The organism is Nocardioides jejuensis (genome assembly GCF_004337475.1).
GTDB classification, from domain to species: Bacteria; Actinomycetota; Actinomycetes; order Propionibacteriales; family Nocardioidaceae; genus Nocardioides; species Nocardioides jejuensis.
This window is the reverse complement of sequence record NZ_SJZJ01000011.1, coordinates 1-57,296: the sequence shown is the minus strand read 5'-3', so window position 1 is coordinate 57,296 and position 57,296 is coordinate 1. Positions and strand designations below refer to the sequence as shown.

Below are 57,296 nucleotides of genomic sequence, written 5' to 3'. Positions count from 1 at the left end.
TCGATCTCCTTCGTGACCCCGCGCGAGCGTGGCCTGCTGCGGATGATCGAGAAGCACACCAAGTCGCCGATGGCGCTGATGGACCTGCCGTCCGTCGACGACATCAACGCCACCCGCCTGGCCCGCTTCGACGACGCCATCACCGAGGCGCTCGCGGGTGAAGCGATCAACGACTACCGCGACGTCATCGCCCACTACGTGAAGAACAACGACGTCCCCGAGGCCGACGTGGCCGCCGCGCTCGCCGTCGTGCTCCAGGGCGAGACGCCGCTGCTGCTCAACGAGCGCGACATGCCCAAGGTCAACACCGTCTCGGCCGACCGCCCGGACCGCGGTGACCGTCCGGACCGTGGCGCCCGCGGCGACTTCGCCAGCAAGGACCGCGGCCCGCGCGAGTCGCGCACCGGCACCCCGCTCGCGACGTACCGGATCAACGTCGGCAAGCGCCACAAGGTCGAGCCGCGCCAGATCGTCGGCGCGCTCGCCAACGAGGGCGGCCTGCGTCGCAGCGACTTCGGCAAGATCCAGATCCGTCCGGACTTCTCGCTCGTCGAGCTGCCCGCCGACCTGTCGGCCGAGACCTACCGCCTGCTCGAGCAGACGCGGATCTCCGGCAAGCTCATCGAGCTCGCCGCCGACAAGGGCCCGGGCATCCGCACCGAGCCGCGCAAGTCGTACGGCGACCGTGGCCCGCGCAAGGACTTCGGCGACCGCGGCGGCCGTCCGTCGTACGGCGACCGTGGTGACCGCCCGCAGAAGCGCGAGTTCTCCGACGGCACGTGGGAGAAGAAGCCGCGTCGCGACGACTCCACCGGTGCCGAGTCGGCCTGGGCCGACAAGAAGAAGCCGCGCCACAAGAGCTGATCGATGCAGCACGAAGCCCCCTCTCCGGAGGGGGCTTCGTGCATTTCGGGTGTGGCACACGCGACAAGTGCATGACTTGTCATCTAAGTAGATGACGTGTCACCATTGAGTCATCGAGGCGACCACCGGGCCGCCGGACTCATTCGGAGGTAACCCCATGGACATCGTCCTTCTCGTCGGCCGCATCCTGTTCGTCGTTCTCTTCCTGCTCTCGGCCGTCGGCCACTTCGCGCAGACCGACTACATGGCCGGCTACGCCAAGTCGAAGGGCCTGCCCTTCGCCAAGCTCAACGTCCTCGCCTCGGGCCTGGTCTTCGGCCTTGCCGGCCTGGCCATCGCCTTCGGTGTGTACGGCGACCTCGCCGGCATCGTCCTCGCGCTGGTGCTCGTGCCGACCGCGCTGATCTTCCACACGTTCTGGAAGGAGTCGGGTGAGGCCAAGGCGATGACGCAGATCATGTTCAACAAGGACCTGGCCCTCGCCGGTGGCGCGCTCGCCCTGGCCTTCGCCTTCTCGACGAACCCGGGTCTGACGCTGACGAACGGCCTCTTCGCCTGATCGCAGCTCCCGCAGCACGACGGCTGCCCGCGTCGCTTCCGAGCCGACGCGGGCAGTGGTCATTTCGCCGAGACGGGGCCCGTGCACACTCCAGACGGGGCTCGGGCACGCGTACCGCGTGCACGAGCCCCGTCTCAGCGGTGCACGAGCCTCGTCTCGGCGTCAGAGGTCGCGGGCGAGGGCGAGTCCGGCGGCGCGGCCGCTGAAGATGCAGCCGCCGAGGAAGGTGCCCTCGAGCGCGTTGTAGCCGTGGACGCCGCCACCGCCGAAGCCGGCGACCTCGCCGGCGGCGTAGAGGCCGGGGATGACCGAGCCGTCCTCGGCGATCGCCTGGGAGTCGAGGTTGGTCTCGATGCCGCCGAGGGTCTTGCGGGACAGGATGTTGCAGCGCACCGCGATGAGCGGGCCGTGCTCAGGGTCGAGGATCTTGTGCGGCTTGGCGACGCGCATGATCTTGCCCGTGCGGTCCTTGCGACCGTTGTGGATCGCCATGATCTGCGCGTCCTTGGCGAACGGGTTGTCGACCTGGCGGTCGCGCGCCACGATCTGCCGCTCGATGTCGTCGGCCGAGAGCTCAGGGCCGCGGGTGATCGCGTTCATCCCCTCGACGAGCTCGGCGATCGTCGAGGCGACGACGAAGTCCTCGCCGTACTTCTTGAACCGCTCGACCGGACCGGTCGCGCCCTTGCCGAGCACGCGATCGCGCAGCATCAGCCTGACGTCCTTGTTGGTCCAGTCGGGGTTCTGCTCGGAGCCCGACAGTGCGAACTCCTTCTCGATGATCGTCTGGTCCAGGATGAACCACGAGTAGTCGTAGCCCGTCGACAGGATCTGGGTCATCGAGCCGATCGAGTCGGCGCCGGGCACACCCGACATCCCCTGCAGCCGCTTGCCGTTGGCGTCGAACCACATCGACGACGGCCCGGGCAGGATCCGGATGGCGTGATCGGGCCAGATCGGGTCCCAGTTGTGGACACCCTCGACGTAGGCCCACATCCGGTCCTTGTTGACCAGCGTGGCCCCAGCCTCCTCGGAGATGGCGAGCATCCGGCCGTCCACGTGCGCCGGGACGCCGGCGATCATGTGCTCCGGCGCGGGGCCGACCCGGTCGGTCGGCCAGTTGCGGCGCATGAGGTCGAAGTTGTGGCCGATGCCGCCACTGCTCACCACGACCGCCCGCGCGCGCAGGTCGAAGGACCCGGTGACCTCGCGCGACGACTTCACGCCGCGGGCGCTGTCGTCGGCTGCCAGCACCGAGCCGCGTAGGCCGACCACGGCACCGTCCTCGACGACGACCTCGTCGACCTGGTGCCGGAACCCGAACTGCACAAGGCCGGCCTTCTCGGCCTCGAGCACCGGCTCGAGGAAGACCCGGACCACCTCGGGGCCGGTGCCCCAGGTGATGTGGAAGCGCGGCACGGAGTTGCCGTGGCCCTCGGCGCGGCCGTCGCCACGCTCGGCCCAGCCGACGAACGTCAGGGACTTCAGGCCCAGGTCGCGGACGTAGTCGCGCTTGCCCTCGTGGGCCCAGCGGACGTACGCCTCGGCCCACTGCTGCGGCCAGAAGTCCTCGCCGCGGCCGGGGCCGTCCGTGCCGTCGCCGAACCGGTCGAACTGCGCGCTGCCGTGCCAGTCCTGCAGGGCGAGGTCGAGGGAGTCGTGGATGCCCATCCGGTGCTGCTCGGGACTGTCGACGAAGAAGAGGCCGCCGAGCGACCAGAACGCCTGGCCGCCCAGGTTGTGGCGGTTCTCCTGGTCGAGCACCAGGACCCGCTTGCCGGCCTTGGCCAGCTCGTGAGTGGCGACGAGGCCGGCGAGGCCGGCACCGACGACGATGACATCGGGCTGGAAGTCAGACGCGGTGGACATGGCCTCAGGCTACGGCCGAGCGCCCCGCCTCGACATCGGCGATCGTCCCCCGGATCAGCTCGGCGATCGCCTCGGGGCAGTCCGACATCGGCACGTGGCCGGCTCCGTCAAGGGTGATGTAGCGCGCCTGGGGCACGAGCTTCCGGGCGCGAGCCATCTGTCCGTAGGGGAGGATCCTGTCCTTCGTGCCCCAGGCGATGGTCACCGGGGCCCTCAGGGCTCCGCGGAATGGCTTGAAGACCGGGCGCAGGCACTTGATCGCGGTGGCCTCGAAGCCGCGAGCCCGCTTCATCGCCAGCGCGTCGCCGTACGTCGAGGCGGCGTCGTGCCGGTCGGCGTACGCGTAGAGGGGCCAGCCGATGACGGCGCGGACGAAGCCGGCGCGGCAGGCCTGGCGCAGCACGGGCGCGGGGACGAGGAGGGCGCCGAGTCGCATCGCCACGAGCGGGAGTGCCGCGCCCGCACCCTTCCAGTCGATGAACGACGCCGGGGCGAGTGCAACGGCCGACGCGACCTCGCCGCGTCGGGCGAGCTCGAGCGCGACGGCTCCGCCGAGGGAGTTGCCGGCCACGTGCGGCTTCTCGAGGCCCCACGCGCGGAAGTTGGCGACCAGGTGGTCGACGTATGCCTCGACGTTGTGGGCGCTGCCCTTCGGGTGGCCGGGGGACTCCCCGAACCCGGTGAGGTCGACCGCGATCACCTCGTGGTCCTCGGCGAGCAGCCGGACCACGGGGGACCAGGCCTGGCGTCGGTGGCCGATGCCGTGCACGAGCACGACCGGAGTGCCGGCGCCCACGCGGTCGTGAGCGAGCGCGGGGAACGACATGGGTGGACCTCCTGCGTCGGGACGTCCGCAGTCTTGCACCGGAGCTGACTAGGCGGAACGCCTTGTCGCAGAAAGTGACCTGCACGACACTTCAGGGGCTGAGTGGGGCGTGGGCGCCGGATTTTCCGACGATTCCGTGGTCGTGTGGAGCGATCGTGCGGATCGGAGCGCGCGAGGGGGTGCGAATCGACCGGATGTGTGCCATACTCGAAAGTGAACAAACGGTGAACAGGAGGTGGCCCATGCTTGACGGTCTTGCAAACCACGACCACATGGAGCTCGTCTGGAAGCGCGAGAAGGGCGTCGACGGCAAGAAGCGGCTCGTCGCCCACTGGGTGCGTGTGCGCCCGGCTGCGCCCACGACCCATCACGCTGCCTGACCCAGCGCTCTACTTGGCCAGCGACGGTGCCCGACTCTCGGGCACCGTCGCTGTTGCGTATACGAGGGGATGGTCGGTGACCTTCCCGAGCACCCCGCGGTCCCGGATCGTGTAGCCGGCGAAGCTGACGCGCGAGGAGCCGAGGATGAAGTCGACCGGCATCCGTCCGCTGTTGCATGCACCGCCGGCCCAGCGCAGGTCCGTGCTCGCGGTGACCGGGTTGCAGTACTCCTGGCGCTCGTTCATGTCGCCGGTGAGGAAGACCGGGTAGCCCGTCTCCGCGGCCAGCTTGTTGACCAGGGCGATCTCCCGCGCGGTCGCCTCGCGCCGCCACTTCGCCTGCGTCGCGCCGTACTTGTGAGCGGGGTTGTGGAAGTTGGCGACCCAGATCCGCTGCTTGGTCTGGACGTTCTCGAGCAGCACGTACGGCATCTGCCGCGTGCGGCCGAAGAAGTACGGGATCGCGATCGTTTCCTTCTCCACCGCGCGGAACGTCGAGGTGTCCCACGCGAGGGTGTTGTCGACCGCGTCGGCGTTGACGGCGAGCCCCGGCCAGCTGTCCCACTGGCTGCCGGTGCGCGCCCGGAACGCGGCGTACTGCGTTGGCTGCATCTCCTGGAAGCCGACGACGTCGGCCGAGGCCTGCTCCAGCGCCTGCAGCGCCCAGGCCATGCGCGTGCCGCTGTCGGCGTACTCCGCACGGTCGCCGCCGGCGACGGTGTGGCTGTTGCCGAGCACGTTGAGCGTCGCGATCTGGAAGCGGAACTCCGGCAGGGTGTGCAGCTGCTTCCGGACGCTGCGGAGCAGGTCCTTCGAGATGGCGATGTCGGGGACCTGGGTCGGCGTGATGACCGGGCTCAGCGACTGCGCCACGCTCGGCGTGACGCTCGGGGAGCCCGCGGTGTCGCGCGCCCGATGGTCGTCGTGCCCGGTCAGGCCGAAGGCGACGCCGACGCCTGCGAGGACCAGGACCAGCACCAGGAGGGGCGCCAGGGTCACGACCAGTTCGGGGGGTTTGCGCACCGGTGAAGGATACGTCCGGGACGGGTTGACGTGACCGGCGCCACGGCATACCGTTCTTGATGCCCCTCTCGATTACCCCATGAGTCGAGAGGGGCTTCTGCATTTCCGCATCGGCCGTCCGGACGGCCCTCATTGCGCCTGCGCCGCAGGACCGTAACGGTCCGATAAATGGGTCGCGTCAAGCGTCTGCGCACTGCAACCATCGACCGCATGGGCAAGGGCATGGCGGCGTACGGACGACTCCTGCGCCGACCCTCGGTCCGGTCGGTGCTGCTGCTCGCCTTCCTCTGGCGCGTGCCGGCGTTCGCGTCGTTCATCGTCATCACGCTGCACGTCGTCGACGGGCTCGACCGCAGCTACGCCGCCGCTGGTGTGGTGACCACGGTGAGCACGGTGGCCCTGGCCGTCTCCGGACCGTGGCGCGGGCGTTCGCTGGACCGTGTCGGCGTACGGGCCACGCTCGGGCCGCAGCTCCTCGTGCTGATCGCGGTCTGGGCGGTCGCGCCGTTCACCCCCTATGTGGTGTTGCTCGTGCTCGTCTTCGTCGGAGGACTCGCCAACCTGCCGACGTTCTCGATCACGCGGCAGGCGCTGATCGCTGCCGTCGACGACGAGGACCGGACCGCCGCGCTCTCGCTCGACGCGCTCTTCACCGAGCTGTCGTTCATGATCGGCCCCGTGCTCGGCGTCCTCGCCGTGGCGTGGTGGGGGACGACGTGGTCGCTGCTGGGCAGCGAGCTGCTGGTCGTGCTGGGTGGCTTCGGGCTGTGGCTGGCCAACCCGCCGCTGGTGCGCGCCGACACCGCGCACGCGGTCGAGGTTCCGCTCGTCGAGGGAATGCAGGTCGAGCCCGCCGACACCGTCGCGGCCGAGCACGTCCGGCTGTGGCGTGAGCCGGCGGTCATGGCGACCCTGGCTGCGGGTGTCGCCGCGACGATCGTGCTCAACGGCACCGAGCTGGGCACCGTCGGCGCCCTCCGGGCCATGGGTGAGGCCGGTTCGATCGGGCCGGTGCTCGCCGTGTGGGGCTTCGGCTCGGCCGTCGGCGCCCTCGTCTACGGGGCGTTGCACCGGCCGATCCCGGTGTTCGTCCTGCTTGCCTTCCTCGCCGCGACGACCGTCCCGGTCGCGCTGGCGCACGGCCAGGTGAGCCTGGCCCTGCTGCTCCTGGTGTGCGGCCTCTTCTGTGCGCCGACGATCACCGCGATCAGCGACGGGCTGAGCCGGGTCGTGCCGGAGAACCGGTTGGGCGAGGCACTGGGCTGGCAGGGAGTCGCGTTCACGGCCGGCTCGGCGCTCGGTGCGCCGCTGGCCGGCACGGCGATCGACCGGACCGGCTGGGAAGGCGCCTTCGTGGTGACCGGCCTGATCGCCCTGGCCGCTGCGGTCGCGGCGTTGCTGCTGCAGAGCGGCAAGGCCCGGGCGCTCGGCCAGCAGCGTCCTAGTCTGAACGTATGAGCGCTTCCTTCGACGTCCTCGACCCGGCTGACGGATCGGTCCTGGCCTCGCTGCCCGACCAGGGTGTCGACGACGCCCGGGCAATGCTCGAGGTTGCCGTCGCCGGGCAGCAGGCCTGGGCCGCCACGCCAGCACGCGAGCGTGGCGAGATCCTGCGCCGGGCCTTCGATCTCGTGACCCAGCGCGCCGACCACTTCGCGCGGACCATCTCGCTCGAGATGGGCAAGCCGCTCGCCGAGGCGCGCGGCGAGGTGGCGTACGGCGCGGAGTTCCTCCGCTGGTTCTCCGAGGAGGCCGTCCGGATCAGCGGCACCTGGCTCCCGGCTCCGGCCGGCGGATCGCGGCTGATCACGATGAAGAAGCCGGTCGGACCGGTCCTGCTGATCACGCCGTGGAACTTCCCGCTCGCCATGGCGACGCGCAAGGTCGGCGCGGCGATCGCGGCCGGCTGCACGATGATCGTCAAGCCGGCCGAGTCCACGCCACTCACCACGATCGAGCTGGCGAAGGTGCTCGCCGAGGCGGGCCTACCCGACGGCGTGCTGCAGGTGCTCACCACGACGCAGGCGAAGGAGACGACGGCCGCGCTCATGGCTGACGCCCGGCTGCGCAAGGTCTCCTTCACGGGCTCGACCGCGGTCGGCAAGGCCCTCGTGGCGCAGTCAGCGGCCAACCTGCAGCGGGTCTCGATGGAGCTCGGCGGCAACGCGCCGTTCCTGGTGTTCGACGACGCCGACCTCGACAAGGCCGTCGACGGGGCGATGCTCGCCAAGATGCGCAACATGGGCGAGGCCTGCACCTCGGCCAACCGGTTCCTCGTGCAGGCCGGGGTGGCCGAGGAGTTCTCCCGCCGGCTCGCGGAGCGCATGGGTGCGCTGAAGGTCGGACGCGGTCAGGACGACGGCGTCGACGTCGGGCCGCTGATCGATGCGCGCGCGGTGGCCGGCGTACAGGAGCTGGTGGCGGACGCGATCGCGGCGGGCGCGCGCCGGGTCGTCGGAGGGGACGCCCACGGCAACTTCTTCCCGCCGACCGTGCTGGTCGACGTACCGGCAGAGGCGCGGGTCAACCACGAGGAGATCTTCGGACCGGTCGCCCCGGTGACCGTCTTCGCGTCGGGTGCCGACGGGGAGGCCGCGGCGATCCGGATGGCCAACGACACCGAGTACGGCCTGGCGTCGTACGTCTTCACGCGGGACGTCGGTCGGGTGCTGCGCGTCTCCGAGGGCCTGCGGTTCGGCATGGTCGGGGTCAACACCGGCCTGGTGTCGAACCCGGCTGCGCCGTTCGGCGGGGTGAAGGCCAGTGGCTTCGGCCGCGAGGGTGGGTTCACCGGCATCGACGAGTACCTCGACATCACCTACGTCGGCCTAGCCGCGGACTGACGGCTCGCCGCCTAGGGTGGGGACATGGCACCGCAGCCCGAAGGCACCCCCGGCCCGCCGACCACCGTCCTGCTCTTCGGAGCGACGGGCGACCTCGCGCGGCGCAAGCTGCTCCCCGGTCTCCTGCACCTCTGGCGCAGCGGCCTGCTTCCCGACGTCCAGGTCATCGGCACGGCGCTCCACGACCACGACCGCGAGTCGTTCGTGCAGATGGCCCGCGAGGCGATCGAGGAGTTCAGCGACGACGCCGAGGACAAGAAGGAGTTCGACGAGTTCGCCAAGCGGCTCTGGTGGGCCGACAGCGGCGTCGACCACCTCCTTGCCGCGGTCGCCGAAGCCGAGGCCGGGCTGACCGGCGAGCGCCTCCGGCTGCACTATCTCTCGGTGCCCCCGAAGGCGGCGCTCAACGTCGTCGAGCAGCTGCGTGACGCCGGCATGGTCGCCGGCAGCCGGATCATCATGGAGAAGCCGTTCGGCGTCGACCTCGCCTCAGCGAAGGCGCTGAACGCAGCCATCCATGAGGTCTTCGACGAGTCGCAGATCTTCCGTATCGACCACTTCCTCGGCAAGGAGGCGGCGCTCAACATCCTGGCGCTCCGCTTCGCCAACGGGCTCTTCGAGCCGATGTGGAACCGCAACTTCATCGACCACGTCCAGATCGACATCCCCGAGGCGCTCGGCCTCGAGGGCCGCGCCGGCTTCTACGAGGGCACCGGCGCGTTCAAGGACATGGTCGTCACGCACCTGTTCCAGGTGATGGCGTTCGCCGCGATGGAGACGCCCACCGCGCTCGACCCGCAGTCGATCACCGAGGAGAAGAACAAGGTCTTCCGCTCGATGCTCCCGCTCGAGCCGGCGAACGTCGTCCGCGGTCAGTACGACGGCTACCGCAAGGAGGACGGTGTCGCTCCCGACTCGGAGACCGAGACGTTCATCGCGCTCAAGTGCTTCGTCGACAACTGGCGCTGGGCCGACGTGCCGTTCTACCTCCGCACCGGCAAGAAGCTCGCGGAGGGCCAGCGGATCATCTCGATCGCGTTCAAGGAGCCCCCGAAGTCGATGTTCCCCGAGGGGTCGGGCATCGGCGACGACGGTCCCGACCACCTGACCTTCGACCTGAGCGACCAGGCCAAGATGTCGCTCTCCTTCTACGGCAAGCGCCCCGGCCCGGGCTTCCGGCTGCAGAAGCTGTCGATGCAGTTCGAGATGGAGGGCACCCAGTGGGCCGGCTCCATCCTCGAGGCCTACGAGCGGCTGATCCTCGAGGCGGTCAAGGGCAACCACACCCTGTTCACCACCGCGGACGGCGTCGAGCGACTCTGGGAGATCAGCCAGCCGCTCCTCGACAACCCTCCGCCGGTACGCCGCTACGCCCCCGGGTCGTGGGGTCCCAACCAGATCCACCAGCTGATCGCGCCGTTCGCCTGGCGGCTGCCGTTCGAGCGCGGGTGGCGCGAGTCGCACTGAGGCGATCAGCGGGTGAGTAGCGTCGGGAGCTCGTTGCGGGAGTGGATGCCGAGCTTCCGGTAGACGTTCGACAGGTGCCACTCGACGGCCTTGACCGTCACGAAGAGGTCCTGGGCGACCTGGCGGTTGCTGAGCCCGGTCGCCGCGAGGTCGGCCACCCGGCGTTCGGACGGGGTGAGCAGGGCGAGCGCTTCCGCGGCCGGGCGGTTGGCGGGCTCCCCGATGCGGTCGAGGAGACGGCGTACGCGGTCCTCGAGGGGGCGCAGCCCGTGCGACTGGGCGTACGACTCCGAGCGGCGCAGCAAGGTCACGACCTCGGGCGACGCGGCGGCGCCCTCGAGCAGGATCAGCATGCCGGCGAGATCAGCCGCGACCTGCGCTGCCAGCCGACCCGCGGGTACGCCGTCCAGCACGGCGAGCGCGCGGCGCAACAGGCCGACGCGGTCGGCGGTCGGGTCGACCGCAGCCACCGTGCGGAAGGCCTGGGCGAGCGTGTACGGCGCCCCGAATGCCTCGGCGCGGGCGGCGTTCTCGCGGGCCAGGTCGACAGCCTCGCGGCCGTTGCCGATCCGGATCAGAGCGAGGGCACGACCGGCCCGCCAGGGGAGTACCGCCGGATTGTCGAGGCTGAGGTGCAGCTGCCGACCCACCTCGGCGTACCGACGGGCGGCGGTGTCGTGGTCGCCGTGGGCGGCGGCGATGTCACCCAGGGCGTGCTGCGCGTAGGCACCCGCCAGGGTCCTCTCGCTGGCAATCCGGTCGAGGGTCGCGCGCCACGGCAACGTGCGTTCGAGCTCGCCGCGGGCGATGTGGCACTCGACGAGGCCGGCGATCACGAAGCCGAGGCCCGCGTTCCACCCGTGGTTGCGCTGCTCCAGGGTCGCCTCGAAGTCGAGCTCGGCCTCGACGGTGAGGCCCATCCGGGCGCGTGCGGTGCCACGGCACGCGGCGGCGTTCGCGAACTCCAGGACCGAGCCGCGTGCCTTCGCCGTCTCCATCGCGGTGGTCAGCGCTCGCTCCGCCTCGTCGAGGGCAGAGGACCAGATCAGCGAACAGCTCGCCATGAAGACGGCGGTGCCGTCGGCGTTCGCGTGTTCGAAGAGGGCGCCGCGGTCGATCGCCCGGAGCGCCAGGTCCCGCGCCTCGGCGGCGGTGCCGCCGGCAGCGACCTTGAGGCTGGCCGCGGCAGCGAGGGCGAGCCGGTGGTCCGGCGTCGTCGCGTCCTCGGGCTCTCCGAGGTGCTGCTCGAACTGCTCCCGGATCTCGCGGGCAGGCGCCCCCAGGAGCAGGCCACTGAAGACCATGCGCCCGCTGAGGACCTGGCTGGCGTGGGTGGTGTCGGGCCCGGTGTCGGCCGGTGTGCCGAACGCAGCCCGGGCCTGGGCGTACTCGCCGGCGATGAGCAGCGCGTCTCCCGCTGCAGCCCGTAGCGCGGCCAGCTCGTCAGGATCCTCCGTGAGCGATCGGGCGCGGCGCCACATCTCCTGGGCGGCGTCGATCTCGCTGAGCGCGGACAGCGCGGAGGCCGCACTCGACAAGAGTGGGATCTCGGCAACCGTGATCGGGCCCTCGGCGATGGCGCGGTCGAAGTAGCGACGGGCCTGCTCGGCCTCGCCCGATGCGAGGGCATGGCGCCCCTGCTCGGCCAACCGGACGCGGACCTCGGGATCGTCGCCGGGAGTGGTCAGGAGGAGGTGGCTGGCCACGACGGTGCGTGGGGCTCCGCGCCGGGCCAGCACATCCGCGCAGCGGGCGTGGAGGTCCGCCGTGTCGGCCGAGCTGAGCGCTGCCAGGACCGCGTCGGCGATGAGCGGGTGGCGCAGGCGGTGATTGCCGTCGTCGCGCTGCGCGAGCTGGGCCGTGGTGAGAAGTGCCAGGTCGTGGACGATGGTCGCAGGTGGAAGGCCGGCGAGCTCGGCGATCGAACCGGTTGCCCCGTGGTCACCGAGGATCGCGACAGCGGACGCCGTCGCGAGCGATGTCGGGGAGAGCCGGCGCAGGCGACCGGTGATCGACCCCACCAGCGAGTCCGGAACGTCCTCACCGCCGCCCGCGATCACCTCGCCCACGAACAGGGGTACGCCGCCGGTCACGGTGTGGATCCGCTCTGCCTGGCCCGGATCGAGTCGGTGCATCTCCAGGAGTGCGGCGACACCGTCGACGCTGAGTGGTTCGGGATGGAGCACGCGGCTGACCTCGTGCAGACGGGCGATCGACTCGGGGCAGCTCGCCTCCTCACCGATGCGCACGGTGTAGGCGAGGATGCAGGGGAGCTGCTGCAGCGCCGGGGCAAGCAGGTCGAGCGCCTTGAGGGAGCCCGAGTCGACCCACTGCAGGTCGTCGACGGTCAGCAGGATCGGACCCTCGGCACACAGGTCTTCGAGCACCCAGCGGACGCCGTACACGAGGTCGCCGAGCGGCCGGCTGGTCCCGTCGGCGAGCTCCGCGAGGGCAGCACCCGGTCCGTCGAACGGGTGCTCACCCGCCGGGTGGCGGTGCGCGAGGAGGCCGAACCAGTCGCGCAGGACGCCGTACCCGATCGAGGGGCTCATCGGTGTGGCGCGCACGTCGAGACTGCGCCAGCCGTCGCGCAGCGCGGCTTCGCGCAGGTGCCAGAGCAACCGTGACTTACCCATGCCGGGTGGCGCCTCGAAAGCCACGAGATCCCCGTGACCGGCCCGAGCACGGTCCAGAATCCGCCCGAGTGCGGCGGTCTCAGCGTCCCGTTCAACCAGTCGGGAGCGCATCCTTCGACGTTAGACCTGTGTCGGCGACCCGGGGACCCCTTCGGGGCAAATGGATCATCCGGACTACTCCCGCGCTGGGGAACCCCAGTGTCATGCTGACGCCCGTGAGTCACACCCTCCTGGTCAATCCGCGTGCCGGCGGGTCCACGATCTCCGTCGCTGCCGCTGCGCGGTCGGCGCTCGAGGAGGCCGGGTGCACCGTCCACGTCGCGCTGTCCGAGGGCATGCGGGAGACCCGTCAGGCGGTCGATGAGGCGTGCAGCCGCGGTGATGTGCTGGTTGCTGTCGGGGGCGACGGCACCGTGGCCTCCGCCGCCGGCCTGGTGGCCGAACGGGACGGCGTTCTCGGGCTCGTGCCGTCCGGACGCGGCAACGACTTCGCCCGGATGCTCGGGATCCCCGACCACGCCCGCGGCGCCGTGGACGTGCTGCTGCGCGGTCAGGCGGAGCGCGTCGACCTGATCGCCGCGACGCTCCCCGGCGAGGCGACGCGCCTCGTGGTGGGCTCGGTCTACTCCGGCGTCGACGCGCACGCGGTCGAGCTCGTCGAGCAGATGCGCTGGCTGCCGACGTTCCTGCAGTACCCCGTCTCGGCGGTCCGGTCGCTCGCGTCGTACACGCCGGTCGAGGTGGAGGTCGTCGTCGACGGCGTCACCCACTGCTTCGGTGCGGCGACCGTGGTGATCGCCAACTCGGCGTACTACGGCTCCGGGATGCAGATCGCGCCGGACGCCTCCGTGACCGATGGCCTGCTCGACGTGGTGGTCGTGTCGGCCTCGTCGCGGCGTTCCCTGATCAGCGCGATGCCTACCATCTACAGCGGTCGGCACGTGCTCCGCGACGACGTCGCGGTCCTGCGGGGTCGCGTCGTCGAGATCCGCGGAACGCCGCGCGTGCCGATGGGGGCCGATGGTGAGCCGCTCGGCCAGCTGCCCGCCCGCGACGCCGAGGCCGCCCGGGTCGAGGTGCGCCCGTCGGCCTTGCAGGTGATCACTCCCGCCTGATTCGTCGAGACCCGGGTTTTGACGGGTCGAGTCCCGGGTATTTGCTGGTCGAGTCGCGGACTTTGGCGCGGGAGGATGGCTCCATGACTCTGGAGGTACGCCGCGCCGGCTCGCGCTATGTGACGGTCGAGGACGGGCGCGAGACGCGGCACTCGTTCTCGTTCGGACCGCACTACGACCCGGCCAACCTCGGGTTCGGCCTGCTGGTCTCGCACAACGACGACCTGTTGGCGCCCGGCGCGGGCTACCCGGATCATCCGCACCAGGAGATCGAGGTGGTGACCTGGGTGCTGTCCGGTGGGCTCGCGCATCACGACTCGACCGGCGGCTCGGGCGTTCTCCTGCCGGGGCAGGTGCAGGTCATGTCGGCCGGCACCGGCGTCGTCCACAGCGAGTACGCCGAGGCGGGTGCCGGCCCGACGCGCTTCGTGCAGACGTGGGTGCGTCCGTCGGCCTGGGGGGAGGCGCCCGCCTACGCGTCGGCCGACGTCTCACCGGGGAGCGGCTGGACTGCGGTCGTCGGTGGCGACGGCCTGCCCGTGCGTGCTCCGGGGGCGACCCTGTGGGTGAGCGACGCCGCGGCGGGGGACGAGCTGGTCCTGCCCGTGGTGCCGCACGCGCATCTCTTCGTGGCGACCGGCGCTGCGCGGCTCGGCGACGTCGACCTGGCGGAGGGCGACGCCGCCCGGATGAGCGACCGGGGTGGCGACCTCACGGTCACCGCCCCTGGGCAGCTGATGCTCTGGACCTTCGGGGCCTGACCAAAACCCGGGTCTGAACACGCCAAAACCCGGGTTTCGGCGGACCAAAACCCGGGTTTCGACGGCGAGGGGATCAGATCGCGGCAGCGGTCTCCGTGCCCTGCAGGATCGCGCGCTTGGCGTCCAGCTCGGCGGCGACGTCCGCGCCACCGATGATGTGCAGGCCGGGGCGGTCGGCGACGTGCAGCTCGTCGTACAGGCCGCGCACCGACTCCTGGCCGGCGCAGATGACGACGGTGTCGACGTCGAGGACCTGTGTCGTGGTCGAGCCGTCCTTGGCCGTCACGGTGATGTGCAGGCCCTGGTCGTCGATCAGGTCGTACGACGCGCCGCTGATCTGGTGGACGCCGTCCTGCTTGAGGTGCGCCATGTGCGCCCAGCCCGAGGTCTTGCCCAGGCCCTTGCCGATGCGCTCGACCTTGCGCTGCAGCAGCCAGACCTCGCGGGCGGGGGTGCGCGGCTTCTTCTCGGTCAGGCCGGCCGGGTCGAGCAGCGGGTCGCCGACACCCCAGTGCGCCTTCCACTCCTCGAGCGTCTCGTCCTCGTGAGTCAGGAAGACCGAGATGTCGACGCCGATGCCGCCGGCACCGATGACGGCGACCTTCTTGCCCGGGACGACCTTGCCGTCGAGGACGTCGGCGTAGGAGACCGCCTTGGGGTGGTCGATGCCCGGGATCGCCGGCATGCGCGGCTCGACACCGGTGGCGATGATGACCTCGTCGAAGCCCGCGAGGGTGGCGGGGTCGGCGATGGTGTTGAGGCGCAGGTCGACGCCGAGGACCTCGAGCTTGCGACCGAAGTAGGCCACGGAGTCCTTGAAGTCCTCCTTGCCCGGCACCTGCATGGCGAGGCGGAACTGGCCGCCAATCTCGGCGTTCTTCTCGAAGAGGGTGACGGCCAGGCCGCGCTCGGCGGCCGAGACCGCGGCGGAGAGGCCGGCGGGGCCGGCGCCGACGACGGCGACCTTCTTCTTCGAGCGCGTGGGGGAGAGGAGGAGCGTCGTCTCGCGGCCGGCGCGCGGGTTGACCAGGCAGGAGACCTTCTGGTTCTTGAACGCGTGGTCGAGGCAGGCCTGGTTGCAGGCGATGCAGATGTTGATCTCGTCCTCGCGGCCCTCGGCAGCCTTCTGCACGATGAACGAGTCGGCGAGGAACGGGCGCGCCATGGAGACCGCGTCCGCGCCGCCGGAGGCGAGGATCTGCTCGGCCAGCTGCGGGGTGTTGATCCGGTTGGAGGCGATCACCGGGACGGTGACGTGCGGCTTGAGTGCAGCGGTCGAGTCGATCCAGGCACCGCGCGGGACCTGCGTGATGATCGTGGGGACGCGGGCCTCGTGCCAGCCGATGCCGGTGTTGAAGATGTCGACGCCGGCCTTCTCCAGCTCCTTGGCCAGCGCGACGATGTCGTCCCAGCTCTGGCCGCCCTCGACGAGCTCGAGCAGGGAGATGCGGTACTGGATGATGAAGTCCGGGCCGACCTTCTTGCGGGTCTCGCGGACGATCTCGATCGGGAACTGCATGCGCGCCTCGGCCGAGCCGCCGTAGCGGTCCGTGCGCTTGTTGGTGCGCTCAGCGAGGAACTGGTTGATCAGGTAGCCCTCGGAGCCCATGATCTCGACGCCGTCGTAGCCGGCCTTCTGCGCGAGCCAGGCCGAGCGGGCGAACGCCTGGACGGTCTTCTCGACCCGCTTGACCGACATCGCCTTCGGCTTGAAGGGGTTGATCGGCGCCTTGATCGCGGACGGCGCGATGCTGAAGGGCTGGTACGAGTAGCGACCCGTGTGCAGGATCTGCATGACGATCTTGGCGCCGTGCTCGTGCACCGCGTCGGTGATCTCGCGGTGGTGCATGGCGTCACGGCGGGTGCGCATGCCGCCGGCGAACGGCTTCACCCAGCCCTGCCACTCCGGCGCGTAGCCGCCGGTCACGATGAGGCCGACGCCGCCCTGGGCGCGCTCGGCGAAGAACGCTGCCTGCTTCGGGACATCGGCGACCTTGTCCTCGAGGCCGTTGTGCATCGACCCCATGACCACGCGGTTGCGCAGCTCGGTGGTGCCGACCTTCAGGGGCGTGAGGAGGTGTGGATACCTGTTGGCGCTGTTGTTGCTCATCGTGCTTCCTTGTCCGTCGCGCCGGAGGCCCGGCGTTCGTGGGTGGTGCGGTACTCGTCGAGGAAGCCGATCCAGCCTTCCTCGACCCGGACGCCCGCGCGCAGGACCAGATAGCGGTCCACGTCGGCGTCCGAGAGCTCTTCGGGGTGGGGGAACTGCCGCTGCAGCATCTGCTCGTACGCCGCGGCGCGGGTGCGGTGCACCTCGCGCTGGGCGCGGGCCATCGCGAGCACGCCGGCCCGGTCCTCGGCGTACGACGCACCGCGCAGCTTGACCGCCAGCTCGCTTCGCAGGGGAGCGTCGGTCGGGGCCTCGGTGAGCCAGACGGCGAGGATCTTCTCGCCGAGCGGGGAGACGGCGTAGACCTTGGTGTCGGGCTTGCCCTGCTGGGGCACGACCTCCGAGGTCAGCCAGCCGTCCGACTCCATGCGCGCAAGGGTCCGGTAGATCTGCTGGTGGGTCGCCGACCAGAAGTAGCCGAACGACTTGTCGAAGCGGCGGGTGAGCTCGCTGCCGCTCGCTGCGCGTTCGCGCAGGGAGACGAGGAGTGCGTGCTCGAGGGCCATGGCATGAGTGTGGAACACCTATGCAACAAGTTGCAAGACCTGTGGCCCGGATCTCTTGATAGATACCCCCCGGGGGTATACGTTCGCAGGCATGACCACGACCTGGCGTACCGCTGTCTCTGCCACGCTGCACTGCCTCACTGGCTGCGCGATCGGCGAGGTGCTCGGCATGGTGCTGGCGACCTGGTGGGGCTGGGGCGGAGTCGCCTCCATCGAACTCGCGGTCGCACTAGCCTTCTTCTTCGGTTACCTGCTCACCTTCTCCGGCGTACGCCGCTCCGGCGCGGACGTCGCGACGGCGGTCCGCACCGCTCTTGCGGCCGACACGGTCTCGATCCTCGTGATGGAGCTCGTCGACAACGGCTTCATCCTGGTCGTGCCCGGGGCGATGGCGGCCACCCTCGGTGACCTGCTCTTCTGGTCGTCGCTCGCGGCTTCGCTGGCGATCGCCTTCGTGGTCACCGTCCCGGTCAACCGCTGGATGATCAGCCGCGGCCTCGGGCACGCTGCCGTGCATCACCTGCACGCGGGCCATCACTGATGGCCGGGGGAACTGGACAGAAGTGGCAGTGGTCCGTCCTGGATTCCTGCCACTTGTGTCCAGTTCCGAGGCTGCGCCGGCTCGGGCGGGTACAGTCCGTACCCATGAGCATCGAACTCGGTCAGGGCACCGGCCCGCTGCGCGGCATCAAGGTCGTCGAACTCGTCGGCATCGGCCCGGGCCCGCACGCCTGCATGACACTCGCCGACCTCGGCGCCGACGTCATCCGCGTCGACCGCCCGGGCGGCCAGATGCTCTCCTTCGGCGAGAAGGACTTCATGGGTCGCGGCCGTCCGTCCGTCGCGCTCAACCTCAAGTCGCCCGAGGGTGTGGCCACCGTGCTCGACCTGATCGCGGACGCCGACATCCTGATCGAGGGCAACCGTCCGGGCGTCACCGAGCGGCTGGGCCTCGGCCCCGAGGACTGCTGGGCCCGCAACCCGAAGCTCGTCTACGGCCGCATGACCGGCTGGGGCCAGGACGGTCCGCTCGCCCTGACCGCCGGTCACGACATGAACTACATCTCGATCGCCGGCGCCCTCTTCGGGCTCGGGCAGGAGCCGGGCAAGCCGCAGTTCCCGGCGAACCTCCTTGGCGACTTCGGTGGCGGCTCGTCGTACCTCGTGATCGGTGTGCTCGCCGCACTGCTCGAGGCCCGCGTCTCGGGCCAGGGTCAGGTCGTGGATGCGGCGATCGTCGACGGCACGGCGCACCTCAACGCCATGGGCGCGATGATGGTCGGCACCGGTCTGGCGCAGCCCGACAAGCGTGCGGCCGGCATGCTCGATGGCGGTGCAGCGTTCTACGACATCTACGAGACCGCCGACGGTCGCCATCTGAGTGTCGGCGCGATCGAGCCGCAGTTCTACGCGGCGATGGCGGCACTGCTCGAGCTCGACGAGGACGGCCCGCAGCAGTTCGACGCCGAAGCCCTGCGCCCGGTGCTGGTCGAGAAGTTCAAGACGAAGACGATGGCCGAGTGGGCCGCGATCTTCGACGGCACCGACGCCTGCGTCGCGCCGATCCTGACCATTCCCGAGGCCGCTGAGCACCCGCACATGAAGGCCCGCGGTGTGTACGCCGAGGTCGGCGGCATGCTGCAGCCGACGCCGGCCCCGCGCTTCTCGCGCACGCAGGGAACGATCGGCGCGCCTGCCGTCGGCGCCGGTGCCAACACTCGCGAGGCGCTGGAAGCCTGGGGTATCGAGGGCGTCGACAAGCTGATCGAGGCGGGCGTGGCCGTCCAGGCCTGACCACTCATGCGGTGAGCTCGCGGCGGGGGAACCGCGGGGCGACGGGCCGCCGCCCCGACGGCACGCCTGGTGCCCCGCGGTTCAGCCGGTAGGGGCGAGCGTTGCGAGCAGTGCCGGGCTCGGTACGGCGCTCGCCGGGTCCGCCGACGGATCGGCTACAGCTGTCGGGTCTGCGACGGGTGTGGGGTCCGGAGTCGGCACGGGGTCCGGAGTCGGCACGGGGTCCGGGGTCGGCGTCGGGTCCGGAGTCGGCACGGGGTCTGGTGTCGGCGTCGGGTCCGGTGTGGGCGTGGGCTTCGGCGGCGTGGGGGTCGGCGTGGGCTTCGGGGGCTTGGGCGCCGGGGTCGGATCCGTGGACGGCGTCGGCTTGGCCGGCGGCTTCGCTGCGGGCTCCTGGTTCGCCTCGTCCGGCGCGGGCGGCGGCGTGATCACGATGCCGATGGTCGTGATGGAGACGGGCGGGAGCGCGACGGGTGCGGCGTACGCACGGCGGAAGGCCTCGACCTCGTGCACATAGCGAGGGCGGTCGTTCTGGGTGCGCAGGGCCGCGCGGCGGTCCTGCCAGTCGGCGAGATCGGCGTGCTTGTTGCACAGTGCGACGCCGAGCGCGAGTGCGGCGTCGTCGAGGTCGTAGGGACTGCGGAGACCGTCACCGTCGCCGTCCACCGCAATCCGCTGCCAGAGGGAGGGAAGGAGCTGCAGCGGCCCTAGCGGGTGGTCGGCATCGGGATCGTGATCCCAGGTGCCGCCGTCCGTGTCGGGGAGCGGAGGAAGGTGACGCGACGGCCTCGCGACAGGTGTGCCGATCAGGGCGGGGAACATCCGGGCGCGCGGCCCGAGCTTCCACGCGCCGAGCCGGCCGTGATCGCTCTCGACCTTGCCGATGGCGGCGAGCAGGGGAGCGGTGAGGTGGCAGTCCGGAGCCGCCTCTTCCATGACGACAGCCGCTCGCTGGTACGCCGCGAGCGCCCGGTCGGGTACGTCGAGGAGGTCCTCGTCGCGCGTCGAGAGCCCGCGCGGGATGGGGCGCCACGCCACCACGGGTGCCGCCGCAGCGGTCGCGTCGAGGGGCTGCGCCTCCTGCACCTCCTGCGTCGGCTCCGGCGATGGCTGGTCGTCGGCAGCCTGAGCAGCTCCGCCGGTGGCGGCGATGCCGAAGAGGCCGAGCGGGATTCCGAGGGGGACGGCTGCGAGTCGGGTCCGCTTCATGGGTTCGATGCTCACGGTCCACGGCCTGCGGGCGCAGCGCTTCGGGTAGGGGTCTGGGGTGGTCAGAGCAGCCGTAGTGTCCAAGAACTGGGGTCAGGTCCGGGGTCGGCAGGTGCAGCGTGGCCTGCTCGGTGCCCCCGAGCGGCGACCCTGCCGTGTGGCTGTCGGCGCTGCCCCGTCGACCACGTCTGTGCGAGGGTGGCGCGGGGCATTGACCCACACGCCACGACCCAAACGGGGTGACCTGACATGGCAGCGATGAACCCACTCCCGCAGGACGTCCTGGCGCCGCCGGCGAAGTCCGCGATCTTCCTGGTCCTGACTGTCCGCGACGGTGACGAGGCCGCGGACACGGTGCGCGGCGTACTCGGCGATGTCGCGGCGTTGGTGCGGTCGGTCGGGTTCCGGATCCCGGAGGCCCAGCTCAGCTGTGTCGCGGGTGTCGGGTCCGTGCTTTGGGACCGCCTATACCCGGCGGCGAAGCGTCCGCTGCACCTCCGCCCGTTCACGCCGCTGACGGGCGCGAAGCACGCTGCGCCGTCCACGCCGGGCGACCTGCTCTTCCACATCCGCTCGTCCCGGCAGGACACCTGCTTCGAGCTCTCCCGCCAGCTGATGGCCCGGCTCGGGTCGGTGGCTGACGCAGTCTTCGAGATCCAGGGCTTCCGCTACTACGACGAACGCGACCTGCTCGGCTTCGTCGACGGCACGGAGAACCCGGGCGGCGCGATCGCCGTCGACACGGTCTTCGTCGGCGACGAGGACCCGGAGTACGCCGGCAGCAGCTACGTCATCGTGCAGAAGTACCTGCACGACCTCGAGGCCTGGGGCGCGCTGACCGTCGAGCAGCAGCAGCTGGCCATCGGCCGCACCAAGTCCGACGACATCGAGCTGCCCGACGACGTGAAGCCCGCCAACTCCCACGTCGTGGTCAACTCGATCGTGGAGGCCGACGGCACCGAGCGGCGGATCGTCCGCGAGAACATGCCGTTCGGGTCAGCGGCGGCAGGGGAGTTCGGCACCCTCTTCTGCGGCTACGCGGCCGACCCCGCGATCACCGAGCTGATGCTGCACCGCATGTTCATCGGCGAGCCTGCCGGCAACCACGACCGGATCCTCGACTTCTCGACGGCGGTCACGGGCTGCTCCTTCTTCGTCCCGACTGCGACATTCCTCGAGGACAGCGCCGGTTAGAGGTACCACGCCGGCAGCTCGCCGGGCCGGAGGTCGGTCGGGTCACCGGGACGGGTCAGGGTCAGTACCGCCCGCACGATCTCGGGGCGCTCCTGGAGCTGGTCGGCGATCTCCCCGAGACGGCCGGCGACGGATGACTCGGGCGCATCCCCGACGAGGTCGACGGCCGCCACGAGGTAGATCCGGTCGGCGCCGATCCACTCCATGCGCAGGTAGCTGACCCGGTCGATCTCGGGGTGGTCGACGAGCGCGCGCAGGGCGACGTTGCGCGCCAGGGGCGTCACCGCCTCGCCGGCCAGGAAGTCCATGTTGCGCCCCATGAGGAAGAGCGCGACCACGCCGAGCAGCAGGCCGACCAGGATCGAGCCCACGGCGTCCCACGCAGGATTCCCGGTGATCTGGTGGAGGGCGATGCAGGTGGTCGCGATGCCGATGCCGATCAGCGCCGAGAGGTCCTCCGCGACGACCGCCCGGAGCATCGGGTTGGAGGTCACGTGCAGGTAGCGCAACGGGTGCAGGCGGCGGGTCACCGCGGCCGATCGGGTCTGCCGCACGGCCTGCAGGAACGAGGTGCCTTCCAGCACCACGGAGACCGCGAGGACGCCGTACGCCCAGAGGTAGGAGGCGCCCTCCTCGGGCGTCGACAGCGACTGGATGCCGTGCCAGATCGAGACCGCCGAGCCGACCGTGAACAGGCCGAACGCCGCGAACATCGACCAGATGTAGCCGACCCGTCCGTAGCCCAGGACGTGCGTGGCGTCGGCAGGGCGGGCGGCCTTGCGGGCGCCGACCAGCAGGAAGATCTCGTTGCCGGTGTCCGCCCAGGAGTGCGCGGCCTCCGCGGACATCGACGCCGATCCGGTGAACACCGCGGCGACCGTCTTCGCGACCGCGATCAGGAGGTTCGCGGCGAAGGCGACCAGGATGGTCAGCAGGCTCTCGCTGGATTGCTGGGTGCTCACACACCAGACGCTAGGTCATCAGGGATGGGTGGAGGCTGGCACGGCATCATGGACTGAGCAGATCACCCGCAAACGAGGGGCAGCCACATGGACGACGCAACGAAGCAGCGGATCAAGGCGGCACTCGTCGCCCACGCGACCGAGGCCCTGGCCGGGCTGCAGGCCCAGATCGGCGACGACGATGCCGCGAGCCGGATCCCCGCGGGGGACACCTACCAGGCCGACGACCTGTCCCAGGCCGACGAGGCAGGTGACCTCGGCGCCCTCCTCGAGCTCTCCCTCGCGCGCCAGCAGGCAGCGCTGGACGCCGCGGAGACCCTCGACGTCACACCGACCGATGTCGTCCGGCCGGGCGCCGTGGTCTCCTTCGGTGGCTCGTCGTACGTCGTCGGGGTGCTCGCCGACGCCTTCGAGGCCGACGGCGTGAGCTACGAGGGGATCAGCGCCGACTCACCCGTCGGTACGGCGATCGCCGGCCTCCGTGCGGGCGACACCTTCACCGTCAACGGTCAGAGCCACACGCTCGACACCGTCGCCTGAGATGGCGGCGCGACAGCCGATGTCCGCGATCCCGCGGGTGATCGGCGCTTCGGTCCTCGGCCTGATCGGTGCCTTCGCGATGGCTGCTGTGGCTGGGCCCGCCCTTGGCGTCCTCGTCGGGATCACGGTCAGCTCGGCCGTGTTCGTCGTCGTGGGATGGTCCGTGCTGTGGCCGATGGACGCAGCGGAGACGCGCGAGTTCGTCGGCCGCGAGGTCGTCGACAAGGCGCTCGAGGAGGGCATCATCGTCTTCGCCGCGGTGGGTGGTCTGGCCGCGATCGTGGTGCTGATGGCCCTCGGCCACGGTGCCGACAGCGCGACCGCCGCGCTCGCGCTGGCCGGCGTCTTCCTGGCCTGGGGGTCGGTCCACCTGATGTACGCGACGCGCTACGCCGACCTCTATTACACCGATGGCGCGGGCGGGATCGACTTCAACAATGGGCAGGACGCCCATCCGGCGTACCGCGACTTCCTCTACTTCAGCTACAACCTCGGCATGACCTACGCCGTGTCCGACACCAACGTGACCCGCACCGAGATCCGGTCGGTCGTGCTCCGGCACTGCCTGCTGTCGTACGTCTTCGGGGCCCTGATCCTGGCGACGACGATCAACCTGGTCGTCGCCATCGTCAACGCCTGAGTCGCTCCGGTCCGTGCCGACGTCGACCGATCTGGACACCGAGCTCGGCCTCGAGGTCGCGGATACACACCGAGATCGCGGGCTGGGTGACGTGGCCCGTCTCAGCCGAGGGCGATCGTCGCGTCGCGGACGAACGCCGGGTCCTCGAGCTGCTCGCCGTACGCCTCGCGGAGCTGGCCCATCCGGTAGCGGATCGTCTGCGGGTGCACGAAGAGCGCCTCGGCGATGTCGTCGCGCCGGCCCTGGTGCAGCAGCCAGGCGCGCAGGGTCTCGGTGAGCTTCTCGCGCTGGCCCTCGCGCAGCTCGGCGAGCGGTGCCAGGACCCGGGCGCGGAGGTCGTCGCGCGCGCCCGCATCGGCCAGCACCACGAGCGACGCAAGGTGCTGATCGGTGTCGATGACCCCCTCGCCGAGGGCAAGGGAGAGGGCCCGCGCGGCACGCTGGAACGACGCCTGCGCGGAGGTCCAGGACACCGTCGGACCGACGACCGCAGCCGTGTCGGCGAGGGTACGCAGCAGCACCGGGCGCGCCCCCGGCACGAGCAGGACCGCGTGGTCCGGCAGGCCGCCGTACGGCTCGAGTGCCTCGACGTCGCCGGCGAGCCCGAGGGTGCGGGCGTCGAGCACGGACCGGACGGAGCGGGCGGCCGCGAGCGGCAGGATCACCGCGGTCAGTCGCTGGGGAGGGCGCCAGTCGGCCTGCTCGGCGAGCTGGGTCAGCCGCTCGGCCTCGCGTCCGCCGATCAGGGCCGTCGCGAGCTGGGCCAGCTGGCGTTCGCGGAGCCGGCCGCTGCGGGCCAGCTCCTCCGCGTGGCCGGCCAGGCTCTCGCCCGACAGCTGGTCGAGGAAGTCGAAGACCACCTCGGCGAAGCTGGCCAGACCCTCGGCGCTGAGGCCGTGCTCGACGGCCACGCGGCTCATGTCGCGCCAGGCGGTTGCCGTCCCGATCCGGTACGCCGACGTGAGCGCGTCCATGCTCCGCCCGGAGCGGGCCTCGCCACGCCCGAGGTCGTACGCCGCCGCGCGCACCTGCCCGGCCGCATCTGAGGCGTCGGCGCCCGGCGAGGTCACGATGTCGAAGAAGCCGGCGAGTGCGAGGGTCACGGCCGTCTGGATGGTCTTGCCCATCCGACCCTGGAACGCCGCGGAGTACGCCGGCACCTCGGCCATGATCGCGGCCACGACCTTCTCGCCGAGGCGGGGGAGGCGGGCGCGCAGTGCCGTCAGCTGGTCCTCGGAGAACCGCAGCGGCACGGTCATCAGGCGGTCGGTCACGTCCTGCATCCTTTTGTGCGAATCGAACAAAAGAGGCCGCTGGATTCACCGGCAGCAGTCAGGAGTTTACGCGCAGCGGCGCCGAGACTGGAACACATGAGTTCGCTCCTCACCCGGGTCGTCGAAGCCGCCACCACGCCGCTCCTGCCCGCCGACTACCTCGACCTGGTCGCGCCGCTCCGCGCCGGTGCGCCGCTGCGTGGCCGCATCGTGGCTGTCGAGTCGGAGACCCGAGACGCGGCGACCATCGTGATCAAGCCCGGCGCCGACTGGGCCGGCCACGTGCCGGGCCAGTACGTCCGCATCGGCGTCGACGTCGACGGCGTCCGCAACTGGCGCGCCTACTCGCTGACCCACGGTCCGCGCCGCGACGGCCTGATCTCGGTCACGGTCAAGGCGGTCCCCGACGGCAAGGTCAGCAACTTCCTCGTGCACCGCACCACGCCGGGCACGCTGGTCCACCTCGAGCAGGCCGCGGGCGAGTTCGTCCTGCCGGCCGACGAGCGCGGCGTCACCCCGCTGTCGCACCGCAAGCTCCTCTTCGTGACCGCCGGCTCGGGCGTGACCCCGGTCGTCGGCATGCTCCGCAACCTCTTCCCGTCGACCGACGAGGGCGTGCTGCGCCCCGGCCGCAGCCGGGACCTCGACGTCACCGTCGTCCACGTCGCGCCGAGCAAGCCCGACTCGATCTTCCTCAGCGACCTGCAGGCGCTCGACGCGGCCGGCGCGATCAACCTGGTCGCCCGGTACGACGACGAGCACGGCGTCCTCGACGTTGCGGCACTCGACCAGCTGGTGCCCGACCTGGCCAGCCGGACGACGTACGCGTGTGGTCCGGGCGGCCTGCTCGCCGCACTCGAGGCGCACCACGAGGCCCGCGGGCTGGCCCTGCAGACCGAGCAGTTCCGCGCGGCGACGATCGTCGCCGGCGAGGGCGGCACCGTCCACGTGGGTGGCCAGGCGATCGACGCCGACGGCGCCACTCCTGTCCTGGACGCGGCCGAGTCGGCCGGCGTCCTCATGCCCAGCGGATGCCGGATGGGCATCTGCATGGGCTGCGTCCTCCCGCTGAAGGAGGGCGCCGTCCGCGACCTCCGCACCGGCGAGGTCACCACGGCCGACGCCATGACCGGCCCCGTCAAGATCCAGACCTGCATCACGGCCGCCGCCGGCCCGTGCCACATCGAGAACTGAGGGAGTTCCCCATGACCGCGATCCAGAAGCTCGAGCAGAACCCCGTCGCCCACCTGACGCCGGAGGACATCGAGGCGTTCGGCGCCGAGATCGAGGCGATCCGCCAGGAGGTGCTCGCCAAGCGCGGCGCCGACGACGCGGCGTACATCCGCAGGATGATTGCCTTCCAGCGCTGGCTGGAGGTGGGCTCGCGCGCCACGCTGCTGGCCAGCGTCTTCCCGCCCGCCTTCGTGCTGGGCACGGCCGGACTCACCATCGCCAAGATCCTCGAGAACATGGAGATCGGCCACAACGTCATGCACGGCCAGTGGGACTGGATGCGTGACCCGAAGATCCACTCGACCAACTGGGACTGGGACAACGCGACGCCCGCCGCCGCCTGGAAGCACAGCCACAACGAGCTGCACCACACGTACACGAACGTCCTCGGCAAGGACAACGACCTCGGCTACTCGATCATGCGCGTCGACGAGGACCAGCGCTGGCACCCGTTCTTCCTCGCGCAGCCGCTGTGGAACGCCATCAACGCCTGCATCTTCGAGTACGGCATCGCGGCGTACGACCTGGAGCTCGGCAAGAACCTGCGGATCCCGAAGGAGAAGCGTTCCGAGGAGTTCACCAAGGGCGCGGCGGCGACGCTGAAGAAGATCCGTGGCCAGATGCTCAAGGACTACGTCGTGCACCCGCTCGTGGCGGCGCCGTTCGGTGCCCTCCTGCCGACGCTGGCCGCGAACGTGATCGCCAACGTGGGCCGCAACATCTGGAGCCACTCGATCATCATGTGTGGCCACTTCCCCGAGGGCGTCGCGGTCTTCGAGAAGGCCTCGATCGAGGGCGAGACAAAGGCCGAGTGGTACCTCCGTCAGGGCCTCGGCTCGGCCAACATCACCGGCGGCAAGCTGATGGACATCATGAGCGGCAACCTGTCGCACCAGGTCGAGCACCACCTCTTCCCCGACCTCAACTCCAACCGCCTCGCCGAGGTCGCGCCGAAGGTCAAGGCCGTCTTCGAGAAGTACGACCTGCCGTACGTCGAGGGCTCGTTCCCGAAGCAGCTCGCCAGCGCCTGGCACAAGGTCTTCCGCCTCTCGCTGCCCAACGGCTGGCTCGCGACGACCACGCCGAAGAACGCCCCCAAGCGGATGGCGCAGCTCTACAAGATGTCGACCGGCGGTCGGAAGGCGCGCAAGGCGATCCAGGCCGAGCTCGATGCGGCTGCTGCCTGAGCCGCGTGAGTTCACGCCGGGCACCTGATCGGAAACGCGCGCGCAACGTGGTGCCCCTAGCGTGGCGGCCGTGACCATCCGCGTAGCACTCGAGCACCGCACGACGTACACCTTCGCCGAGCCGGTGGCCGTGCACCCGCACACGGTCCGGCTCCGGCCGGCGCCGCACTCCCGGACGCCGATCGACTCGTACTCGCTGACGGTCAGCCCACGCGGCCACTTCCTGAACTGGCAGCAGGACGCGTTCGGCAACTTCATGGCCCGGCTGGTCTTCCCCGAGCCGGTCAAGGAGCTCGAGATCACCGTCGACCTGGTCGCCGACCTGACGGTCATCAACCCGTTCGACTTCTTCGTCGAGGAGTACGCCGAGCACTACGGCTTCGCCTACCCGGCCGACCTGCTCGCGGACCTCGAGCCCTATCTGAAGCCCGTCGACGAGACGCCGGGGACAGGCCCGGGCCCGCTGGTCACCGCGTGGCTCGCCGAGCACGACCTGGCCTCGCTCGCGGGTGCCACGGGCATCGTCGACTTCCTGGTGAAGGTCAACCAGGCGGTCAACGGCAGCGTCGCGTACTCGGTCCGCATGGAGCCCGGCGTGCAGACGCCGGACCAGACGCTCGACCGGGCGATCGGCTCGTGCCGCGACTCGGCCTGGCTGCTGGTGAGCGTGCTGCGCGAGCTCGGCCTGGCCGCCCGGTTCGCGAGTGGCTACCTGGTGCAGCTGGCTCCCGACGACGCCGCGGACGGCGGCCCGGCCGAGGACTTCACCGACCTCCACGCCTGGACCGAGGTCTACGTGCCGGGTGCCGGCTGGATCGGACTCGACCCGACGTCGGGACTCTTCGCCGGCGAGGGCCACATTCCCCTCTCGGCCACCCCGCACCCGAGCGGCTCGGCACCGATCGCGGGATCGACCGACCCGATCCAGGTCTCCTTCGACTTCTCCAACACGGTTACGCGGATCCACGAGGACCCGCGCATCACGCTGCCGTACAGCGAGCAGCAGTGGGAGGCCGTCAACACCCTCGGCGCGTATGTCGACGGCCTGCTCGAGGCGGGCGACGTACGGCTGACCATGGGTGGCGAACCGACCTACGTCAGCATCGACGACCAGGCGAGCGAGCAGTGGGCGACGGCGGCCGACGGCCCCGGCAAGCGCGAGCTGGCCCGGGAGCTGACCGCCCGCCTCAAGGAGCGCTGGGCGCCGCACGGCCTGGTCCACCACGGCCAGGGCAAGTGGTACCCCGGCGAGCCGCTCCCGCGCTGGCAGGCCCAGCTCACCTGGCGCGCCGATGGGGAGCCGGTCTGGTCCGACGCGGCACTCCTCGACCACCCGTGGGGTCCGCCGACCGACCCGACGGGCGACGACGTCCGGGAGATCGCCGCCGGCCTCGCTGCCCGCCTCGGCGTACCTGCCGACCACGTCCTGCCGGCGTACGACGACCCGTACGCTGCCCGCTGGGACGAGGCGCGCCAGCCCTGGGGCGAGCCCGAAGGAGCGGCGCCGGCCGTCCGCGAGGTCGACGAGGCGGCGCTCGATGCCGAGCGGGCCTGGGTCGTCCCGGTCTTCGAGAACCCCTCCGGCGAGGGCTGGGGCACCACGCAGTGGCACCTCCGCCGGCGCCGGCTCTACCTCACCGCGGGCGACTCGCCTGCGGGCCTGCGGCTGCCGCTCGACTCGATCGCGTGGCAGGCCCCGCCGGACCTGCCGGACGTCTCCCCGTTCGCACCGCGCCCGGCCCTCACGGCGTACGCCGAGCTGCTGGCCGCCGAGCCGGCGGAGGTCCTGCCGGTGGAGTCCGCGCCACGGCACGCGGTGGTCGTCGAGGCCCGCGAGGGGCACCTCTACGTCTTCCTCCCGCCGCTGACCGACCTCGACCGCGCGCTCGCCCTGATCGCCGCGATAGAGGCGAGCGCCGCCACCGTCGAGATGCCGGTCGTGATCGAGGGCTACCCACTGCCCGGCGACCCGCGCACGCAGGCGCTGTCGGTGACTCCCGACCCGGGTGTCATCGAGGTCAACATCCAGCCGACGGCCAGCTGGGCCGAGCTGCGCGAGGTCACCGAGACGCTCGCGGAGGACGCGAAGGCGGTCCGTCTCGGCACGGAGAAGTTCGACGTCGACGGCACCCACACCGGCACCGGCGGTGGCAACCACTTCACGCTCGGTGGTCCGACCGCGGCGGACAGCCCGCTGTTGCGCCGGCCGGACCTGCTCCGCAGCCTGCTCACCTTCTGGCAACACCACCCGGCCCTCTCCTACGTCTTCGCGGGGCGCTTCCTGGGCCCGACGAGCCAGAGCCCGCGTGTCGACGAGGGGCGCAACGAGACGCTCTACGAGCTCGAGATCGCCTTCGCCGAGCTCGACCGCGCGACGCGGGAGTCGCCGGACGGCGTGGCCCCGGCCTGGATCGTCGACCGGCTGCTGCGCCACCTGCTGACTGACCTGACCGGCAACACGCACCGCGCCGAGTTCTGCATCGACAAGCTCTACAGCCCCGACGGCAACCGCGGCCGCCTCGGCCTGCTCGAGCTGCGCGGCTTCGAGATGCCTCCGCACCCGCGGATGGCGCTGGTCCAGGCGCTGCTGATCCGGGCACTCGTGGCCCGCTTCTGGAACGAGCCCTACACGGGCGCGCTCGTGCGCTGGGGCACCCGGCTGCACGACCGCTTCCTGACCCCGGCGTTCGCCACCGCCGATCTGTACGACGTGGTTGCCGAGCTCAACGCCTGGCTCCGTGCCCACGACCCCGAGGCACCGCTCTTCGACCCGGCCTGGTTCGACGCGTTCCTCGAGTTCCGCTTCCCGCGGCTCGGTGAGGTTGACGTCGCCGGCGTCCACCTCGAGGCACGTCAGGCGATTGAGCCCTGGCACGTGCTCGGCGAGGAGATGGCGCTGGGCGGAACCGCGCGTTACGTCGACTCCAGCGTCGAGCGGCTGCAGATCCGGGCCACGGGCCTGGTCGAGGGCCGTCATGTCGTGACCTGCAACGGCGTACCCGTCCCGCTGACGGCCACTGGCATCCCGGGCGACTACGTCGCGGGCGTCCGCTACCGCGCGTGGGCGCCGTACTCCGCCCTGCACCCGACGATCGGGGTGCACTCGCCGATCGTGGTCGACCTCGTCGACCGGTGGAACTCGCGCAGCCTCGGGGGGTTCACCTATCACGTGGTGCACCCGGGGGGACGGTCATACGAGGACCGTCCGGTCAACGCGATGAGTGCCGAGGCACGGCGGGCAACCCGCTTCCGTGCCGGCGGCCACACAGCGGGCCCCGTGGACGTCGACGCCGTGGCGCCGATCGATGCCGCTGCAGGTGTCGAGTACCCGACCACACTGGACCTTCGGCGCTTCTCCCCGGGAAATCGGTCGTAGGGTCTGCGCGTGACCTCCTCGCTCAACCCGGCTGCCGCCGCCGCGCCCGCGGGTGCGTCGTCCGGCGTCCTCGCGGACTACCGCGGGCGGCTGGGCGACCACGGGCCCGACCCGCTGCTCGGCTCGGACGAGCTGATCGCCGGGGGCGACGTCCGGCCGACCCAGCTGTTGCTTGCCGACGCGATCGAGGCCATGGGCCAGGGCGGTCTGCTGGCGGCGCGCGCCGAGACCCGGCGTCTCGTCCACGACGACGGCATCCGCTACGGCGTCGGCGGCATCGACGGGATCCGCGACCGCCACTGGCGGCTCGACCCGCTGCCCGTCGTGCTCACCTCGGAGGAGTGGAGTGGTCTCGAGCGCGGCATCCAACAGCGCGCCACCCTCCTCGCCGCCCTCCTCGAGGACCTGTACGGCGACCGGCTGCTGCTGCGTCGCGGCGTGATTCCGGCCGAGGTCGTGCTCGGCCATCCGGGCTTCCTGCGGCAGGTCGACGGGATCCGCAGCCGCGGCGGCCTCGTCCTCGGTGCCCACGACCTCGGGCGCGACACGGACGGCACCTGGCGGGTCCTGGCCGACCGGACGTCGGCGCCCTCAGGTGCCGGCTACGCGATGGCCAACCGACGCGTGACGACGCGCGTGCTCGCCGGTCTCCACCGCAGCACGGAGCTGGCCCGCCTGCGCGGCTTCTTCCACACCATGTCGGCTGCCGTCCGCGAGGCAGCGCCGCCGACGAGCGAGGTGCCGCGCGTCGTTCTCCTGTCGCCGGGGCCGATGTCGGAGACGGCGTACGACCAGAGCTTCCTGGCCAGCCTGCTTGGCTTCCCGCTCGCGGAGTCCGATGACCTGATGCTCCGCAACGGCCGGGTCTGGCTGCGCGCGGCGGGGCGTCTCGAGCCGGTCGATGTCGTGCTGCGCCGCGTGGACCCGGAGTACTGCGACTCCCTCGACCTCCGCGCCGACTCGCAGCTCGGACTGCCCGGACTGGTCGAGGCGACCCGCCAGGGCAACGTGACCGTCGCCAACCCCCTCGGCGCCCAGGTGCTCGAGAACCCCGGCCTCGCGCCGTTCCTCCCGGCCGTCGCCCAGGCGCTGCTCGGCGAGGACCTGCAGCTCGCCGGCAAGCCTGCCTGGTGGTGCGGCGATCGCGACGGGCTCGCGCACGTGCTGGCGAACATCGACCGCCTGGTGCTGCGTCCGATCGCGACGGGAGGCGAGGTAGAGGCACAGCTCGGCGGGCACCTCTCCGCCGAAGGCCGCGATCGCCTGCGTCGCCGGATCGAGTCCGAGCCGTGGGCCTGGATCGGCCAGGAGCCCCTGCCGCTCTCGACGACCCCGGTCGTGACGCCCACCGGTCTGACCCCCGGCCGCCTGGTCCTGCGCACCTTCTGGGCGGAGCGCGACGGCGAGCGCCACGTCATGCCGGGCGGCCTCGCCCGGGCTGCCACCGGGCCCTCTCAGCTCCACGTCTCCAACTCGGGCGGTGCGATCGCCAAGGACGTCTGGGTGCTCGCACCCGAGACCGCCGAGGCTGGCTGGGGCGATCCCGGCGTACGACCCGACCTGGTTGCGGTCCGGCCGCGGGCCGTGGTTGCGCCCCGTGTCGCCGACAACCTCTTCTGGCTGGGCCGGTACGCCGAGCGCGCCGAGGCCGCGGGGCGCATCTTGCGTGTCTGCGACGACCTCGTCGAGGACCACGCCGCGCGTCCGGGCACGCCGGGCGAGCAGGCGATGCGCGCTCTCCTTGCGGCCGCCACCGCGATCACGCGGGTGCCGGGTGACCCCGCGCAGCCCCGCCAGCACGTGCGCACGATGGTCAGCGACCCGCTCCAGTCGGGCAGCCTGCGCTATGCGGCCGACCGGCTGGGCGACGCGGCCCAGCGCGTGCGCGACCAGCTCTCCCAGGACATCTGGCACGTGCTGTCGCGCCTGGACCGCACGCTGGCCCACGTGCCCTCCGACGAGCACCAGCTCCAGCCACGCCTGTACGACGTCCTCGAGTCGCTGCTCGCGGTCTCCGGTGTCATCGCCGAGTCGATGGTCCGTGACGAGACGTGGGGCTTCCTCGACGGCGGCATCCGCCTCGAGCGTGCCCAGTTCACCGTGGCGCTGCTCGCGTCCACGATCGCCCACGAGCGCCCGCCGATCATCGACGGCCAGCTGACCGAGGCGGTGCTCGAGGTGGGCGAGTCGATCCTGACCCACCGTCGCCGCACGGTGGCGGGTGAGGGCCCGGTCTGGCCGATCCACTCCGCGGTCTCGCTGCTGCTGCTCGACAAGGGCAATCCGCGCTCGGTGGCGTTCAGCGTCGACCGGCTCGTCGAGGACCTGCGTCTCGTCGGCGACGACGTGCTCGCCGCGAAGGCCGAGGCGCTGGCCGACCACATCGCCCGGGTCGACCTGGTCGAGGCCTGCACGGGCGACCGGTCCGGCCTGGGCGAGATCCTGGCGGAGGTGCGGGCCACGCTCCACGCCGTTTCCGACGACCTCACGCGCCGCCGCTTCGCCCGCAAGACCTCGCAGCGCACGCTACCGATCAGCTGGGCGGTGACGTCGTGAGCCAAGGCCCTGAGGACTGGACCCCGCGCCAGTACGACGTGCATCACCGCACGACGTACACGTATGAAGGTCCGGTGGAGTCGTGCTTCGAGCGCGGATTCCTCGCGCCGCGTGAGACGCCGTCGCAGCGCGTGCTCTCCAACGAGGTGGTCATCTCGCCCGACCCGCAGGTGATGACCGAGCACGTCGACCACTTCGGAAACCACTCCTTCTACGTCGAGATCCAGACCGCGCACAACGAGCTGATCGTCGAGAAGCGGAGCCGCTTCGAGGTGCACTGGCCGCAGCCGGACCTAGCCGCCCTCGACCGCTGGACCGTGGCGTCCGCGGCCGCCGAGCTGCTCGAATCCGCCGAGGCGGTCGAGCGCGTCGGGCACCTGCTGCCCTCGCCGCTGGTGCAGCCGGCTCCGGAGGTCGTCGACTACTGCCGGTCGGTGATCGGCCCCGACATGCCGCTCGGCGAGGCGATCCTTGCCCTGACCCGCGGGATCTACCGCGACTTCGCGTACAAGTCCGGCGTGACCACCGTGCGTACGACACTCCCGGAGCTGCTCGAGCTGCGACAGGGTGTCTGCCAGGACTTCGCCCACCTCGCGATCGGCTGCCTCCGCTCGCTGGGCCTGCCGACGCGCTACGTCTCGGGCTACCTCGAGACGCAGCCGCCTCCGGGTCAGGTGAAGCTCGCCGGCGCGGACGCCTCGCACGCCTGGGCATCGGTGATGGTGCCCGGGGGCGGCTGGGTGGATCTCGACCCGACCAACGACCACCTCGCCGACTCGCGCTACGTCGTCACGGCCTGGGGGCGCGACTTCCGCGACGTCTCTCCGCTGAAGGGTGTCGTCTTCGCCGAGGCGGCCGGTGCCTCGACGCTCAACGTGGCCGTCGACGTGACGCGGGTCTGACGCGCGGGGTCAGCCGATCCGGACCCGCTGGCGTCCGTCGTCGACGGGAAGGCCGCCGCGGGAGATGGCAGTGACGGCCATCTCGAGCAGGTCGGCGCGGCCGCTGACGATGGTCAGGAACGCGGTGTCCGCTGCATCGCGGCCCGTGGCGATCCGGACCAGCGCGGGCCGCGCGGCCAGGCCCGTGCCGTCGATGACGAACCACGCGCCGTCCATCAGCACCTCCGCCACGGCATGGAAGTCCATCGGCTGCAGCCCGGGCGCGTACGCCGACACGAGGCGCGCCGGGATCCCGCGGGCGCGGAGGAACGCCACGATCAGGTGGGTGCTGTCGCGGCAGACTCCCTCCCGGCTGAGGTAGGTCTCGAGTGCACCGTCGACCGGGTCAGTGCTCTCCGGCGCGTAGACGACGTTGTCGAGGACCCAGCGGCGGGCGCCCTCGACGAGGTCCCATCCCGACAGCTGGCCGAGGTGCGAGTACGCGACGTTGGCGAGGCGGTCGGAGTCGGCGTAGCGGCTCGGTCGCAGGTACTCCACCTGGTCCATCGGCTCGGCGTCGAGTGGCGTGCTGCCGCTGACCGTCGCGGCGTACTCCACCTGCAGGAGGCCGCTCGGGGTGGCGACGCGGTGCAACCGCGTGCCGTGCGCGTCGGTGAGCTCGACGATCGCCGCGGGGTCGAGGGGCGTCCCGTCGAGCGTGACGAGCAGCGACTCGGACTCGACGGTGTTGGTCGATGCCACGGCGACCGAGAAGACCAGGTCGGCGGGCGTGGTCACCGAGAGCTGGATCCGGCTGCTCACGTCGCGCATGTGGAAACCGTAACGGTGTGAGCCGAATCGCCCTCGCGGCTGGGGCTACCCGGGAGTAACCTCGGGGCATGTCCTATGTCTCCTGCACCACCGTCGACGGCATCGCCCACGTCCAGCTGGCGCGCCCCGACAAGATGAACGCGCTGACGCTCGACCTGCTCGCGGACCTCGCCGCGACGTCGAGGAAGCTGCGCAAGGACAAGACCCTGCGTGCCGTTGTGGTCAGCGGTCAGGGCACGTCGTTCTGTGCCGGCCTCGACTTCGCGAACGTGCTGAAGAACCCGGGCGGCATCCTCCGCGCCTTCGTGCCCAACCCGCTGCGCGGCACCAACATCTTCCAGGAGGCCCCGTGGGGCTTCCGCCGGATCCCGGTCCCGGTGATCGCGGCGGTCCACGGCAACTGCCTCGGTGGTGGCCTGCAGATTGCGCTCGCGGCAGACTTCCGCTTCGCGACGCCGGACTCCACCTGGTCCGTGCTCGAGGGCAAGTGGGGCCTGATCCCGGACATGTCCGGCGTGCAGGCGCTCAAGGAGCTCGTCGGCATCGACACCGCCAAGAAGCTGACCATGACCGCCGAGATGTTCTCCGGCAAGGAGGCCCGTGACATGGGCCTCGTGACCGACCTCGACGCAGACCCGCTCGCTGCGGCGTTCGCGCTCGCCGAGCAGCTCAAGGTCCGCTCGCCCGACCAGCTCGCGGCCGCCAAGCGCCTCTTCAACGACTCGTGGAACGCCTCCCCGCGGCGCACCTTCGCGCGGGAGCGGGTCGAGCAGTTCTTCCTGCTGATCGCGCGCAACACCTCGGCGGCGCGCAACGCGGCGTTCCAGAAGTCGACGCCGTCGTACAGCCCGCGCCAGCGCTGATCCGACCGCGCTGACGACAGGCGGGGTGGGGGATCTCACTCCGCCTGTTTTCGCTGGTCAGAGGGGTTGTCAGGTAGTCTCTTGACATCCGCCCAGTCTTGCCGCGGATCGGCAGCCGCCTCGCGGCTGCGCCTCGCTTCCCGAGGCCATTCTCCCGCTTCGCGCGGGCGTTCTGGTGAGACACCGAACGAAACGACTCTCCTGTGTCTGATTTCTCCGACCTCGGCGTACCCACGCCGCTGGCCACCGTCCTGGCTGTCCAGGGCATCACCACCCCCACCCCGATCCAGAAGGCCACGCTCCCGGACTCCCTCGCGGGCCGCGACGTGCTGGGCCGCGGCCGCACCGGCTCCGGCAAGACCTACGCCTTCCTGCTCCCGATGGTCGCGCGCCTCGCCGCCTCGGGTCGCAAGCCCCGCCCGGGTGCTCCCCGCGCCCTGATCCTGGCCCCGACGCGCGAGCTCGTCGGCCAGATCGAGGCCTCGCTCAAGCCGCTCGCGGCCGAGTTCGGCCTGACCACGCAGACCGTCTTCGGCGGCGTCGGCCAGAACCCCCAGGTCGCCGGCCTGCGCCGCGGCGCGGACGTCGTCCTGGCCTGCCCGGGGCGCCTCGAGGACCTGATCGCGCAGGGTCACTGCTCGCTCAAGGACATCGAGATCACCATCCTCGACGAGGCCGACCACATGGCCGACCTCGGCTTCCTGCCCGCCGTGCGCCGCCTGCTCCAGGCGACGCCGCCGCGTTCGCAGCGCCTGCTCTTCTCGGCGACGCTCGACAACGCCGTGGACCAGCTGGTCAAGAAGTTCCTCAACGACCCGGTCACGCACGAGGCCGACTCGGCCCAGTCGCCGGTCGCCAAGATGGACCACCACATCTTCCACGTACGCCGCGAGTCGCGCCTGCCGATCCTCGTCGACCTGACCCGCGCGCCGGGCCGCACGGTGGTCTTCACGCGGACCAAGCACGGCGCCAAGGCGCTCGCCCGCCAGCTCAACGCCAACGGCGTTCCGACGGTGGACCTGCACGGCAATCTCTCGCAGAACGCCCGCACCCGGAACATGGAGGCGTTCCACTCGGGCGCCGCCACGACCCTGGTCGCGACCGACGTCGCCGCGCGCGGCATCCACGTCGACGACGTGGCGCTCGTCGTCCACGCTGACCCGCCGGCCGAGCACAAGGCGTACCTCCACCGGTCCGGTCGTACGGCGCGCGCCGGCGCCGAGGGCACCGTCATCACGCTGATGACCGACGACCAGGTCCGGGACGTTCGTGCGCTGGCTCGCGCCGCCGGCATCAAGCCGACGACCACGGTCATCGGCGACGCGTCGCACCCGCTGCTCAAGACCCTCGCCCCCGGCGAGCGTGTCGAGGTCCCGGGTGGTCTCGCGGTCGAGGCGCCCGCGCAGCAGTCGGCTCCGAAGGCCGGCGGTGGCGCCGGCCGCAACCGCAACCGCTCGCGTTCGCGCACTGGCTCGGGCTCCGGCTCGGCGGGTGGCCAGTCCGGTTCGGGCCAGGGTCGCTCCGGCGGTCAGTCCCGCTCGGGTGGTCAGGCCCGCTCGGGTGGCCAGGGTGGCCAGGCGAAGTCCGGCGGCCAGGGTGGCCAGGGTGGCGGCCAGGGCAGCGCCCGCGGCGGCCAGCGCTCCGGCGGCCAGGGTGGCCAGGGCGGACAGCGCTCGGGTGGCGCGCGTCGTACCGGCTCCGGCTCGGGCGGCGGCAGCCACAGCGCCGCGAACTTCAGCCGCGGCCGCTGACCCTGCAGGACCAGCACTCGTAACAAGGGGTGGACTTCTCGTCACATACTGACGAAAAGTCCACCCCTTGGTGCTCCACCGCAGACCGCGGCGCCGAGACGAGGCTCATGCAACGCCGACACGAGGCTTGTGCCCTGCACAGGCCTCGTCTCAGCGTCGCACGAGGCCCGTCTCAGCACGGCACACGCCCCGTGTCGGCGTCGCACGAGGCCCGTCTCAGCACGGCACAGGCCCCGTCTCGGCGCGGGGCGGGCTACTTGGGCTGGTGCTCGCCCTCGATGCGGAACTCCGCGGCGGGGTAGACCCCCAGGACGGTCAGCTCGTCGGTGAAGAAAGCGAGTTCCTCGAGCGCACGCGCGAGCTCCGGCGACGACGGGTGTCCCTCGACATCGGCGAGGAACATCGTCGCGGTGAACTCGCCGTCGACCATGTAGGCCTCGAGCTTGGTCATGTTGACGCCGTTGGTCGCGAAGCCGCCGAGTGCCTTGTAGAGCGCGGCCGGCAGGTTGCGCACCCGGAAGACGAACGTCGTCACGACCATCTCGTCGGAGTCGGCCGCCGGCACCGGCGCCTCGACGTACTCCCGGGACAGGATGACGAAGCGGGTCGCGTTGTGGTCCTCGTCCTCGACGTTCTCGGCCAGGACGTCGAGCCCGTAGACGGAGGCCGCGAGCGGCGGGGCGAGGCACGCCCGCGAGGGGTCCGCCCACTCCGCGACCTCACGCGCCGAACCGGCGGTGTCGCCCGCGATGACCGGGCGGGCGCCGAGCGAGGCGATGATCCGGCGGCACTGACCCAAGGCGTGCACGTGCGAGTGGACGGTCTTGATCCCGTCGATCGACGCACCCGGGATCGCCATCAGGTGAAAGTGGATCGGCATGAAGTACTCACCCACGATGTGCAGGCCTGACTTCGGCAGCAGGTGGTGGATGTCGGCGACGCGGCCGGCGAGCGAGTTGTCGATCGGGATCATGCCGAGGTCGGCACGACCCTCCTGGATCGCGGCGAAGACGTCCTCGAACGACGCGCACGGCAGCGTCTCCCACGCGGGGTAGGCATCACGGCACGCGATGTCGGAGTTGGCGCCGGGCTCGCCCTGGTAGGCGATCGTCTTCGCAGTCACGGACACATCATCCACGACGTACGCTGCGGAGCATGAGCGCTGCCGACTCGTTCCGCCAGACCAACGCGGCCTTCGCTGCGCGCGTGCACGGCGCACCCGCCGAGCGTTGGGACGACCCGGCGCCGTGCGAGGGGTGGGTCGCGCGCGACGTCGTACGTCATCTGGTCGAGTGGCTGCCGGCGTTCCTGCAGCACGGAGCGGGCGTCGAGCTCGGCTCGGTGCCGAGCGTGGACGAGGACCCGGTCCTCGCATGGGACACCTTCGCCAGCCTGGTCCAGGCGCTGCTCGACGACCCCGCCACGGCGACGAAGACCTACACGGGACCTCCGGGCACGCATCCGCTGGACCGCGCCATCGACCAGTTCTTCACCAGTGACGTCTTCCTGCACACGTGGGACCTGGCCCGCGCGACGGGTCAGGACGAGACCCTCGACGAGACCCGCTGCGCACACATGCTCGCTGGCATGGAGCCGTGGGACGACGCGCTGCGGTCGAGCGGGCACTACGGCCCGCGCCAGCCCGTGGCTGAGGACGCCAACGCTCAGACCAGGCTGCTCGCCTTCATCGGTCGACAGGTGTGAGTGGCCGTCGACGCATCGACCGCGCCCACGCGCCCGGCGTCGTGCCGGTCGCCTTCTTGAACGCCACGGTGAACGCCGGCGCGCTGCCGTAGCCCACGCGGGACGCGACGTCGTCGACCGTGAGTCCGGCGCCGAGCATCTCCTGGGCGAGCAGGACGGTCGTCTCCGTCGCCAGCTCGCGGAAGGTGGTGCCTTCCTCGGCCAGCCGGCGGTGCAGGGTGCGTGAGCTGAGGCGGAGCGCTGTCGCCGCCCCCTCCTGCTGGATGGCGCCCGGCGGGTTGGAGAGCAGCACCTGGCGCACCTGGCCTGCCACGCCCACACGCTCATGCCGGGTGCGGAGCAGCGCCGCGCACTGCTCCTGGGTGGCCGCGGTGACCAGCGGGTTCGCCTGGGGGAGGGCCCGGTCGAGCAGCTCGGTCGGGACGACGACCAGGTTGCGCTCGGCGCCAAACTCAGGGCGTACGCCGAGTGCCCGGGTGTAGAGGTCGGCATCGGGCGGCTCGGGGATGGCCAGCTCGACCCGCACCAGGGGCAGCGGCTCGGCCAGGATGTCCTGCTGGATCCGCAGCGCGGACGCGATGTCGCGCTCGATCAGGAAGGCCCGCACGTCGCCGGGTACCCGGGAGTCGTCGAACTCCAGGCTGGTCCCGTCGGCCGAGTCGCCGAGCCTGATCTCCGAGAACGTGTAGCTCAGCTCGAAGAAGCGCACCGCGATGCCCATCGCGGCGCGGATGGTCGGACTGGTCAGCAGGGCGAAGCCCCAGATACCGAAGCGGCCCACGTGGTACCGGCTGCCCGCGATGAGTCCGAGGCCGGGCACGTCGCCGCACGCGGCGAGCAGGTTGCGGATCAGGGCCAGTTCCGCGGCCGGGCTGATCTCGCCCGTGGGATCGGCGAGGACCTCGACCGTGAGCCCGGTCCCTGCGAGGAGACGGGCGGCGGGCACGTCGTACTCCGCGCCGAGCTCGACCAGCGCGGCGGCGCCCGCGGAGGATCGGGGGAGTTCTGCTGGCACGTCGGTATCCTGTCACCGGTGGCGGAAAGTCGAAAGAATTCGGCGTCAGTTGTGATGGTCGTCATCGGGTCCGGACCGCTCTAATGGCAGCGTGAGCATCTCCCACTTCCGCGCCGGCACGGGCGCGCCGGTCGTCCTCGTGCACGGCATCGGCAGTCGCTGGCAGGTCTTCGAGCCGATCCTCGACCGGCTGGCCCGCGACAACCGCGAGGTCATCGCGATCGACCTGCCCGGCTTCGGCGCGACGCCTCCTGTCGACGGCGTCGCCCCCGGCCCCTACGGGTACGCCGCCTGGCTGGCGTCGTGGCTGGCGGCCGAGGGCATCGAGCGCCCCCACCTCGTCGGCAACTCGATGGGTGGCGGCATCGGCCTCGAGCTGGGTCGCCAGGGCGTCGTCGCCAGCGTCACGGCGTTCTCGCCGATCGGCTTCTGGCGGGCGCCGGGCCTCCGCTGGACCCAGGGCCTGCTGACCGCGATGCGCGGCGCGTCCACCGTCGCCGCGCCCGTGCTGGAGCGGGCCGTCGAGACGAAGCCCGGCCGCGCTGCGCTGCTCGCGCCGTTCTTCGGACACCCGACCCGGGTCGACCCCGACACGGCGCGTGCCGATGTCGCCGGGCTGCGCGACGCGACGGCGTTCGCGGCAGCCCGCGCGGCGTTCGCCGGCTACACGGTGCGGCCGGGCATCGACCTCGGCGGGCTGCGCGACATCCCGGTGACGGTCGCCTGGGGCACGCGCGACGTGCTTCTGACTCACCGCACGCAGAGCGCCCGTGCCCGGGCGGCACTGCCGTTCGCCACCCACGTCGACCTGCCCGGTTGCGGGCACCTTCCCTTCAACGACGACCCGGCGCTCTGCGCCGAGGTGGTCATCGACACCGTCGCCCGCGTGCAGGAGAAGTCATGACAGAGCTGGTCAGCACGAACCCGGCCACCGACGAGGTGGTCGCCGTCCTGCCCGTCCACACCGACGAGCAGGTGCGCGCGATCGTCGCCCAGGCACGCGAGGCCGCGGTCTGGTGGCGCGCCCAGGGCTACGACGGTCGCCGCACGGCGCTGCTCGCCTGGAAGCGGCACATCGTCCGCCACCGTGGCGAGCTGGTCGAGCTCATGCACCGTGAGAACGGCAAGCCGCGCATCGACGCCACTCTCGAGCTGATGCTCGCCATCGAGCACATCGACTGGAACGCGAAGAAGGCCGGCAAGGTGCTCGCCCCCGAGAAGCGGAAGCCCGGTTTCCTGCTGGCCAACTTCTCCGCTCGCGTGGAGCACGTGCCGTTCGGCGTCGTCGGCGTGATCGGCCCCTGGAACTACCCGATCTTCACGCCCAACGGCTCCATCGCCACCGCCCTGGCCGCAGGCAACACCGTCGTCTTCAAGCCGAGCGAGCACACCCCGGCGATCGGCCGGTGGTACGTCGAGGCGTTCGCCGCCGCCAATCCCGAGGCCCCCGTCGGCGTTCTCTCCCTCATCACCGGGTACGGCGAGACGGGTGCCGCGCTGTGCCGCGCCGGCGTCGACAAGCTGGCGTTCACCGGATCGGCCGCGACCGGCAGCAAGGTGATGGCGGCCTGCGCCGAGACGCTCGTCCCGGTCGTCATGGAGCTCGGTGGCAAGGACGCCGCGATCGTGGCCGCCGACGCGGACATCAAGGCAGCAGCCGACGCCATCGCCTTCGGTGCGATGGCCAACAGCGGCCAGACCTGCGTCGGCATCGAGCGCGTGTACGTCGAGGCGGGCGTCCGCGACGAGTTCCTCGCCGAGCTCACCACGGCGGTCTCGGGCATCGCGCCGGGCAGCGGGCCGAAGGCGTCGTACGGGCCGATGACCATGCCGAGCCAGATCGGCATCGTCCGCCGGCACGTCGAGGACGCGATCGCCAGCGGCGGCACCGCCGTGGTCGGTGGCCCGGAGAGCATCGGGGAGCGCTACATCGCCCCAGTGGTCATCCTCGACCCGGCGCACAGCTCGTCGGCGATCCAGGAGGAGACCTTCGGGCCGACGCTCACGGTGACGACGGTGGACTCGCTCGACGAGGCGGTGAAGCTCGCGAACGACGTCCCCTTCGGCCTGGCGGGTGCGGTCTTCTCGCGCGGTCACGCCGCGGAGATCGTCGAGCAGCTCGACACCAGCCAGATCTCGGTCAACTCGGTGCTTGGCTTCGCCGGCATGGCGGCCCTGCCGCTCGGTGGCCGCGGCCAGAGCGGGTTCGGCCGGATCCACGGGCCGGAGGGGCTGCGCGAGTTCACCCGCACCCGCGCGGTCGCGACCCAGAAGTACCCCATCCCGGGTGTCCGGCTGCTCAGCTTCGGCCGCGCCGGCTGGCTCAACCGGTTCCTGCCCCGCCTGCTCGGCTGGCTCCACGGACGCTGACGAAGGACGAGATCATGAGCACTCCCCGCATCGCCGTCATCGGCACCGGCTTCGGCGGCATCGCTGCCGTCATCGAGCTCAAGAAGCGCGGCTTCCACGACATCGTCATGCTCGAGAAGGGCAGCGACGTCGGCGGCGTCTGGCGCGAGAACACCTACCCGGGTGCCGCCTGTGACGTCCCGTCGCCGTTCTACTCCTACTCGTTCGAGCCGAACCCGCGCTGGCCGCACCGCTTCTCCCGCCAGCCCGCGATCCTCGACTACATCCACGGCGTCGTCGACAAGTACGACGTGCGCCGGCACATCCGGTTGAACGCCGAGGTCACCGGGGCGGCGTACGACGACGCCACCGGCACCTGGACCGTCGCGCTGGCCGGTGGTGAGGAGCTCGTCGTCGACGTCCTTGTCTCCGCGGTCGGCCAGCTCAGCCGTCCGGCGTACGCCGACATCCCGGGCCGCGACACGTTCGCGGGGCCGGCGTTCCACTCGGCACTCTGGGACCACGATGTCGACCTGGCCGGCAAGCGGGTCGCGGTGATCGGCACCGGCGCGAGCGCGATCCAGTTCGTGCCGGAGCTGCAGCAGGAGGTCGCGCACCTCGACCTGTTCCAGCGCACGCCTCCGCACATCGTGCCGCGCATGGACAAGAAGTTCTCGCCGCTGCACCACAAGGTCTTCGAGAAGGTGCCGGTGACCGAGCTGGCCGAGCGCGCCACCTGGTACTCCGTGGTGGAGAGCCTGAGCATCGCGTGGGTCTACTCGAAGCCGCTCGCGCGCGGCATCCGGGCCCTCTCGCGGTCGCACATGAAGCGGCAGACCAAGGCGAAGCCCGGTCTCTTCGAGAAGGTCTGGCCGGACTATCCGGTCGGCTGCAAGCGGATCCTGTTCTCCAACAACTACCTGCCCGCGCTCGCCCAGCCGAACGTCGACGTGGTCACCGACCGGATCTCCTCGATCACCCCGACCGGTGTGGTCACGGCTGACGGCGCCGAGCACCCCTGCGACGTGATCGTCTGGGGCACCGGGTTCAAGGCGACGGAGTTCCTCGCGCCGATGGAGATCACCGGCGCAGGTGGGCTGCCGCTGGCGGAGGAGTGGAAGCAGGGTGCGCACGCCTACTACGGCATGACCGTGCCGAACTTCCCGAACCTCTTCGTGATGTACGGCCCCAACACCAACACCGGAGGCGGCTCGATCATCTACTTCCTCGAGGCGCAGGCGAAGTACCTCGGCGACTACGTCGAGCACCTCGTCGAGGCAGGCGCCCCGCTCGAGGTGCGCGCCGACGTCGAGCAGGCGTACGACGACGCGGTGCAGGCCGAGCTCGGCGGCTCGGTCTGGAGCCAGTGCACGTCCTGGTACCGCCAGGCCGACGGCCGGATCACGACCAACTGGCCCTGGCTGGGGGCGCAGTACAAGGCCCGCGCGAAGTTCCGCGCGGCGGACTACGAGGCGGTGTCGCGATGAGTGCTTCCCGTGACTACGACGTCCTCGTCATCGGGTCCGGGTTTGGCGGCAGCGTCACGGCGCTGCGCCTGACCGAGAAGGGGTACCGGGTCGGCGTACTCGAGGCAGGGCGACGCTGGGACGCCGGGGACTTCCCGAAGACCAACTGGAACATCCGCAAGTCGATCTGGGCACCCCGCCTGGGCCTGACCGGCCCGCAGCGGATCAGCGCGCTCGGCAAGTGCCTCGTCTTCAGCGGCGCCGGCGTCGGTGGCGGGTCGCTGATCTACGGCAACACGCTCTACGAGCCGCTGCCGGACTTCTACCGCGACCCGGCCTGGCAGCACATCACCGACTGGGCCGACGAGCTCGCGCCGCACTACGACCAGGCGAAGCGGATGCTCGGCGTGGTCGAGAACCCGCGGATGGGGCCCAAGGACGAGCTGCTGCTGCAGGTCGCCCGTGACCGCGGTGTCGCGGACACCTTCCACAAGACCAACGTCGGCGTCTTCTTCAACGAGGGCAACGAAGGCGTGGAGGTCGACGACCCCTACTTCGGTGGCGCCGGGCCGCGGCGCGCGGGCTGCATCCACTGCTCGGAGTGCTTCACCGGCTGCAAGCACAACGCGAAGAACACCACCACGCTCAACTACCTCCACCTCGCCGAGAAGAACGGCGCCGAGGTGCACCCGCTGACCACGGTCACCTCCGTCGCGGAGGACGGCACGGGCGGGTACGTCGTCGAGACCGAGCGCTCCAACGGCAAGCTCCGCAAGGGACGCCGCACCTTCACGGCCGACCAGGTGGTCTTCGCGGCCGCCGCCCTCGGCACCCAGAAGCTGCTCCACAAGCTCAAGGACGACGGCACGCTGCCCGGTCTCTCCGACCGCCTCGGCGAGCTGACCCGCTCCAACTCCGAGGCGATCATCGGCGTGCAGAGCCAGAGCCGCCACGACTTCGCCCAGGGCGTGGCGATCACGTCCTCGATCCATCCCGAGCCGCAGACCCACGTCGAGGTCTGCACCTACGGCAAGGGCCAGAACTCGCTCTTCCTCCAGACCGTGCCGATGGTGGACGGCGGCGCGTTCCGCTTCCTCAGGTTCCTGCTGACGATGGTGCTGCACCCGCTGATGTTCGCCCGCTCGCTCAGCGTGCGGCGGGCCTCGGAGCGGTCGGTGATCCTGCTGGTGATGCAGTCGCTCGACAACTCGCTCACCTCCTACCTGAAGCGAGGGCTGCTCAAGACGAAGCAGGGCACGGGGGAGCCGAACCCCGACTGGATCCCGGTGGCTCACGACGTGGCCCGGCAGTACGCCGCGCACGCGGACGCCGACACCGGCAACATCGTCACCGACATCTTCAACATCCCGGCGACCGCCCACTACATCGGCGGCTGCACGATCGGTGACTCCGCGGCCACCGGCGTGATCGACCCCTGGCAGCGGATCTACGGCCACCCCGGCCTGCACATCGCCGACGGCTCGGCGATCACCGCCAACCTCGGGGTGAACCCGTCGCTCACCATCACCGCCCAGGCCGAGCGGGCGATGTCCTTCTGGCCCAACAAGGGCGAGGCCGACCCGCGGCCCGCGCTCGGGGCGGCGTACTCGCGGATCGGTGCCGTCGCGCCGCACCAGCCGGCGGTCCCGGCATCCGCGCCCGGCGCACTCCGCCTTCCCGCCTGAGAGGCGCCGCCTGATGACGAATCCCCTGACGACACTGCGCGAGCTCGGCGTACGCGCTGATGCCGCTGACGCGCTGGCCTTCTTCGACTCGCTCGCGGCGGTCGACGCGGCCGCGATCACGGGCCGCTGGCACGGTTGGGAGATCGCGACCGGCCACCCGCTCGACGGGCTCCTCGAGCCCTCGGGCTGGTACGGCAAGCAGTTCGACGACATCGACCACGTGCACCCGCTGCTCTTCCGGACGGCGTCGGGCGCGATCTATCCCGTGAGCCCGCGGCGCATGCCGCTGGGGCTCGCCGGCAGGGTGCCGCCGTCGCTCGTGGAGCGGGCGAAGCCGATCAGCGGGCGCATGCGTCCGCTGCTCCGCACCCGACGCCACGGCGCGCGCCTGCGCAACGTCGAGCACCGGGGCGTCGTGTCGGCCGCGATGGTCTACGACGACCTGCCGATCATCGACGTCTTCCGTCGGGTCGACGCGGACACCCTGCTCGGCGTCATGGACTACCGCGAGCACCCCGCGCCGTACTTCTTCGTGCTCGAGCGGGACGCCTGACCGGCGCCGGGGTCAGGCCTGGCTGAGGGCGGCGAGCGCCCGGTCCGCGTGGACCGTGGCGTTGAGCTCGCTGCTGATGACGTCGGCGATCCGCCCGTCCTGGGCGATCGCGAACGTCCACCGCTTCGTCGGCAGGACGATGCCGCCGAGCGCTCGCCGGACGCCGTACGCAGAGGCCACCGCGCCGTCGACGTCCGCGAGGAGCGGGTAGTCGAGGTCGAACCGCGCGCTGAAGCCGGCCTGGACGCCGATCTGGTCGCGGCTGATCCCGACGCGCTGGACTCCGGCAGCCGCGAACTCCGCGGACAGGTTGCGGAAGTGGCAGGCCTGCTTCGTGCAGATCGGCGTGTTGGCGGCCGGGTAGAAGAAGAGCGCCACGGGGCCGTCGGCAAGTGCCTCCGAGAGTCGCCAGGGCTTCCCGTCCTGGTCGGGCAGCTCGAAGTCGGGGGCGGTCTGGTCCTTGCGCATGGTGCTCCTTCCGGTGCTGTCGAGCCTACGGCGCCACCCGCTGCGCCAGACCTCCGGGCCTGGCCGCAGCCGACGCCCCGGGGCCAAAAACCATCCGCCATTTGCGTTACGTCCATAACGTAAGAGTGCTAGCGTCGACGCATGACGACGGAGAGCCCACCGCGGGCCGTGGGTCGCAGCCAGGCCGAGCGCACCGCCGCAAGTCGACTGGAGTTGCTGAATGCCGCGCTTGAGGTGCTCGACGAGTCCGGGTTCGCCGGACTGACGGTCGCGGACGTGTGCAAGCGGGCCGGGCGCACGGTCGGCACGCATCTTCACCAGTTCGGCACGAAGGCCGCCCTCGTCGCGGCAGCGGTCGATGCTCTCGCTGCCCGTCGGATCGCCGATGCCCGGGCCGATCTCGAGCGCGAGCCGCGTCGCGGAGCCGAAGCGGCGCTCGACGTCGTGTGGCAGTTCTACGCCGGCCCGACATTCGTGGTGGCGCTCGAGCTGTGGGTTGCCGCCCGGACCAATCCCGAGCTCCGCGAGCACCTCCTCACCGTCGAGGAGCGCATCGATCGCGAGGGTGTCGCGCTGGCTGCCTCGATCGCTCCCGAGCTCGCGACGCCCGCTGGCGCCCTTGCGGGCCGGTATGCCGTCGCGACGATGCGCGGCCTGGCCATGCGCCGTGCGCTGTACGTCGATGCCGACCTCGACGCCGAGTGGCGCTCGCTCAAGCCGCTCCTGCTGACCACTCTCACTGCCATCACTCCCGAGGAGCACTGATGACCACCGACATCGTCACCCCGACCGCCGGTCCCGAGACGGTCGGGCTGACCGCGGAGCAGGTCCTCGTCGCTCGCGTCGAGACGGCCCGCGCCGCGCTCCTCGACGACGCGCGCGCCGACAAGGTCGCGAAGCAGCACGCACGCGGCAAGCTGACCGCGCGGGAGCGGATCGCCTACCTCGCTGGCGAGGAGTTCATCGAGTTCGGGGGCCTGGCCGGCCCGGGCCCCTCCAACAACGGAGCCGCGCCACTGGTCGCGCCGGCGGACGGCGTCGTCACCGGCATCGGGTACGTCGACGGCCGGCCGGTCGCGATTGCGGCGTTCGACTTCACGGTGCTCGGTGGCAGCAACGGCGCGGTCGGCATGGCGAAGGTGATGCGCATCGCCGACCGCGCGCTGCACGACCGGATCCCCATGGTGCTGCTGCACGACGGCGGTGGTCACCGCATGCAGGAGGCGCTCGACTCGCGGCTCGCAGCCCCGGGATCCGAGCTGCTGATGAAGATGTGCGACCTCTCCGGCTACGTGCCGCTGGTCTCCGCGATGCTCGGCCCGGGCTTCGGTGCACCGGGCAACCTGGCGGCGTGCTGCGACTTCGTCGTGATCGTCCGCGGCATGGGCACGATGGGGCTGAGCAGCGACTTCCTGGTGAAGAACGGCACCGGCGAGGACGCCACCAACGAGGAGCTCGGCGGCGCCGACAACTGCGCCCGTCGCGGCGTCGTGGACCTCGCCGTCGACGACGAGCACGAGGCGCTCGACGCGATCCGGCTCTACCTCTCCTACCTCCCGTCCTGGCAGGACGGCGCCCAGAACGTCGGCGACCGCACCGCCGGTCCGGGGCACTTCGCCGACCGGCTCGACAGCCTGGTCCCGGCCAACATGCGCCAGGCGTACGACGTCCGCGACGTCATCGAGGGGCTCGCCGACGACGAGAGCGTCTTCGAGATCAAGCCCGGCTATGCGCCCAACATGGTGTGCGCGTTCGTCCGCCTCGCCGGCCGGCCGGTGGGCATCGTCGCCAACCAGCCGCAGGTCTTCGGTGGAGCGATCGACGGTCCGGCGTCGGAGAAGCTCGGCGGCTTCGTGGCCGTCTGCGACACGTTCGGCCTGCCGGTCGTCGTCCTCATCGACATGCCCGGCTTCCAGGTCGGCACCGCCGCCGAGGAGAGCCGCCTGGTCCGCCGCAGCGCGCGGATCGCGTTCGAGCTGGCCAACGCCACCGTCCCTCGTGTCGTGATCACCACCCGCAAGGCGTACGGCGCGGCGTACGTCGTGATGGGTGGCGGCCGGAGCATCGACGCCGACCTGAGCCTGGCCTGGCCGACCGCTGAGCTGTGCGCGATCCCGGTCGAGAGTGCGGTCGACATCGCGTTCAAGTCGGTCTATCTCGACGACCCGGAGCCGGAGAAGAAGCGGGCCGAGTTCATCGAGCTGATGCGGGCCAACATCGACCCGCTGCTGGGTGCCGACGGCTTCGGCATCGATGACGTCGTGCTGCCGAGCCAGACGCGGAGGCTGCTGATCGAGACGTTCTCGCGCGCGGTGCCGCGCCGTGAGCCGCGGGTGCCGGGCAAGCGCCGCACCATCGCCCCCTGTTGACCGCTCCCGTCCGGACGCCGAGGCTTCATCCGTGTGACCGGAACCACGGGTACGACATGTGCCGACCTGCAGTTATGATCACCGGGTACACGGTGTACCAATTCGCTCTGTGAGGAATCCTGATGGCTGAAGCATTCATCTACGACCACGTGCGTACGCCGCGTGGTCGAGGCAAGAAGACCGGCTCGCTCCACGAGGTCAAGTCGATCGACCTCGTCGTCTCGCTCATGAACGCGATCGAGGAGCGCAACGAGGGTCTCGACACCGCCGGCATCGACGACGTCATCCTCGGCTGCGTCACCCCGATCGGTGACCAGGGTTCCGACATCGCGCGCGTTGCCGCCGTGAAGGCCGGCCTCGCCGAGACGGTCGCCGGCGTCCAGATCGACCGCTTCTGTGCCTCCGCCCTCGAGGCCGTCAACCAGGCCGCCGCCCGCGTCCGCTCCGGCTGGGAGGACCTGATCCTCGCCGGTGGCGTCGAGGCGATGAGCCGCGTGCCGATGGGCTCCAACGGTGGCGCCTGGGCCATGGACCCGAAGACGTCGCTCGACACGTACTTCATCCCGCAGGGTGTCTCCGCCGACCTGATCGCGACCCTCGAGGGCTTCACCCGTGAGGACTGCGACGCGCTCGCCGCCCAGTCCCACCAGCGTGCTGCCAAGGCCTGGGCCAACGGCTACTACGACGACTGCGTCGTTCCGGTCCGCGACGAGAACGGTCTCGTCATCCTCGACACGGACGAGACGATCCGCCCGGACACGTCCGTGGAGGGCCTGAGCGGCCTTCGTCCGTCGTTCGTCGCGATGGGTGTCGACGCCGGCTTCGACGACGTCGCGCTGTCGAAGTACACCGAGCTCGAGAAGATCAACCACGTCCACCACGGCGGCAACAGCTCCGGCGTCGTCGACGGTGCCTCGCTCATGCTGATCGGCTCCGAGGAGGCGGGCAAGAAGCACGGCCTGACCCCGAAGGCGCGCATCGTTGCGACCGCGGTCATCGGCTCCGAGCCGACCATCATGCTCACCGGCCCCGCGCCGGCGGCGTACAAGGCGCTCGAGAAGGCCGGCCTGACGGTCGACGACATCGACCTGTGGGAGATCAACGAGGCCTTCGCGGCCGTCGCCCTCCGCTTCATCAAGGACATGGGCATCACCCAGGACGTCGTCAACGTCAACGGTGGCGCCATGGCGATGGGTCACCCGCTGGGTGCCACCGGCGCCATCATCCTGGGCACGCTCGTCGACGAGCTCAAGCGCCAGGGCAAGCGCTACGGCCTCGCCACGCTGTGCATCGGCGCCGGCATGGGCATCGCGACCATCGTCGAAGCTCTCTGAGCAGCGGACTGAGAAGGAAAGAAAGAGACATGACTGAGCAGACCGCTGTCCGTTACGACATCGACGCCGATGGCATCGTCACGCTGACGCTGGACGACCCCAACCAGTCGGCCAACACCATGAACGCGCTCTACCAGGCGTCCATGAAGGCCGCCGTCGAGCGCCTGTACGCCGAGGCCGACCAGGTCACCGGCGTCGTCGTCGCCTCCGCCAAGAAGACCTTCTTCGCCGGTGGCGACCTGAAGCTCCTCCTCCAGGCCCGCAAAGAGAACGCCGCCGAGGTGTTCGCCGAGGTCGAGGACCTCAAGGCCGTCCTGCGCAAGCTGGAGACGTTCCCGAAGCCGGTCGTCGCCGCCATCAACGGCGCCGCGCTCGGCGGTGGCCTCGAGATCGCCCTCGCCACCAACCACCGCATCGCGGTCGACGGCAAGTACTCCATCGGCCTGCCCGAGGTGAAGCTCGGCCTGCTGCCGGGTGGTGGCGGCCTGACCCGCACCGTCCGCATGTTCGGCCTCGCGACCGCCCTCATGGAGATCCTGGGCCAGGGCACCGAGTTCAAGCCGGAGGCCGCCAAGGCCAAGGGCCTGGTCGACGAGCTCGTCGCCACCCAGGACGAGCTGATCCCGGCCGCCAAGGCGTGGATCAAGGCCAACCCGGACGAGATCGCGCAGCCGTGGGACAAGCCGGGCTACAAGATCCCGGGTGGCACCCCGGCGCACCCGTCGCTCGCCGGCATGCTCCCGGCGTTCGCCCCGATGCTGAAGAAGCAGATCAAGCAGGCCGACTACCGTGCGCCGAAGGCGATCCTCGCCGCCGCCACCGAGGGCCTCCAGGTCGACTTCGAGACAGCGTCGCGCATCGAGGGTCGCTACTTCACCACGCTGGTCACCAGCCAGCAGGCGAAGAACATGATCCAGGCGTTCTTCTTCGACCTCGGCTCGATCAACGCGGGCAAGGAGCGCCCGGCGGGCGTCGAGAAGTACGTCCCGCAGAAGGCGATCGTCCTCGGCGCGGGCATGATGGGCGCGGGCATCGCCTACGTCCTGGCGCGCGCTGGCGTCGAGGTCGTCCTCAAGGACGTCACCATCGAGGCTGCCGAGAAGGGCAAGGCCTACACCGCCGCCCTGAACGAGAAGGGCGTCTCCCGCGGCAAGATCACGCAGGAGAAGGCTGACGAGATCCTCAACCGGATCACGCCGACCATCGACCCGGCCGACGCTGCCGGTTGCGACACGGTCGTCGAGGCGGTCTTCGAGAACGTCGAGCTGAAGCAGAAGGTCTTCAACGAGGTCATCCCGTTCCTCGCGCCGGGTGCCCTGCTCTGCTCCAACACCTCGACCCTGCCGATCACCGAGCTCGCCAAGGGCATCGACGGCGAGGGCAACGCGGCCCGCTTCATCGGCCTGCACTTCTTCTCGCCGGTCGACAAGATGCCGCTGGTCGAGATCATCCGCGGTGGCGAGACGTCGGACGAGTCGCTCGCCCAGGCGTACGACATCACGCTGCTGATCAAGAAGACCCCGATGATCGCGCACGACTCGCGCGGCTTCTACACCTCGCGTGTCATCGGCACCCAGATCGAGGAGGGCCTCGCGCTCCTGCTCGAGGGCCAGGCGCCGTACTCGATCGAGCGCGCCGCGACGTCGGCCGGCTACCCGGTCGGTCCGCTGCAGATCACGGACGAGCTCAACATGGAGCTCATGGTCAAGATCGCCACGGCGACCCGCAGCGCCCTCGGCATCGAGGAGCTCACGGTCACCGAGCAGGTCGTCAACAAGATGATCGAGGCCGGTCGTCCGTCCAAGCTCAAGGGCGCGGGTTTCTACGACTACGTCGACGGCAAGCGTGGCTCGATCTCGTCGGTCGTCGCGGAGCTCTTCCCGCGCGCCGAGGTGCAGTACCCGCTCCAGGACCTGCGCGACCGCATGATGTTCCGCGAGGCCATCGAGACGGCCAAGACGTTCGAGGAGGGTGTCGTCACGTCCGCCGCCCACGCGAACATCGGCTCGATCTTCGGCATCGGCTTCCCGCCGATGACCGGTGGTGCCGCGCAGTTCATCACCGGCTACGACGCCGCTGACGGGTCGTACGGCATCGACGCGTTCATCAAGCGCGCCGACGAGCTGGCCGACAAGTACGGCGAGCAGCTCCGCCCGACGGCGAAGCTGCGCGAGATGGCGAAGAACGGCGAGTCCTTCCCCGCCTGATCCACACACGTCGAAACCCGGGTTTTGGTCCGCCGAAACCCGGGTTTCGGCGTCTTCAGTCGCGGGTTCTGGTGCCGAAACCCGCGACTGGACGCGTAAAAACCCGGGTTTCGACGTGCGAAAACCCGGGTCTCGCGGGCCTCAGCCGACCGGCGTACCGAGGACCTTCTTGCAGGCGTCCTGGGCCTTCGCCAGGGCGGCGGCCGGCTTCGCCGTACCGGCCTTGTCGTAGCTCGCCTCGAGGGCGGCGTGCAGCTTGTCGTCGAGCTTCGAGGCGCAGGCGACGTACTTGTCCCAGGCCTTCGGCTCCGCCGTCGGGTAGCGCGACGCCCAGCTCTCGGTGTTCTTGCGCCAGTCCCAGCACGCGATCGTGGCATCGGCGAGCGCGGTGGCGGTCGCCTTGTCGAACGGGTCGGTCAGCTTCGCGACGTGGTCCTTGGTCAGGGCCCCGGCCCGGGTGAGCGCGTCGACACCCTGGGCGTCCACGAGCGACTTCGCCGTGCAGTGCGCCTGGTCGGCGGGCAGCTGGGGGGCCATCGCCGACGCGAGCGCGGCAACGGCGAGATCCGTGTCGGTGTACGGCGTCTCCGGGCCGCCGCAGGCAGTCAGTCCGAGGGCGGCGGTGGCCACGACGAGGCCGAGGGCAGGGGTGGTGAGGCGCATGGCGGGGAGTCAACCACGACCACGAAAAGCCCGCTCCGAATGTCCGAAGATCCTTGACACATACTCGGTATGCATACCTAGTATGCAGTCACCGGGTTTCCGGAAGGGGGAAACAGATGTCAGTCCGACACGCACTGCTCGCGTTGCTGGAGCAGGGTCCGATGTACGGCTACCAGCTCCGCACGGAGTTCGAGGGCCGCACGGGTTCGACCTGGCCGCTCAACATCGGGCAGGTCTACACGACGCTGGCGCGCCTGGAGCGCGACGGCATGATCGAGGCCGCCTCGGGTGACAGCGAGGCCGACGAGGACGGGTCGAAGCGTCGCTACGCGATCACCACCGACGGCCGCGTCGAGGTGGCCACGTGGTTCGACGAGCCGGTGGGGCGCGGCGAGCCGCCGCGCGACGAGCTGGCGATCAAGCTCGCCATCGCGGTCACGATCCCCGGCGTCGACGTCGCCTCGCTGGTCCAGCGCCAGCGCACCGCGACCATGAACGCGCTGCACGACTACACGCGCCTCAAGCGCGGTGCGGCCACGGACGAGCCTGCCGACCTCGCCTGGAGCCTCGTCCTCGACTCGCTCATCTTCAACGCCGAGGCGGAGATCCGCTGGCTCGACCACTGCGAGGCGCGGCTCGCCCGCCGTTCCTCCGCCCCGACCCGCTCCACCGTCGCCGAGGAGGCAGCCCGATGAACCCCATCCTCACCCTTGCCGATGTCACCCGGGTCCACGGCGCCGGCGCTGCCGAGGTCCACGCGCTGCGCGGCGTCACGGTCACGGCTTCGCAGGGCGAGCTCGTCGCGGTCATGGGCCCCTCCGGCTCGGGCAAGTCGACGCTGCTCAACCTGGCCGGTGGCCTCGACACCCCCTCGACGGGTGACGTCGTCGTCGACGGCACGTCGCTGGTGCGCCTCTCGCAGAGCCGGCGTGCGGCCCTCCGTCGTACGTCGGTGGGCTATGTCTTCCAGTCGTTCAACCTGATCCCGGCGCTCACCGCCGCCGAGAACGTCGCGCTGCCGCTCGAGCTCGACGGCTGGAAGCGCGGCCGTGCCCGCGACGCCGCGCTGGTCGCGCTCGACGAGGTCGGCCTGACATCCGCCGCAGACCGCTACCCGGACGACATGTCGGGTGGCCAGCAGCAGCGGGTCGCGATCGCGCGCGCCATCGTCGGCCAGCGCCGGCTGATCCTCGCCGACGAGCCGACCGGCGCCCTCGACACCGCCACGGGTGAAGAGGTGCTCAAGCTGCTGCGCGCTCGCGTGGACGCCGGCGCCGCCGGCCTCCTCGTCACCCACGACCCGCGTCACGCCGCTTGGGCCGACCGCGTCGTCTTCCTACGGGACGGTCTCGTCGTCGACGAGTCGGGCCGCGCCCGCGGCCCCGAGGACCTGCTCGACGCGGAGGCCGCGCGATGACGGGGTTCACGCCGCTGCTGCGGCTGGCCTGGCGGGACCTGTGGCGCAACAAGGGCCGCACGACCGTGGTGTTCCTGATGATCCTGCTGCCGGTGCTGGGTGTCTCTGCGGCGTCGACGGTGATCGCGACGGCAGGAGTGTCGCCGGCGCTGTCGATCGATCGCGAGTGGGGCACGGCGGACGTTCGCGTGGCAGTCGGCAACACCTATGGGTACGACGACGGCGACAGCACCGTCACCGCGCCCAAGGTGGTCGACGTGGTCGACACGTTGCAGGCCACCGTGCAGGCCGCGGTCGGTCCGGACGCTCTCACCGCGCGGCGTCTGCTCGGCAACGTCCGGGTGACGACCGACGATGGCGCTGCGCGCGTCGACGCGGTCGAGACGGACCTCCGCAGTCCGCTGGCCACGGGGACCTACCGGTTGATCGACGGGCGGCTGCCGCGGGTCGCCACCGAGGTCGTCGTCAACGGGCACCTCGCTGACGCGGGTCCGGGTCTCGGCGAGAAGCTCGCGGTCCGCGACGGTCACACGCTCGACGTCGTCGGAGTCGTCGAGGACGGTTCCAGCAAGTCCGGCGTGCGGGCCTGGAGCCTGCCGGGTGGACTCATCGCCGACCCGCACGCTGCGGGGGCGGTCCACGACGTCTTCGTCTTCGCCCGGGCGGGCTCGGGTGAGATCGCAAATGAACGTCTCGACGGGCTGCGCGCCCGGGACATCGCCGCAGATACGCGCCAGGAGCAGTTGTGGGCTGACCGGATGTACATCTCCGCCAGTGACTTCGCGGTCGTCGTGCTGATTGTCGTCATGGCGATCACGGAGGTCGTGCTGCTCGCCGGTCCCGCGTTCGCGGTCAGTGCCCGTCGCCGCCAGCGCGAGCTCGCCCTCGTTGCCGCCAGCGGAGGCACCCCGCGGCAGGTCCGCTCGGCGGTGCTCGCCACCGCCGTCGTGATCGGAGTCCTCGGTGCCCTGATCGGCGTCGGCCTCGGCATCGCGGCCGGATGGGCCGCTGTGCCGATCATCCAGGCCCGTGTCGATGAGTACTTCGGTGACTTCCATGTGATCTGGTGGCAAGTCGCGGGTGTGGCGGTGTTCGGGTTGGTGAGCGCTGTCCTGGCAGCGCTGGTCCCGGCCTGGATCGCCTCGCGACAGGACGTCGTCCGCGTGCTGACTGGTCGTCGCGGAGACCCCGCGCCGGCCCGCTTCTCGCCGCTGCTCGGCATCGTGCTTGGTGCGCTTGGCGTCCTGCTCACGGCTGTGGGAGTCGAGGGAGACACGGGCACGGGCGAGATCTGGATCGGTTTCGGTGCCGTTTCGACGGTCCTGGGTGCGGTTGCCCTGATGCCGCTTCTCCTGCGGATCGTCGCCCGGTTGACCGGGCGAGCGCCGCTCGTGGTCCGCTACGCGGTGCGCGACGGGCTGCGTCACCGGACGCGGACCGTGCCCGCGATCGGTGCGGTGATGGCCACGGTCGCCGGAGTGGTCGCGCTGGGCATCGCCAACTCGAGTGATCAGGCGGCAGGCGAGAAGGAGTACCAGACGCAGGCGCCCATGGGGCACGGCGTCGTCTACCTCTTCAGCGACATGTCGTACGGGCCCGGGGAGGCCGCAGCCTCGCGGGAGGACGTCATCGCCGCGGTGACGTCGATTGCTCCGGACGCGCGGGTCGTCCGTGGGCCGGCCGAGTCGGACGGCACCGCCCCCTACCAGGACATCACGATGAAGGTGGGCGGGTCGGACTACTGGGGTGAGTCGCACGGCCCGTTCTCGCAGGCGGTCCAGGTGGTTTCCAGCGTCGACGAGATGTACGACGAGCTGCCCGCGTCGTCACGGACGGCTGCAGCAAAGGTGCTGGCCCGGGGCGGCGCGATCGTCCTCGGTCAGCACGTCCCCTCCGCCCACACTGCGACGGTCACGGTGCACGTCGGTGACCAGGATGATCCCGAAGGCGGGGCCCGGGCCAAGGCTCGTGTGACCATGCCGGCGCTCCCGGTGACGACGTCTGCCTATCCCGCTGCGAATCTCGTGATCGGCGACCGGACCGCGGCGAAGCTGGGGCTGAAGGTCGTCCCGGCAGGCATGGTGATTGCTCGCGACGTGAGCAGGGCTGAGGAGAAGTCGCTCGACGCTGCGGTCACCGACGTCAGCGAATCGGCGTCCGTCTACGTCGAGCGCGGCTGGCAGCCCGATCCGTCGTACGCGATCGTGATGATGGTCCTGACGGCCGTCGGAGCCCTGCTGATGGTCGGCGGAACCTTGACCGCGACGGTGCTGGCGCTCGCTGACGCCGGCCCGGATCTGGCAACGCTGTCTGCCGTGGGTGCTGCGCCCCGGACCAGTCGTGCCGTGGCGATGGGCATTGCCTTCGTCATCGGTGGCATCGGTGCGGTCCTGGGCGTGATCGTCGGGGCGGTGCCCGGCATCGCGGCGACGTGGCCATTGACCGACCACGACTTCTACTACGAAGGCGTCACGTACCAGCCCGGTCAGGCCCTTAATGCCCACACGATCGACATCCCGTGGCTGCTGCTCGCGGAGATCGCGGTCGGCGTACCGGTTCTCCTCGCACTCGCGGTCGGGTTGTTTGCCCGGTCGCGGCTCCCGCTGGTGGCGCGCATCGACTGATCGCGTCGTACCCGGACCAGCGGGGGCAGGAACGACGGCGCGGGCGGGGCTCCTCGGGGGAGGGCCTCGCCCGCGCCGTATTCCGTCGGGCTGGGGTCAGGGTTGGTGCGCTCGTGTGTCAACCATTGGCAC

Annotated in this window: 47 protein-coding genes (1 of these 47 running past the window's edge); 33 read left to right on the top strand and 14 right to left on the bottom strand. The window is 70.9% G+C overall.

Translation table 11 applies throughout. From position 1 onward, the window contains the following. Positions 1-864, top strand: the 3' end of a protein-coding gene (locus EPD65_RS08220; RefSeq protein ID WP_165872938.1) for a DEAD/DEAH box helicase. 1,083 nt of this gene lie to the left of the window's left edge; the window shows 864 of its 1,947 coding nt (coding positions 1,084-1,947); its start codon lies beyond the left edge, outside the window; its stop codon occupies positions 862-864. Between the two features lie 157 nt (positions 865-1,021). Next, on the top strand, positions 1,022-1,423 hold the full coding sequence (locus tag EPD65_RS08215) for a DoxX family protein (protein ID WP_131583012.1): 402 nt from the start codon (positions 1,022-1,024) through the stop codon (positions 1,421-1,423). Positions 1,424-1,585: 162 nt separating this feature from the next. Here the strand turns inward: EPD65_RS08215 and EPD65_RS08210 are convergent, their stop codons facing one another. Then, a complete protein-coding gene (locus tag EPD65_RS08210) occupies positions 1,586-3,292 on the bottom strand; it encodes an FAD-binding dehydrogenase (protein ID WP_131583010.1) in 1,707 nt (568 codons plus the stop codon). Between the two features lie 4 nt (positions 3,293-3,296). Then, positions 3,297-4,118, bottom strand: a complete 822-nt coding sequence (locus EPD65_RS08205) for an alpha/beta fold hydrolase (protein WP_207891468.1) — start codon at positions 4,116-4,118, stop codon at positions 3,297-3,299. 242 nt (positions 4,119-4,360) lie between these two features. Between EPD65_RS08205 and EPD65_RS16230 the strand changes: the two genes are divergently transcribed. Then, positions 4,361-4,498, top strand: a complete 138-nt coding sequence (locus EPD65_RS16230; protein WP_165872937.1) for a hypothetical protein — start codon at positions 4,361-4,363, stop codon at positions 4,496-4,498. Between the two features lie 9 nt (positions 4,499-4,507). Here the strand turns inward: EPD65_RS16230 and EPD65_RS08200 are convergent, their stop codons facing one another. Continuing rightward, the gene (locus EPD65_RS08200; RefSeq protein WP_131583009.1) at positions 4,508-5,521 is read right to left on the bottom strand and encodes an endonuclease/exonuclease/phosphatase family protein; all 1,014 of its coding nucleotides are present in this window, start codon (positions 5,519-5,521) and stop codon (positions 4,508-4,510) included. Between the two features lie 168 nt (positions 5,522-5,689). Between EPD65_RS08200 and EPD65_RS08195 the strand changes: the two genes are divergently transcribed. From EPD65_RS08195 to zwf, 3 genes are read left to right on the top strand one after another with little or no spacing between them, the layout of a single operon-like run. After that, positions 5,690-6,979, top strand: a complete 1,290-nt coding sequence (locus tag EPD65_RS08195; protein ID WP_207891467.1) for an MFS transporter — start codon at positions 5,690-5,692, stop codon at positions 6,977-6,979. Beyond that, entirely contained in the window at positions 6,976-8,364 is a 1,389-nt protein-coding gene (locus tag EPD65_RS08190; RefSeq protein WP_131583007.1) for an NAD-dependent succinate-semialdehyde dehydrogenase, read from the top strand. Before EPD65_RS08195 ends, EPD65_RS08190 begins: the two co-directional genes overlap by 4 nt. 24 nt (positions 8,365-8,388) lie before the next feature. Then, positions 8,389-9,831: a glucose-6-phosphate dehydrogenase gene (zwf, locus tag EPD65_RS08185; protein WP_131583005.1), complete on the top strand. Its 1,443-nt coding sequence runs from the start codon at positions 8,389-8,391 to the stop codon at positions 9,829-9,831. A 5-nt stretch (positions 9,832-9,836) separates the two neighbouring features. On the opposite strand, the gene EPD65_RS08180 is transcribed toward zwf, so the two are convergent. After that, positions 9,837-12,578, bottom strand: coding sequence for a helix-turn-helix transcriptional regulator (locus EPD65_RS08180; protein WP_131583003.1), 2,742 nt, complete (start codon positions 12,576-12,578; stop codon positions 9,837-9,839). A gap of 104 nt (positions 12,579-12,682) precedes the next feature. On the opposite strand from EPD65_RS08180, the gene EPD65_RS08175 reads away from it, so the two are divergent. Both EPD65_RS08175 and EPD65_RS08170 read left to right on the top strand, forming a co-directional pair. After that, a complete protein-coding gene (locus EPD65_RS08175) occupies positions 12,683-13,582 on the top strand; it encodes a diacylglycerol/lipid kinase family protein (protein ID WP_165872936.1) in 900 nt (299 codons plus the stop codon). Between the two features lie 83 nt (positions 13,583-13,665). Then, positions 13,666-14,343 (top strand): pirin family protein, encoded by a 678-nt coding sequence (locus EPD65_RS08170; protein WP_131582999.1) that lies wholly within the window; start codon positions 13,666-13,668, stop codon positions 14,341-14,343. 73 nt (positions 14,344-14,416) lie between these two features. Here EPD65_RS08170 and EPD65_RS08165 read toward each other — a convergent pair whose 3' ends face one another. Together EPD65_RS08165 and EPD65_RS08160 are read right to left on the bottom strand one after the other, a co-directional pair. After that, positions 14,417-16,453, bottom strand: coding sequence for an NADPH-dependent 2,4-dienoyl-CoA reductase (locus EPD65_RS08165; protein WP_131582997.1), 2,037 nt, complete (start codon positions 16,451-16,453; stop codon positions 14,417-14,419). Beyond that, a complete protein-coding gene (locus tag EPD65_RS08160) occupies positions 16,450-17,019 on the bottom strand; it encodes a PadR family transcriptional regulator (protein ID WP_131582995.1) in 570 nt (189 codons plus the stop codon). The genes EPD65_RS08165 and EPD65_RS08160 overlap by 4 nt, the downstream gene beginning before the upstream one ends. 91 nt (positions 17,020-17,110) lie before the next feature. Here EPD65_RS08160 and EPD65_RS08155 point away from each other — a divergent pair, with 91 nt between their 5' ends. Then, positions 17,111-17,560, top strand: a complete 450-nt coding sequence (locus EPD65_RS08155) for a DUF4396 domain-containing protein (protein WP_131582993.1) — start codon at positions 17,111-17,113, stop codon at positions 17,558-17,560. 104 nt (positions 17,561-17,664) lie between these two features. Further along, on the top strand, positions 17,665-18,813 hold the full coding sequence (locus EPD65_RS08150; RefSeq protein ID WP_131582991.1) for a CaiB/BaiF CoA transferase family protein: 1,149 nt from the start codon (positions 17,665-17,667) through the stop codon (positions 18,811-18,813). A gap of 81 nt (positions 18,814-18,894) precedes the next feature. Here the strand turns inward: EPD65_RS08150 and EPD65_RS16225 are convergent, their stop codons facing one another. Further along, on the bottom strand, positions 18,895-20,022 hold the full coding sequence (locus tag EPD65_RS16225) for a lysozyme family protein (RefSeq protein WP_165872935.1): 1,128 nt from the start codon (positions 20,020-20,022) through the stop codon (positions 18,895-18,897). Positions 20,023-20,271: 249 nt separating this feature from the next. Between EPD65_RS16225 and EPD65_RS08140 the strand changes: the two genes are divergently transcribed. Beyond that, positions 20,272-21,216, top strand: a complete 945-nt coding sequence (locus EPD65_RS08140; protein ID WP_207891466.1) for a Dyp-type peroxidase — start codon at positions 20,272-20,274, stop codon at positions 21,214-21,216. Here the strand turns inward: EPD65_RS08140 and EPD65_RS08135 are convergent. Then, a complete protein-coding gene (locus EPD65_RS08135; protein WP_207891465.1) occupies positions 21,213-22,178 on the bottom strand; it encodes a cation diffusion facilitator family transporter in 966 nt (321 codons plus the stop codon). The two genes, EPD65_RS08140 and EPD65_RS08135, sit on opposite strands and share 4 nt — an antisense overlap. Before the next feature lie 87 nt (positions 22,179-22,265). Between EPD65_RS08135 and EPD65_RS08130 the strand changes: the two genes are divergently transcribed. Next, the gene (locus EPD65_RS08130) at positions 22,266-22,718 is read left to right on the top strand and encodes a GreA/GreB family elongation factor (protein WP_131582989.1); all 453 of its coding nucleotides are present in this window, start codon (positions 22,266-22,268) and stop codon (positions 22,716-22,718) included. A gap of 1 nt (position 22,719) precedes the next feature. After that, positions 22,720-23,358, top strand: a complete 639-nt coding sequence (locus tag EPD65_RS08125) for a DUF1345 domain-containing protein (protein WP_131582987.1) — start codon at positions 22,720-22,722, stop codon at positions 23,356-23,358. A gap of 101 nt (positions 23,359-23,459) precedes the next feature. Here EPD65_RS08125 and EPD65_RS08115 read toward each other — a convergent pair whose 3' ends face one another. Beyond that, positions 23,460-24,632 (bottom strand): PucR family transcriptional regulator, encoded by a 1,173-nt coding sequence (locus EPD65_RS08115; RefSeq protein ID WP_243640504.1) that lies wholly within the window; start codon positions 24,630-24,632, stop codon positions 23,460-23,462. A gap of 96 nt (positions 24,633-24,728) precedes the next feature. Between EPD65_RS08115 and EPD65_RS08110 the strand changes: the two genes are divergently transcribed. The 5 genes from EPD65_RS08110 (at position 24,729) to EPD65_RS08090 (ending at position 33,886) form a co-directional block, all read left to right on the top strand. Further along, positions 24,729-25,826: a ferredoxin reductase gene (locus EPD65_RS08110; protein ID WP_131582985.1), complete on the top strand. Its 1,098-nt coding sequence runs from the start codon at positions 24,729-24,731 to the stop codon at positions 25,824-25,826. Between the two features lie 11 nt (positions 25,827-25,837). Next, positions 25,838-27,052 (top strand): fatty acid desaturase family protein, encoded by a 1,215-nt coding sequence (locus EPD65_RS08105; protein ID WP_131582983.1) that lies wholly within the window; start codon positions 25,838-25,840, stop codon positions 27,050-27,052. Between the two features lie 70 nt (positions 27,053-27,122). Further along, entirely contained in the window at positions 27,123-30,428 is a 3,306-nt protein-coding gene (locus tag EPD65_RS08100; protein ID WP_131582981.1) for a transglutaminase family protein, read from the top strand. A 9-nt stretch (positions 30,429-30,437) separates the two neighbouring features. Beyond that, complete coding sequence (locus EPD65_RS08095; protein WP_131582979.1) at positions 30,438-32,984, top strand: circularly permuted type 2 ATP-grasp protein; 2,547 nt, start codon at positions 30,438-30,440, stop codon at positions 32,982-32,984. Then, positions 32,981-33,886: a transglutaminase family protein gene (locus EPD65_RS08090; RefSeq protein ID WP_207891464.1), complete on the top strand. Its 906-nt coding sequence runs from the start codon at positions 32,981-32,983 to the stop codon at positions 33,884-33,886. Before EPD65_RS08095 ends, EPD65_RS08090 begins: the two co-directional genes overlap by 4 nt. Before the next feature lie 9 nt (positions 33,887-33,895). On the opposite strand, the gene EPD65_RS08085 is transcribed toward EPD65_RS08090, so the two are convergent. Further along, positions 33,896-34,696 (bottom strand): transglutaminase-like domain-containing protein, encoded by an 801-nt coding sequence (locus EPD65_RS08085; RefSeq protein ID WP_131582975.1) that lies wholly within the window; start codon positions 34,694-34,696, stop codon positions 33,896-33,898. Between the two features lie 68 nt (positions 34,697-34,764). Here EPD65_RS08085 and EPD65_RS08080 point away from each other — a divergent pair, with 68 nt between their 5' ends. After that, the gene (locus tag EPD65_RS08080) at positions 34,765-35,559 is read left to right on the top strand and encodes a crotonase/enoyl-CoA hydratase family protein (RefSeq protein WP_131582973.1); all 795 of its coding nucleotides are present in this window, start codon (positions 34,765-34,767) and stop codon (positions 35,557-35,559) included. 203 nt (positions 35,560-35,762) lie between these two features. Then, positions 35,763-37,310 carry a DEAD/DEAH box helicase gene (locus tag EPD65_RS08075; RefSeq protein ID WP_131582971.1) on the top strand — a complete coding sequence of 516 codons (1,548 nt, stop codon included), beginning with the start codon at positions 35,763-35,765 and terminating at the stop codon, positions 37,308-37,310. Between the two features lie 253 nt (positions 37,311-37,563). Here the strand turns inward: EPD65_RS08075 and EPD65_RS08070 are convergent, their stop codons facing one another. After that, on the bottom strand, positions 37,564-38,433 hold the full coding sequence (locus tag EPD65_RS08070) for a prephenate dehydratase (RefSeq protein WP_131582969.1): 870 nt from the start codon (positions 38,431-38,433) through the stop codon (positions 37,564-37,566). Positions 38,434-38,465: 32 nt separating this feature from the next. Between EPD65_RS08070 and EPD65_RS08065 the strand changes: the two genes are divergently transcribed. After that, positions 38,466-39,014 (top strand): TIGR03086 family metal-binding protein, encoded by a 549-nt coding sequence (locus EPD65_RS08065; protein ID WP_131582967.1) that lies wholly within the window; start codon positions 38,466-38,468, stop codon positions 39,012-39,014. Here EPD65_RS08065 and EPD65_RS08060 read toward each other — a convergent pair. Next, positions 38,995-40,029, bottom strand: a complete 1,035-nt coding sequence (locus tag EPD65_RS08060; RefSeq protein WP_131582965.1) for an AraC family transcriptional regulator — start codon at positions 40,027-40,029, stop codon at positions 38,995-38,997. The genes EPD65_RS08065 and EPD65_RS08060 overlap by 20 nt on opposite strands. A gap of 91 nt (positions 40,030-40,120) precedes the next feature. On the opposite strand from EPD65_RS08060, the gene EPD65_RS08055 reads away from it, so the two are divergent. Genes EPD65_RS08055 through EPD65_RS08035 form a run of 5 tightly spaced genes read left to right on the top strand, consistent with a single transcriptional unit; the run spans position 40,121 to position 46,082 of the window. Continuing rightward, positions 40,121-40,933, top strand: a complete 813-nt coding sequence (locus tag EPD65_RS08055) for an alpha/beta fold hydrolase (RefSeq protein WP_207891463.1) — start codon at positions 40,121-40,123, stop codon at positions 40,931-40,933. After that, positions 40,930-42,399 (top strand): aldehyde dehydrogenase family protein, encoded by a 1,470-nt coding sequence (locus EPD65_RS08050; protein ID WP_131582963.1) that lies wholly within the window; start codon positions 40,930-40,932, stop codon positions 42,397-42,399. The genes EPD65_RS08055 and EPD65_RS08050 overlap by 4 nt, the downstream gene beginning before the upstream one ends. A gap of 14 nt (positions 42,400-42,413) precedes the next feature. Next, a complete protein-coding gene (locus EPD65_RS08045; protein ID WP_131582961.1) occupies positions 42,414-43,865 on the top strand; it encodes a flavin-containing monooxygenase in 1,452 nt (483 codons plus the stop codon). Further along, the gene (locus EPD65_RS08040; RefSeq protein ID WP_131582959.1) at positions 43,862-45,529 is read left to right on the top strand and encodes a GMC oxidoreductase; all 1,668 of its coding nucleotides are present in this window, start codon (positions 43,862-43,864) and stop codon (positions 45,527-45,529) included. Before EPD65_RS08045 ends, EPD65_RS08040 begins: the two co-directional genes overlap by 4 nt. Before the next feature lie 13 nt (positions 45,530-45,542). Beyond that, a complete protein-coding gene (locus tag EPD65_RS08035; protein WP_131582957.1) occupies positions 45,543-46,082 on the top strand; it encodes a DUF4334 domain-containing protein in 540 nt (179 codons plus the stop codon). A 12-nt stretch (positions 46,083-46,094) separates the two neighbouring features. Here EPD65_RS08035 and EPD65_RS08030 read toward each other — a convergent pair whose 3' ends face one another. After that, positions 46,095-46,550 carry a peroxiredoxin gene (locus tag EPD65_RS08030; RefSeq protein ID WP_131582955.1) on the bottom strand — a complete coding sequence of 152 codons (456 nt, stop codon included), beginning with the start codon at positions 46,548-46,550 and terminating at the stop codon, positions 46,095-46,097. A gap of 141 nt (positions 46,551-46,691) precedes the next feature. Here EPD65_RS08030 and EPD65_RS08025 point away from each other — a divergent pair, with 141 nt between their 5' ends. The 4 genes from EPD65_RS08025 (at position 46,692) to EPD65_RS08010 (ending at position 52,460) form a co-directional block, all read left to right on the top strand. Further along, positions 46,692-47,315, top strand: coding sequence for a TetR/AcrR family transcriptional regulator (locus EPD65_RS08025; protein WP_131582953.1), 624 nt, complete (start codon positions 46,692-46,694; stop codon positions 47,313-47,315). After that, positions 47,315-48,919 (top strand): acyl-CoA carboxylase subunit beta, encoded by a 1,605-nt coding sequence (locus EPD65_RS08020; protein WP_131582951.1) that lies wholly within the window; start codon positions 47,315-47,317, stop codon positions 48,917-48,919. Before EPD65_RS08025 ends, EPD65_RS08020 begins: the two co-directional genes overlap by 1 nt. 122 nt (positions 48,920-49,041) lie before the next feature. Further along, a complete protein-coding gene (locus tag EPD65_RS08015) occupies positions 49,042-50,253 on the top strand; it encodes an acetyl-CoA C-acetyltransferase (RefSeq protein WP_243640503.1) in 1,212 nt (403 codons plus the stop codon). Positions 50,254-50,282: 29 nt separating this feature from the next. Next, a complete protein-coding gene (locus EPD65_RS08010) occupies positions 50,283-52,460 on the top strand; it encodes a 3-hydroxyacyl-CoA dehydrogenase NAD-binding domain-containing protein (protein WP_131582948.1) in 2,178 nt (725 codons plus the stop codon). A 141-nt stretch (positions 52,461-52,601) separates the two neighbouring features. Here EPD65_RS08010 and EPD65_RS08005 read toward each other — a convergent pair whose 3' ends face one another. Further along, entirely contained in the window at positions 52,602-53,123 is a 522-nt protein-coding gene (locus EPD65_RS08005; protein WP_131582946.1) for a hypothetical protein, read from the bottom strand. Positions 53,124-53,239: 116 nt separating this feature from the next. On the opposite strand from EPD65_RS08005, the gene EPD65_RS08000 reads away from it, so the two are divergent. From EPD65_RS08000 to EPD65_RS07990, 3 genes are read left to right on the top strand one after another with little or no spacing between them, the layout of a single operon-like run. Beyond that, positions 53,240-53,818: a PadR family transcriptional regulator gene (locus tag EPD65_RS08000; RefSeq protein WP_131582944.1), complete on the top strand. Its 579-nt coding sequence runs from the start codon at positions 53,240-53,242 to the stop codon at positions 53,816-53,818. Beyond that, on the top strand, positions 53,815-54,540 hold the full coding sequence (locus tag EPD65_RS07995) for an ABC transporter ATP-binding protein (RefSeq protein WP_131582942.1): 726 nt from the start codon (positions 53,815-53,817) through the stop codon (positions 54,538-54,540). The genes EPD65_RS08000 and EPD65_RS07995 overlap by 4 nt, the downstream gene beginning before the upstream one ends. Further along, a complete protein-coding gene (locus tag EPD65_RS07990; RefSeq protein WP_131582940.1) occupies positions 54,537-57,164 on the top strand; it encodes an FtsX-like permease family protein in 2,628 nt (875 codons plus the stop codon). Before EPD65_RS07995 ends, EPD65_RS07990 begins: the two co-directional genes overlap by 4 nt. The last annotated feature ends 132 nt before the right edge of the window (positions 57,165-57,296 follow it).

Excerpts from the sequence above, each read along its gene's own strand:
- EPD65_RS08215 (WP_131583012.1), top strand. The coding sequence starts at position 1,022 with ATGGACATCGTCCTTCTCGTCGGCCGCATCCTGTTCGTCGTTCTCTTC.
- EPD65_RS08210 (WP_131583010.1), bottom strand. The coding sequence starts at position 3,292 with ATGTCCACCGCGTCTGACTTCCAGCCCGATGTCATCGTCGTCGGTGCC.
- EPD65_RS08205 (WP_207891468.1), bottom strand. The coding sequence starts at position 4,118 with ATGTCGTTCCCCGCGCTCGCTCACGACCGCGTGGGCGCCGGCACTCCG.
- EPD65_RS16230 (WP_165872937.1), top strand. The coding sequence starts at position 4,361 with ATGCTTGACGGTCTTGCAAACCACGACCACATGGAGCTCGTCTGGAAG.
- EPD65_RS08195 (WP_207891467.1), top strand. The coding sequence starts at position 5,690 with ATGGGTCGCGTCAAGCGTCTGCGCACTGCAACCATCGACCGCATGGGC.
- EPD65_RS08190 (WP_131583007.1), top strand. The coding sequence starts at position 6,976 with ATGAGCGCTTCCTTCGACGTCCTCGACCCGGCTGACGGATCGGTCCTG.
- zwf (WP_131583005.1), top strand. The coding sequence starts at position 8,389 with ATGGCACCGCAGCCCGAAGGCACCCCCGGCCCGCCGACCACCGTCCTG.
- EPD65_RS08180 (WP_131583003.1), bottom strand. The coding sequence starts at position 12,578 with ATGCGCTCCCGACTGGTTGAACGGGACGCTGAGACCGCCGCACTCGGG.
- EPD65_RS08170 (WP_131582999.1), top strand. The coding sequence starts at position 13,666 with ATGACTCTGGAGGTACGCCGCGCCGGCTCGCGCTATGTGACGGTCGAG.
- EPD65_RS08165 (WP_131582997.1), bottom strand. The coding sequence starts at position 16,453 with ATGAGCAACAACAGCGCCAACAGGTATCCACACCTCCTCACGCCCCTG.
- EPD65_RS08160 (WP_131582995.1), bottom strand. The coding sequence starts at position 17,019 with ATGGCCCTCGAGCACGCACTCCTCGTCTCCCTGCGCGAACGCGCAGCG.
- EPD65_RS08155 (WP_131582993.1), top strand. The coding sequence starts at position 17,111 with ATGACCACGACCTGGCGTACCGCTGTCTCTGCCACGCTGCACTGCCTC.
- EPD65_RS08150 (WP_131582991.1), top strand. The coding sequence starts at position 17,665 with ATGAGCATCGAACTCGGTCAGGGCACCGGCCCGCTGCGCGGCATCAAG.
- EPD65_RS16225 (WP_165872935.1), bottom strand. The coding sequence starts at position 20,022 with ATGAAGCGGACCCGACTCGCAGCCGTCCCCCTCGGAATCCCGCTCGGC.
- EPD65_RS08140 (WP_207891466.1), top strand. The coding sequence starts at position 20,272 with ATGGCAGCGATGAACCCACTCCCGCAGGACGTCCTGGCGCCGCCGGCG.
- EPD65_RS08130 (WP_131582989.1), top strand. The coding sequence starts at position 22,266 with ATGGACGACGCAACGAAGCAGCGGATCAAGGCGGCACTCGTCGCCCAC.
- EPD65_RS08125 (WP_131582987.1), top strand. The coding sequence starts at position 22,720 with ATGGCGGCGCGACAGCCGATGTCCGCGATCCCGCGGGTGATCGGCGCT.
- EPD65_RS08110 (WP_131582985.1), top strand. The coding sequence starts at position 24,729 with ATGAGTTCGCTCCTCACCCGGGTCGTCGAAGCCGCCACCACGCCGCTC.
- EPD65_RS08105 (WP_131582983.1), top strand. The coding sequence starts at position 25,838 with ATGACCGCGATCCAGAAGCTCGAGCAGAACCCCGTCGCCCACCTGACG.
- EPD65_RS08085 (WP_131582975.1), bottom strand. The coding sequence starts at position 34,696 with ATGCGCGACGTGAGCAGCCGGATCCAGCTCTCGGTGACCACGCCCGCC.
- EPD65_RS08080 (WP_131582973.1), top strand. The coding sequence starts at position 34,765 with ATGTCCTATGTCTCCTGCACCACCGTCGACGGCATCGCCCACGTCCAG.
- EPD65_RS08065 (WP_131582967.1), top strand. The coding sequence starts at position 38,466 with ATGAGCGCTGCCGACTCGTTCCGCCAGACCAACGCGGCCTTCGCTGCG.
- EPD65_RS08050 (WP_131582963.1), top strand. The coding sequence starts at position 40,930 with ATGACAGAGCTGGTCAGCACGAACCCGGCCACCGACGAGGTGGTCGCC.
- EPD65_RS08045 (WP_131582961.1), top strand. The coding sequence starts at position 42,414 with ATGAGCACTCCCCGCATCGCCGTCATCGGCACCGGCTTCGGCGGCATC.
- EPD65_RS08040 (WP_131582959.1), top strand. The coding sequence starts at position 43,862 with ATGAGTGCTTCCCGTGACTACGACGTCCTCGTCATCGGGTCCGGGTTT.
- EPD65_RS08035 (WP_131582957.1), top strand. The coding sequence starts at position 45,543 with ATGACGAATCCCCTGACGACACTGCGCGAGCTCGGCGTACGCGCTGAT.
- EPD65_RS08030 (WP_131582955.1), bottom strand. The coding sequence starts at position 46,550 with ATGCGCAAGGACCAGACCGCCCCCGACTTCGAGCTGCCCGACCAGGAC.
- EPD65_RS08025 (WP_131582953.1), top strand. The coding sequence starts at position 46,692 with ATGACGACGGAGAGCCCACCGCGGGCCGTGGGTCGCAGCCAGGCCGAG.
- EPD65_RS08020 (WP_131582951.1), top strand. The coding sequence starts at position 47,315 with ATGACCACCGACATCGTCACCCCGACCGCCGGTCCCGAGACGGTCGGG.
- EPD65_RS08015 (WP_243640503.1), top strand. The coding sequence starts at position 49,042 with ATGGCTGAAGCATTCATCTACGACCACGTGCGTACGCCGCGTGGTCGA.
- EPD65_RS08010 (WP_131582948.1), top strand. The coding sequence starts at position 50,283 with ATGACTGAGCAGACCGCTGTCCGTTACGACATCGACGCCGATGGCATC.
- EPD65_RS08005 (WP_131582946.1), bottom strand. The coding sequence starts at position 53,123 with ATGCGCCTCACCACCCCTGCCCTCGGCCTCGTCGTGGCCACCGCCGCC.
- EPD65_RS08000 (WP_131582944.1), top strand. The coding sequence starts at position 53,240 with ATGTCAGTCCGACACGCACTGCTCGCGTTGCTGGAGCAGGGTCCGATG.
- EPD65_RS07995 (WP_131582942.1), top strand. The coding sequence starts at position 53,815 with ATGAACCCCATCCTCACCCTTGCCGATGTCACCCGGGTCCACGGCGCC.
- EPD65_RS07990 (WP_131582940.1), top strand. The coding sequence starts at position 54,537 with ATGACGGGGTTCACGCCGCTGCTGCGGCTGGCCTGGCGGGACCTGTGG.